Source organism: Glaciecola sp. HA4-3, assembly GCF_055693685.1.
In genome coordinates, this window is sequence record NZ_CM146340.1 from 1,153,431 (window position 1) to 1,211,101 (window position 57,671).

Below are 57,671 nucleotides of genomic sequence, written 5' to 3' on the forward strand. Positions count from 1 at the left end.
GGTCAATTGGCCTTCCTTTACCGTCAACAGATGTAAAACTAATAGATGATGCTGGTCAACCCGTTGAATTAGGTGAAGCTGGTGAGCTATTTGTTAAAGGGCCGCAAGTCATGGTCGGATACTTAGGTCGACCCGAGGCGACAGCAGAAATTTTGCAAGATGGGTGGTTGGCAACAGGTGACATTGCCACGATGGATGAGCAAGGCTTTTTATATATTGTTGATCGTAAAAAAGACATGATCTTAGTATCTGGTTTCAATGTTTTCCCCAATGAAATAGAAGAAGTCGCAGCGATGCATGAAGGCATTTTGGAAGCTGCTGCGATTGGCGTTCCTCATCAAGTCTCAGGTGAGGTGGTTAAGCTCTTTGTAGTGAAATCTGACGAGAGCCTTAGTAAAGAAGCGGTGATTGCTCACTGTAAGTCACTTTTGACTGGCTATAAAGTGCCCAAACAAATAGAATTTAGAGATGAATTGCCTAAGTCTAACGTCGGTAAAATTTTGCGTAAAGACTTACGTGATTAATTCAATTAGCGTATCATCAAGCCTTTGTAGTGTTATTTGCACATTAGCAAAACTCTAAAAGGCTTACTTTGCACCCTTACAACAAACCCTACCCGTTTTTGTATGTTGATACTTTTCAAGCGCTAGAGGACTTGTGTCTACATTGGACAAATATGAAGGTCCTTTCGATTGATACTGAATTTGTGCGCACACAGACACTTAAACCTATTCTAGGCCTTATACAAGTTTTCGATGGGGAAAATGTGGCATTAATTGATCCCATCGCTATCAATGATTTACGTCCGTTAGCTAATTTGTTTGCCGATTCAAGCATAGTCAAAGTTGCTCATTCTTGTTCTGAAGATATTGAGGCAATTTGGCATCATATGCACGTAAAACCGACTCCCATTTTTGATACTCAATTTGCTGCAAGTATCACGGGCTTGGGCGTCTCTGTAGGATATGCAAATTTAGTCGAAGAGCTATTTAAGATTCATCTCGATAAAGGGGAGTCTCGCACAGATTGGACGCAAAGGCCCCTAAGCGAGGCACAGTGTAGATATGCAAGTGAAGATGTTACTCATTTAATGGCCTTATATGAACACATTAGAGGGCTTGCTGAGAAACAAGAAAAACATGATTGGGTTTATCAAGAAATGGCTTTGTTGACTGAAAAGAAAACAAGAGTATTTGAAGCCGATTATGCCTACCTAAACTTAAAAAACGTATGGAAGCTTTCGGGATCGCATTTGGCGGCGTTTAAATTGTTGAGTGCTTGGCGTTTAGAAGAAGCAAGAAAGCTTGATAAGTCACTAAATTTTGTCATAAAAGAAGCCGCATTATTTGAATTAGCACTTAAGTTGCCCACCAATAGGCAAGCATTGTTTGAATGCAAACAACTGTTCTCAAAACAAGCTAAGTTATATTCAGATATAATTTTGACTATTGTCTCTCAATCGAAACAATTAGAGCCAAACGAATGTCCAAGGCGCGTGCAACGTTTGTTAGACTTTTCAGCTTATAAACAAGTGCTTGAATTTTGTAAGACGACCGTAGAAAAGATTGCCGATGATAATCAGATCCCTGTTACGGTCTTGGGTTCTAAAAAGCAGATAAATCAATTGCTTAAATGGGCTTGGTTCGACTTTGACGAATTGGAATTGTACGATGCGAAACCTGACCTGTTGACTGGGTGGCGGTACAGCTTAATGCAAGGTCATGTTAAGCAACTTCAAGAAGTGATAGGAAAACACCATGAAATTAAGCGCAGTATATAAATCTTCAAAAAAACAAGATACATACTTGTATGTTCCAACTAAAGAAGATTTTACTAGTGTACCTAAGGCACTATTGGATACCTTTGGTCGGCCACTGTTTGTTAGCATAATCGCTCTAGGTAAACATGATACAATCGCCGGCATAAAAACAGATCGTTTCGTGGACAAACTCAAACAAGATGGTTTTTATTTGCAACTACCTCCTAAAACAGAAAGTTTATTAGAGCAACATCGCAAAGCGTTAGGATTATCCGCGTCTGCGAATCAAGATAAAGTATGAAAAAATCTCCTTATACAAAAGCACTCATTGATAGCAAGTTTTGGCACTTTACGCCTTTAGAAAAAATGACAAGGCTTCAGTGGGAAGCAATATGTGATGGGTGCGCACGCTGTTGTCTGCATAAGTTTATAGAAGATGATGATGTCGAACATGACTTAAGTCCAAGCGATCATATCAATGAAAATGAAACCCTAGTCTACACCAATATTGCATGTTATTTATTGAACGATAAAACTTGCGGATGTACTGCGTACCAAAAACGAAGTGAGCTTGTTCCGGACTGTGTTACGCTGACAAAAGAAAACCTTTCGGATGTCTTTTTTATGCCTCCTTCATGCAGTTATAGGCGCTTACAAGAAGGAAAAGGACTAGCGCATTGGCATCCCTTGCTGAACAAGGGAAAAAAACCAAAATGCACGAATTAGGTATTTCGGTCAGAAATCGTGTGATTAGTGAAGAGCGCGTAAATCTTGCTGATTTTGAAGATTATATTGTTGTTTGGCCTTTAGACGCTAGCGACTAAGCTACCAAGGTGCTTTGTCTGTCTTTATAAATTGTACGGCTGCAAACACGACAAATGAACCGAGATACAAAGTGAAAATGATATTCATCCACTGAGCCATTCCCATATCTAAAAATTGCCAACTATTGTCAGTACAACTCCCTGTTGCGTCAAACATGAACGGTATCCAATCGTGAAGGGGTAAGAATGAAGGGAAATTTGGTATTATTTCACACGCGAAAAAGGGGTTGTTTGCATTGATAATTTCAAGATGGTCCCGAGCAACCATCAAACCTGCAAAACTTGAATATGCCCAACCGCAAAAAGCAATAACGCGTGTTATATAATGCATATAAACGAGCGGTAGTATTGCAAATAAAAATATTCCCAACGTCGCCGTCCTTTGATAAATGCAGTTAATACAAGGTGCATGACCAAGGAAATGTTGAAAGTACAAAGCGGCTAACACGAGCGATCCACTAGAAAATGCCAATATAGCCCAAGAATACTTTGAATGGCTAAAGCGCTTAAGGGATTGCAAAAAAGTGACAAGCATAGAGAATAATCCGTGTTAACAAAACATTTTCATTTGAGCGTACAATTGTACCTAAAATATTCACCTAAAGCATAGTAATAATGCGTATAAATAAAGCTTTTCAACTTTTCTGCATCTGGTACAATCAGTTAATATTTTTGTAACAATTAAGTAGTAAGCATGATTTATAAGTCACAAAGTCCAGCGGGATTCGCTGAGGAATATATTGTCGAATCTATCTGGAGTGGACGTTTCCCGTCAGAGCACGATTTTGCCCGCAGAGCGAGAGCTTTCTGAACTTATTGGTGTGACTCGAACTACCTTACGTGAGGTTTTACAGCGTCTTGCTAGAGATGGTTGGCTCACGATACAACACGGTAAACCTACCAAAGTAAATAATTATTGGGAAACCTGTGGACTGAATATTCTAGAAACACTTGCCAGAGCTTGATCAGGAGGGTCAACCTCAATTATTGGATAATCTTTTATCTGCCCGAACAAATTTAAGTGCAGTATTTATACGAGCAGCGTTTAGACAAAATCCTGAGCAATGTGCAGATATAATAAATCGTCATCATACTGTAGAGCAAGATGGCAAAGCGTTTTCTGACCATGACTATCAAATGCACCATGATTTAGCTTTGGCTTCAAACAATCCAGTCTATGTCCTAATGATGAATGGTTTTAAAGGAATTTATGCAAGAATTGGTGGATTTTTCTTTAGTCAGCAAAATGCACGAGATTGCGCGACAAAATATTATACTAAGTTACTAGAAGTATTAGAGAGTAATGAGCCTGATCGTGTGGTAACGGTAGTAAGAAATTACGGAATAGAAAGCGGTAAAATTTGGATCCAGATGCGACAAGATTTGAATAAAAATATTGTCGATTAGTGTGATCAAATTTTAAGCAAACTAGCGTATACACATCACTTTAGAAAAACCAGATAATCCATTTTTTCAATAGGACTATGACTATGACTGCGAGTGCCGTTCAGCTTCATCCTTTTCCTCATCTTTTTCGTCCGCTTGATTTAGGTTTTACAAGCCTCAAAAATAGAGTATTGATGGGATCAATGCATACAGGTCTAGAAGAGGCGCCAAATGGTCACAAACGCATGGCTGCATTTTTTGCTGAAAGAGCACGTGGTGGTGTTGGGCTTATTGTAACCGGTGGCATTGGTCCAAATGATGAAGGTGCGACTCATGCAATTACCAAACGATTAGATAGTGATGAAGCGGTTGAACACCACAAAGAAGTAACCGACGCTGTTCATGACGCTGGCGGTAAAATATGTATGCAAATTTTGCATACAGGTCGATATGCCTATAACAAAGAATTAGTGGCACCGTCTGCGATACAAGCACCAATTAATCCTTTTCGCCCAAAAGCGTTAGATGAAGCGGGTATTCAAAAGCAAATCGATGATTTTGTCTTTACAGCCTTGCAAGCCCAAAGAGCAGGCTATGACGGTGTTGAGATTATGGGCTCAGAAGGCTATTTTCTGAATCAGTTTATTGCGACTCGAACCAACCAACGAAAGGACGAGTGGGGCGGTGAATATAAAAACCGAATCAAGCTACCTATTGAAGTGGTGCGAAGAGTAAGAGAAGCGGTGGGTGAGCAATTCATTATTATTTACCGACTGAGCATGTTGGATTTAGTTGAAGGCGGGTCTACTTATGATGAAGTAGTAGAATTAGGTTTAGCAGTTGAAAAAGCTGGCGCAACTATCATCAATACTGGTATTGGTTGGCACGAAGCAAGAATTCCGACCATTGCAACAAAAGTACCACGAGCAGCATTTACATGGGTAACGGCAAAATTTAGAAAAGCCCTAAATATTCCAGTAATAACGTCAAATCGCATTAATACGCCTGAAGTGGCCGAAGAAGTCCTTGCCAGAGGGGACGCTGATATGGTCTCTATGGCCCGGCCTTTCTTAGCAGATCCAGAGTTTGTTAATAAAGCCGAGCAAAATATACCTGAACAAATTAACACTTGTATAGGATGCAACCAAGCATGCTTGGATCACGCTTTTGAAAATAAGATGACAAGTTGTCTGGTTAATCCTAGAGCGTGTCATGAAACCGAATTTTCGATTGTTGAAGCTGAACTTAAAAAGCATATAGCGGTAGTTGGAGCAGGACCAGCTGGGCTTGCAGCAGCAATGACAGCGGCTCAAAGAGGTCACAAAGTCACCTTATATGATAAAGCGGATGAGATTGGCGGACAGTTTAATATTGCAAAACAAGTCCCTGGTAAAGAAGAGTTTTATGAAACAATAAGATATTTTGATGTACAGCTTGCCTTGTTAGGGGTTGATATTCAGCTTAACACGCCGGTTGATACCAATATGCTAAACCAAGGTGGCTTTGATGAAGTCATTTTAGCAACAGGCATCGTACCAAGAGTCCCCGATATTGAAGGAATCAATCACCCTAAAGTGATGTCATATATTGATGTACTGAAACATAAAAAACCTGTTGGTAGTAAAGTCGCAGTAGTGGGTGCAGGTGGCATTGGCTTTGATACAAGTGAATTTCTTTCTCACGGTAAACAATCTCCATCTACAGATATACCCACCTTTATGCGCGAGTGGGGTATTGATATGAATCTTTCTGTTCGTGGCGGCGTAGAGGGCATGCAGGCGCAACCTGAAGCATCACCACGTACCATCTATTTGCTTCAGCGTAAAACAACGAAAGTTGGAGCAGGTTTAGGTAAAACTACAGGGTGGGCTCACCGCGCTGGCCTGATGATGAAAGGGGTAAATTTAATTGCAGGTGTAAACTACCAAAAGATCGATGATGATGGTTTACATATCGAAGTCAATGGCGAGAGCCAAGTGCTTGATGTTGATAATGTAATCATTTGTGCAGGGCAATTGCCGCTCAAAGAGCTTTCTGAAGGACTCACAGTGCCTTTTCATCTGATTGGGGGCGCCGATGTGGCGGCTGAATTAGACGCTAAGCGCGCAATCGATCAAGGAACAAGGTTATTGGCGACCCTTTAGAGAATATTGCTGATGATGCTGATATCAACATTTAATAAGCGTTCATTACATGAGCGTTTCACGATTGCAATATCATTATGTATCAGCATACCCATTATTCCTGTCACCTTTATAAGACTCGCTCAAGAAGATTATGCACTTGCAAGCATTGACGCTTTAATTGCTGGGGTATGTTTGATAATTGCACTTTGTGCATTTAAGCAAGTACAAGCTGCATTGATGCCTGCTATACTAAGTTTAGTGATTGCTTTAGGGACTATAGCAGTAGGTATTGCGGGGGAATCAGAACACATGTTTTACATGTTTCCTGCTTTGTTTGCTTGGGCTTTACTATACAAACCAATCATTTCGTTGACGATTATCCTTGCCGTTAACCTAGTACTGTTCCCTTTTTTCATACAATATGACACCTCGGTTGTGATCTCTTTTTATACTGCATATCTACCCACGATTATTTTTGTATTCGTGTGTGCCAAAGCGTTTCGTAAACATCATGAGAAATTAAATAATATGGCTAGAGTGGATTTTTTAACACAAGCCAGAAACAGAAGAGCATTTGATCATGATGTGGAGATTAGCGCGAATAATTTACGCAGACATCAAACGCCATGTTCTTTGGTCTTGCTTGATATGGATTATTTTAAAAGACTAAATGATGAGCATGGCCATGTGATTGGAGATGAAGTGCTTAAATATACCGCTAACATTATTACGCAACGCCTTAGACGAAGCGATAAGCTTTATAGGCTTGGCGGTGAAGAATTTGCGATATTATTGAATTACGGTGATATAAAACAGGCCGTCACTATCACCCAAGACCTAAAACTATTCATCAAACAGAATAAGCCAAAGCATTTACCCGATTTCACACTTTCTTTCGGCATAGCTCAATTGAAAATAACCGAGGATATACGTAGTTGGTATCTTCGAACTGATAACGCGCTCTACACATCTAAAGATCAAGGAAGAGACAGGTATACCGTATCGCACTAGTGCAGACGTTGTCTACTTTTTATACAGGGCCATAGTGCGACGCGTCGCGTCAAAAGACATATCGAATTGACTAAGCACATTCATACCTAGCAGGCCATCAAAATTACCCAAATTTTCTTTAGGTAATACAAGCACACTGGTATCTTCAATTATTACATCTCCCATAGCCAATTGTTGTATTCGATAGATGGGTGCTTCTATCATTCCACCAGCAGTACTGATATTAAATTTACCTAAAAAGATCGTGTCGCTTTGAGCAACACGTGCAAACTTTTGATCACTAATAGCAGTTGTAGATGCCCCTGTATCCAACAATAGCTTGACTGGAATAGACTGCACGATTGCACGTGCTACAAATTGACCGCGTTGCTGCCTGATCATTAAATCAGCGGTTCTTTGACTTGGTGAACTTACTTCTTCTATGACCGAATTGTTATTGCTCTCAATGTTATTTGATTCGTCACTAATCGCAGTGATGATAGCATCACGAAGTCTGCTTGCACTTTTGTCATTAAAAGGAAAAGCAGCTAAGGTATCTTCCATTAATACTAATTGAGATTGCATCCCATAAGCGGTCGCTAATGCCATCAGGTATTGACGATTGAGCGGATCAACTTGCACTAAAGGCTCTAAAAAACTGGCTAACAAGTCCCACGCTTTATCGTCACTAAATTGTTTTATAACCCGAGCGGTATTAATCTTAATGAGTTCTTCGATATCTTTTCGCTGCTTTTGAGACAATGGCAAAGAAAGAAGCTGTTTGTAGTGTAGTAGAGCGATATTTAGAGGCTGTGTGTGATAATACACTTCCGCTTCTATTAGTTGTGCATTGATATCATTGGGGTATTTGCGAAGGTATTCGCTTATTTCTAACGAAAGAATGTCGTACTGCGCTTTTTGAGCAAGCGTTTCAATATATTGATAATACCCTTTTTGTATAGCTTTTATCGGCTCACTTTGATTCGTTTTAGGTAGTTTTTGTGGTTCAATTTGGGCGACTTCAAATGGACTTCCCAAAATATTTTTAGATACTACATCGCTGTTATCTATTGGTGCTTCAGTCCCTTTTACTGCGTTGCTAACTTGTTGTTGATGTGGTTCATTTTTCGCATTATGCAACCAAAGCAAATAAAGGTTAGCTCCCAAAGACAGAGATAATAAAATACTGAGTAATTTGATAATACTATTCATATTATTGGCTGTTTTAAGTCGGTACAGACGTATCTGTAATATGCGTAAACTTATTAGCTAATGTGCCATATACCTCACAAAATGTCTTAGGCATTTTTTTTGGCTGGCCTTTGCTTAGTGATACACACACAAATTGGGTGTTGGCAGTAAAGACTGTTTTGTTTGTACGAACATTGATAAATTGAAAGTAACGACTAAGTCTGAATTTACTGTCACATTCACTTATCCACGTTGCACAAGCTAATACATCAGATAAATGACTAGGTAAAATATAATTAAGAGTGTGTTGCGTGATTACCATAGCACGGTCCAACTGTTCGTAGTCAGAGAAAGTCAAACCAATACTATTTGAGTGTTCCCAAGCAAGTTTTTCTAATCTAGATAAATAAGCAACATTATTTGTATGCTGATAATGGTCAATATCAGTTTCACTAATTATCCATTCACTCACAAACGGAAACATTGCATGCCATGGTAAAGCAGAATAAAGAGGCTGTGTGTTGTTGGGCTGATTAGTCATCACTAGCAATACTCTTGTTATTTTTCAAATTTGCATGAGCTATCTATCTCTATTTGTTATCATACCGCAAAATATGAATATGTCTCATAAAGACCAGTACTTTATGTATAACTAGAAGAAACAATTGTGAATTGTGTTGTAAAAAAATCACCGGTGGACGTTAACGCCAATATCAATCGCAATAAAGCGGTTAAGGATTTAGAACATATATTTAATGAGTCCTTGGGTTTAGCACATAACACTCGCTTACAGGGAGGTGCTAACGAACCTTTGTTTTTGCCTAGTGATGACCAACAAGCAGATATCATATTTTATCGATATGATTACTTCTCAAGTGCCTTACATGAAGTTGCTCATTGGTGTATTGCCGGCCCTAGTCGAAGAAAACTCGAAGACTATGGTTATTGGTATGCCCCAGATGGCCGAAGTGAAGAGCAACAAAGCATGTTTGAAAAAGTAGAAGTGAAACCACAGGCACTGGAATGCGCCTTTTCACAAGCATGTGGAATTAAGTTTTCGGTAAGCATAGATAACTTAGCAGGTAAAGCTAGTAATAAGCTTGCATTTGCAAATGCCGTAGAAAAGCAACTTATTCAATACAAAAAAACAGGCTTTCCAAATCGCGCCAAACAGTTTATTGACGCCTTGGAAGCTTATTATGGTAACGCTACATTTGACGATAAAGAGAACAAGTAACATGGGCCTACATTTAGGACGAAAATTCAAACTTGGCCTGTTGATCAATCCATTTGCCGGCATAGGTGGTGCGCTTGCCCTAAAAGGCAGCGATGGTGATGAAATTCGTCAGGCAGCAATGAAGCAAGGTGCTAAACAACAAGCCATGGACAAAGCAAGGATTGCGTTAAAACAGTGTGTGGATGTTAGTGACACTTTTTGTGTCTATACCGGTAGTGGTGACTTGGGTTTTAATATAGCGTCGCAGTTGGGACTTGAAACGACAATAGTGTATCAGGCCGATAGTGACCAAACACAGATGAGCGATAGCATCGCACTAGTAGATGCCTTACTTAAAAAAAATGTAGATCTAATCCTATTTGCTGGTGGAGATGGTACAGCAAGAAATATCTGTAGTGTCTTAGGTAAATCGATACCGGTGATAGGGGTCCCTGCGGGTGTAAAAATTCATAGTGGCGTTTATGCAATTACTCCACGCGCTGCAGGTGTTGTTCTGTCACAAGTGATCAAAGGAGAACTTGTTTCCTTACTAGAAGCTGAAGTTAGAGATATTGACGAACAAAAGTTCAGACTAGGCAAGGTTGTCGCTAAGCACTTTGGTGAAATGTTAGTACCCGACGAACTTCGGTATATTCAAGCGGTAAAACAAGGCGGTAAAGAATCTGATGAGCTTTTGTTAGATGATTTATCCCAACATATTTTAGACATAATGGATGAGTATCCTGACCACTACTTTATTATGGGATCTGGCTCTACCATAAACGCGATCATGGATTTCGCGAGTCTTACTAATACTCTTTTAGGCGTTGATCTTGTATATAACAAGCGAGTTATCGCTAATGATCTTAATGCAAAAGAGTTACTTTCAATGACGACAAACAAACCTTGTAAACTAGTTGTCACTGCGATTGGAGGACAAGGACATTTATTTGGCAGAGGAAACCAGCAGTTATCACCAAGCTTTATCAAATCGCTGGGCAAAGAAAACATCATAGTGGTTGCGACAAAAAACAAACTAAATGCACTTGGTGATAAAGGCTTAATTAGCGATACATCAGACCACGAACTAGATCAGTCATTAGCTGGGCCAATTCAAGTAGTTACTGGTTACCGTGACAGTGTTCTTTATTTTATACAAGGCGATTTACATTGATAGTTTCTACCGCATCCAATGACGAGCCGATGTTCGAAGCCTTTATATCACAAAAAGAAAGCGAGCTTGATGCATATATAGATGAAGGGACTGAACAGCAATTATTTGTAAGTAGTTATATTCATGGTCATTTTTCAGTTATCGCTGCAAATACAATACACTGGCTAAGTGTGCAAAGTAATAATGATTTGTCTGATTTGGAACTTAGACGTCTTCAAAACGAAGCTAAAACTCGCTTTATCCAAGCGTTGAGGGTAAGTGTTGGTGATGCGATTAAAAACAAAGAGTTAAGTGAGCAAGATACGGCTGATGTAATGGATATGTTAAATTCGCTATTAAGTGAATAAATTGTATTAATGTGAAAACTGGAATCGTTTTTGCTTATGCCTGAGATATATACGATATTTTGGGTATCACAAAATGAAATATTTGGAAAATAAGCCAGTATTAATTCATCAACGTTTGCTAAGAGCAAGTATCATTGCGTCCATCATTATAAGCAGTGGTGCATGTTCATCCCTGTTGCCTCCTTTATTGACGTCGGGCAAGCCTTCCACTTCGGTAAATACCAATTCACAGGAGTCGCTAGGGCAGGTACACGCCTACACGCAGACCCTAGCGACACAGTTATTTGCTGACCTCCAAGCAGATAGGCAGTTTCGTTATGCTGTTACAGGCTTTGTGCCAGTCACAACCATGTCTACTGATTTGGCACAACAGGGCCCGCTAATGCTGCTTGGGCATCAATTAGAGCAAGGGTTAATAAGCGAAGCGGCTCAAAGAGGCTTTGTTGCACAAGATTTCAAAACAAGTAATGCCATCATCATGTCTAACGATAGCGATAGAGCCTTATCAAGAGAGTTGACGCACCTATCAGCACTCCAAAACATAGATTTCTTTATTACCGGTGCGATTACCGAACAACAAGGTGGTGCAATGGTAAATGCTCGTATTATTAATGTCAGAAGCAAAGATGTGGTTGCGGCGGCTAGCTTGTTTTTCCCAGCAACTTTGATGTGGGAAACCGAGCAAGTGACGATGCGCAATGGGCATTTATATAGAACCGATAAAACCAGCCAAGTGGCATTGCCACAGGAGTAAGTTATGAGACTATTATTCATTATTGCGGCAATAACTGTCAGCAGTGCATGCAGCATGTTGCCGTCTGATGACATGTTTTCGTCGCAAAATGCAAATGACGGCCAAGAGCCATCTGAAGGATCTGAAGATAATTTTGCCGTCACCGGAAACTTAGCAAGCAAACATCCTCTGGATGCTCAAAAAGGCGCTCAAGGCTTAGATGCCTTTGGTTCGATGTTAAGGCCTAATATCATGTCAAACTCTAGTGGCGCGTACAAAGGGATGCCATTGACAAAACATATTGGTGACTACGTTCGTAATATGGCCCAAGACATGGTAGGCAATATGGAATATGTTACCGAACGCACGCCAGTAGCAGTCACGCACTTTAGCCTTATTGATAGTGATTTGAAAGAAACCAATTTGCTTGGCAAGCAAATGGCTGAGTCGTTTGTACACGAATTTCACAAATTTAGAATGCCTGTAGTCGAGTATAAGAGCACACAGGTAATTAATGTGACTCAAAGTGGTGACTTTGTACTGTCGCGTGATTTTCTAGATTTACGTAATTCTACACCTATTAGTTATGTACTGACGGGCACTTTAACAAAGCATCAAGGAGGCTACTTGGTAAATGCTAGGATGCTGGGAATGAACTCAAATGTGATTGTGGCGTCGGCCCAATCATTTATCCCATTTTATATAGTTGACGCATTACTACCTAGTGGCTCATCACGCAACAATGAAATTGTTGACGGTGTCAGTATCATCCAAGGAGAATAAGATGCGAATTTACTTAAAAAATATAAGCTTTTCCGCTCTAGTGCTTGTTTTAACTGGGTGTGCTGCAGGTAAGATGTTTATGGCGGGTTACCAGCCACCACAAACTATTGCTGATTTGCTCAACGAGCAATATGGTTTAGCGGGGATACCCCCTGAGATAGAAGACAGAGGTGATAAACCTATCAGTTTAGATGGGCAGTATGCAGATGATACTGCCGCTAACCAGAATGATACAATACAATCTAATGAATATAGTTTTGTTGGTCATCATAATACGGTTCAGCGTTTTAACCCAAGGTTCACGTATAAAAGTGTTCAAGATTATGCTGCTCAACTCGCTATGGGTTTAATCAAAAATGCGACTCAAATAGACCGCAACACAAATATTGCGGTAACGTCTTTTGTTAAGCTTGATACTAGTTTGCAAAATACGACTATTTTGGGCAATCAGTTGGCTGAGTATTCCATATCTGAAATCCAGCAGTATGGCTTAAGCGTGATTGACTATAAGTTGATGCCTGCACTACAAGTGCGTGCCAATGGTGATCTAGCGTTTTCTCGAAATATTATAGAGTTATCGCAGTCGAGCAGTATGGACCATATTATGTCTGGCACTATGATAGAAAGGCAAGATGGGACCTTTGTAAATGCTAGAATTATTAATTTACAAAGTAACAAGGTAGTATCTAGCGCCAGTGTATTAATACCTCATTTTGTCAGTCAACAAATTGCTCTTAATGCCCCCGCTCTTTAGCTCGAAGTTTTATCACTAAAACTCTCACGTCGTATCAGCTTACGCACTAAGAATCGATTGGGGCTTAGTGTGTTACACATCTTTAATCCCATTGGCTGAGGTAACCCTAAAATTTGACAGATTAAGGATTCTGCTAACAAAGGGGCGGTTGTGAGACCTCTTGAGCCAAGACCAGTTAGCATAAATACATTTTGCTGAACACTAGGTATCGGGTAAGTATGACTTGGCTTGGCCTTGTATAAATCGTCTAACTCAGATATTTGTTTTACATCAGGCACGCATCCTACCGCTGGCAGGTGGTCTGGCGTCGAGCATCGAATCCCAGCTCGGGCATACGTTTGTTTATGTTCTTTTTGAGTGGATAAAGCCTCAATCCAAGCATGCTTTTTTAATATCTCGCGATGTAAGTCAAAGTTTTGAGTACTTTCACTATCACGAACACCTGTGTTTTCATCCTCTTTAACATAAGTAGAACCAAGTGCATGAAAGCCATTTGATGTAGGGGTAAAGTATCCTTTGTGGCACAGTAAAGTAGATAATTGACTTAAGGTATCATTAGTTTTTACCAGCTCCACTTGGCCCCTAGTGTTTCTCAAAGGCACTATTTGGTCAACTAAATGCTTACTTCCAGAACCTGTTGCCAAGACTAAAATATCGCTAGTTGCGGTGTCGCCATTATCTAATTCAAGCTCGATTAACCCTTTGTTTTTTTTATACGCTAATAAATGAGTATTTTTTGAAAGACGAACATTATCGAATGTTTCAAAATGCGTAATACAGGCCTCTACTAAACTACTAGGAGAAATCCAACCAGCATCTGGTATGAACAAGGCGTTCATGTGAATAGGAATACCTGCAATGTCTGAGGCTTCTTTATCATCGACTATTTTTGCGACACTAACTGGCCATATTTGTTTTTCGTGCAGTTTTTCTAAACGGGTTTGGGTATTGTCGTTAAAGGCAAGTTGCAGCGCACCGCACCAGTCATGTTCAAATGAGAATTCAGACAGTAAAGTTTGATAGAAGTGTTTCGCATATGAAAAACTAAGTAGTTGAAATCTACTTGCATCGTTATGTTGCGCATTTAATTGAGGGTAGAAGCCCCCAATTGGGCTGCCTGACGCCCCATCAGCAGGTTTATTTGCTGTCCATATAAGGTGAATCTTGTAGCCTTTTTGGGCAAGCTTTAATGCGCTTATCGCACCTGCAAGTCCGCAGCCTACAATGGTGATAAGCGCCTCTTTATCAAATTTGCTTGTACTATGATGGCGATAAAAATACGGGCTTGCAACTCTAGTGCTTAGTTGCTCGTTTGTTAGCGGTAACCTTATACCATAGAGGCTATCACGCTTTTTTCCAAAGCCTTTGCGCTTGTCAACCTTAAACCCTGCCTCTTGCAGACCTCTTTTAACAAAGCCAGCAGCGGTAAAAGTTGAAAATGTTGCATTATCTTTTCCTAAACGAGCCATGTTTGCAAACACTTCGTTTGTCCACATGCTTTGATTTTTGCTAGGAGCAAAGCCGTCTAAAAACCAAGCATCAACAAGTCCTGAACTACCTACATAGAGATCGTTTAATGCTATGTTAACGTCATCAAAATACACATCTAGGGTAATTTGTTCATGAATATGACGTCGGTGCAATCCTGTGAACATAGCTGGATAATCACTTAACCACGCTTGCCATAAATACTGATACTCAGGCCACTGTTGATATATTTGCGCTAAATCATGTTGAGCAATAGGGTGTTTTTCAACTGAAATAAAATGTAAATGTTCTAATACGTGGGTAGGGTTATCGCGCTTGAACTTAACAAAGGCATCTGCCAACACCCAAAAATTCAAGCCTGTTCCAAAACCGGTTTCAGCTACACAAAAACTTGGCTCAGTACAGTTTTGCCAGCGTTTTTCTATATCGTTACCTTGCAAGAACACATAATTAGTTTCATCTATACCGTGGCCTTCTGAAAAATAAACATCGGAATATTCGTCAGAAAAAGGAGTTCCGAGTTCACTTTTACGAATTTTGGCAGAGGATATTTTTGTCATTTTTTGAGCGATACGCCTATAAGCAGAATACTTTAATCAATTAGATTCGAGCTCTTTATACAAATAACTGTTAAAAAAGTGCAGTTTATGCCACATTATAGCGTGTAAATTATGGAGTAAATACCGCTATATGCGTTTTGTTCAAAGTATAGTTTAACTTGACGCTCCTGTTCACCAATAATAACCAGTATTAGCTAATAAAAGGTCTATGATGAAACGTGCAGTTATCACCGGAATGGGAATAATTTCGAGTATTGGAAATAATGTAAAAGATGTATCGGCATCACTAAAAGCAGGTAAGTCAGGGATTACATTTTCTGAGCAGTTCAAAGAAGCAGGCTTGCGCAGTCATGTTTGGGGAGACCCCAAAATTGATTTAAAAGAACACATTGACCGTAAAGCTTTGCGCTTCATGGGGGACGCCGCATCGTATGCATATCTTGCTATGCAACAAGCAATTGAGGATGCAGGCCTCACAGAAGATCAATATTCCAACGAAGAGGTGGGAATTATTGCTGGTTCAGGTGGCGCAAGCTCTGAGAACCAAGGTACTTAGTGCTGATATTATGCGTCAAAAAAGTGTTAAACGTGTTGGGCCTTACATGGTAACAAAATGCATGGGTAGCACAGTCTCGGCATGTCTTGCAACACCGTTTAAAATCAAAGGTGTCAACTACTCTATTTCGTCAGCATGTGCAACAAGTGCTCACTGCATTGGTAATGCACTTGAAATGATACAATTGGGCAAGCAAAAAATGATTTTTGCCGGTGGTGGAGAGGAGTTACATTGGGCCTTGTCAGGTCAATTTGATGCGATGGGAGCATTATCAACTAAGTACAATGACAATCCAAGTGTAGCCTCAAGGACATATGATGCTAATAGAGACGGTTTTGTTAGTGCTGGTGGTGGTGGTATGGTCGTAGTTGAAGAACTAGAGCATGCATTGGCTCGTGGTGCTAAAATCTATGCTGAAATTGTTGGCTATGGCGCAACCTCTGATGGTTATGACATGGTAGCTCCTAGTGGTGAAGGAGCGGTTAGATGCATGCGTCAAGCTCTAAAAACAGTAGATACAAAACTAGATTATTTGAATACTCATGGCACCTCTACACCAGTTGGTGACGTACAAGAACTCAAAGCAATTCAGACTTTGTTTGGCGATGACTGCCCCGCAATCAGCGCAACCAAGTCACTCTCAGGGCATTCATTAGGTGCTGCTGGCGTTCATGAAGCTATTTTTAGTCTGTTGATGCTTGAAGGTGGTTTTATTTGTCCCTCAATCAATATTGACGAATTGGATCCAGCGGCTGAAGGTCTTGATATTGTTACCAAACCCAAAAATGCTGAATTAAATACAGTTATGTCAAATAGCTTTGGTTTTGGCGGTACCAACGCAAGTTTAGTCTTCAGTCGATATAACGGTTAATTAAAAGGAAGTGTTATGGATGTAAAGTCTATGGTAAGTGAGCAAGAGTGGGAAGCGCGCGTTAATTTAGCTGCATGTTATCGAATGATTGCTCATTATGGGTGGGACGACCTTGTCTTTACCCATATTTCCGCTAGAGTCCCGGGGCCAGAACACCATTTTTTGATCAATCCATATGGAATGTTGTTTGAAGAGGTAACAGCATCAAGTCTTGTTAAAGTTGACTTAACAGGGAACAAAGTCATGGAAAGTGAATTTGATATAAACCCTGCAGGATTTGTGATCCACAGTGCAGTTCACGAAGCAAGAGATGATGCTCAATGTGTGATGCATTTGCATACCACAGAAGGCGTGGCATTATCTGTTCTTGAAAAAGGCTTGCAAGCTTATTCCCAGCAGTCTTTGTTCGTACTAAGTTCATTGAGCTATCATGACTATGAAGGGGTTGCTTTAAACCCTGAGGAAAAAGTAAGGTTAGTAAATGACCTTGGAGAGACGAATTTCATGATATTGCGTAATCATGGCTTGCTAACGTGTGCATCGACCATTGCAGACACGTTTTTAGCGATGTTTATTATGCAAAGAGCGTGTGAGATTCAGTTATATGCTCAGTCTACAGGACAAGACCTGATTCAGATTGATGACCAAATTTTAGCGGGGATTCAAGCGCAAGCTTCACAAGTAACTAAATCGGTAGGTGGTGCGCTAGCATGGCCGGGTATTTTGCGTAAATTGGATCGTATGTGTCCAGACTACAAAGACTGACATAGCTGATTAGCTGGAATAGGGATATGCAAAACAATAGTTTTGAGGCATACAAAGCGTATGCGAAGTACATTGAAGTTGATGGAAACAATATTGCTTATTGGCGTCATAAGCACCACCGATTAAAAAGTGAAGAAGCACAAAAACCATGGATTGTGTTTATACATGGTTTTCCAAGTGCTTCATTTGATTGGCAATATCAATGGAAGAAATTAAGCGAAGACTATAACCTTCTGTCCTGCGATCTTTTGGGGTTTGGTTTATCCGATAAACCCCAAAAGCATGTCTATAGTATTGCTCAGCAAGCACATGTTGTAAGTGCATGTATGGAGAAAGTGGGGGTGTCCAAGGCACACTTCGTGGCTCACGATTATGGGGTATCTGTCGCACAGGAGTTGTTAACACAATCACAAATAATATCTTCAGACCTTTTCTTGTCGGTATGCTTCTTAAATGGTGGCTTGTTTGCTGAAAGCCATCGCCCTTTGTTTACTCAAAAACTGTTGAAATCTCCTTTAGGTGGTTTAGCGGCATCTTTTATGAGCAAGAAGACGCTTCACAAAAGCTTCAAGAAGATTTTCGGTCCTGATTCACAGCCAGACACCAATACTATTAATACGCTGTGGTCGATGCTTAAGCATAATGAGGGCACCAAAGTTTTACCTCGTTTGTTGCGTTATATAGATGAAAGACGTGTGTATAGAGACCAATGGGTTCAAGCTATGCAACAATGCAATGTGCCAATGGGGTTTATCAATGGTGTTCAAGACCCAATTTCTGGCCAACATATGCTTGATCAGTTTAATACGATTTTTGATGCAAAGACTTATCCAAATACTGATTCAGTTGGTATTGAAGTGGGGCATTATCCTCAATTAGAAGCGCCTGAAGAAGTAAGTTATCTAATAAAGCAATTCTTAATCCATGGTAAATTTGTTTGAATATACTTGTCGATAATGCAATGCCGTATTGGGAGGACTATTTTTCATCATTTGGTGATGTAAAAACATTTACCGCAGGCGAGTTGATAAGTCGAGATGATTTGGATTTGACTGACATATTGCTTGTTCGCTCTACTACGAAAGTCAATGCGCCTTTGCTAGATAAAATGCCTAAATTACGCTTTGTAGGAACAGCTACTGCTGGGTATGACCATTTAGATATCGACTTACTACACAACAAAAATATAAAGTGGTCTGCTGCTGGCGGATGTAACTCTTCAGCGGTAACACAATATGCACTATGCGCTTTATTTGCATTAGCCGAACAGGATAAATTTCTGTTGAAAAACAAGAAAGTGGCTATCGTAGGACATGGAAATGTCGGTAGCAAAGTAGCTCAAGCTTTAATGGATGTGTCGTGTCAGGTTGTCATTTATGATCCACCTCAAGCTGCACAGCTTACTAAATCCAATAAAAATATCGAATATTGTGATGATTTTAGTGAAGTGCTAAGGGCTGACATTATATGTATCCATGCCCCTTTCAATAGCCATCAAGATTACCCTAGCAAGCATATGTTTAACGCACAGACACTCGCTTCATTAGACTCATCTCAATACTTGCTAAATGCGGGTAGAGGCGAGTTGATTGATAATAAGGCCTTACTTGAAATATGCCAGCAACGCAGAATACAAAACAAACCCCTTTAAATATCGTGTTAGATGTATGGGAAAATGAGCCATTTATCAATAAGGCTCTGATTGAACATTGCCGAATTGCCACTCAACATATCGCCGGCCATACTGTGGAAGGGAAGTCCAGAGGGACAGAAATGCTAGCCATTGCACTACATGATTTGTTCTATCACGGCCAAGCATTGAATATTCCCGCTTTAAACCAACTGCTACCTCAAGATAATAGACAAGTTGATTCAAGATTACGTGATCGTTTGCTAAAAAACACGGACTTTGACGAAGCAGAGACTCAGACTTGCCTTGCTGAAGCATTTCATTTTGCATATGACATACTAAATGATGATAGAGTTTTTCGGCAACACATGTCACAATTTAGCGATTTTATCAAAATTAGGCGTGCATACCCGATTCGTCGAGAATTCAATGCCTTAAAGATTGATGTGGCGAATAACAATATGAAAAATTTACTTGTAAAATTGGGTTTTACGATTGCTAAGAATTAAGCTTTTTGCACCACTAAACTCTTTACACTAATAACACAGGAAGATAATTACAATGTCGCAAGCATTTAACGTTGCTGTTTTAGGAGCAACTGGTTTAGTCGGGCAGACCATGATGGATATTCTTGACCAAAGAAATTTCCCTATAAATACCTTATTTCCTTTAGCCAGTGAGCGTTCGGCTGGCGCTGATGTCGATTTTAAGGGAAAGACATTGACTGTTCTAAATGCTGACGAGTTTGATTGGACGCAAGTACAAATTGCTTTTTTCTCAGCTGGTGGCTCTATCTCTGAAAAGTTTGCACCCATTGCGGCAGAAGCAGGTTGTGTCGTCATAGACAATACATCGCACTATCGCTACGAACCTGATATCCCATTGGTGGTGCCAGAAGTTAATCCTCATGCGATAGCTGAGTTCCGAAATCGCAATATCATTGCCAATCCAAATTGCTCAACTATTCAGATGTTAGTGGCTTTAAAGCCGATTCATGAAGCACTAGGTATAGAACGAATTAACGTATGTACATACCAATCAGTATCAGGAGCTGGTAAGTCAGCCATGGAGGCACTTGCACGCCAAACAGCAGAACTTCTCAATGCCAAAGAGGTCACAGGAGAAGAGTTTTCGAGACAAATAGCGTTCAATGCAATTCCTCAAATTGATGCGTTTATGGATAATGATTACACCAAAGAAGAAATGAAGATGGTTTGGGAGACGCGCAAAATTCTTGGCGATGAATCGATTTTAGTGAATCCCACTGCAGTCAGAGTCCCTGTGTTTTATGGGCATGGTGAAGCGATCCACATTGAAACACGACAAGCCAGTGATGCACAATATGTAAAAGACTTGTTGGCTGACGCACCGGGTATAAAATTATATGATGATCGTGAGTCGTTCCCTACTCAAGTAGGCAGTGCCAGCGGTAATGACCATGTCCATGTTGGTAGAGTTCGCAACGACATCTCTCACCCCAATGGTATTAATATGTGGGTGGTTTCTGACAATATCCGAAAGGGTGCCGCTACCAATAGTGTGCAAATTGCAGAGGTTCTCATACGCGATTATTTATAAGTGAAAATGGCACAATATAGGTTATGCTCTAGAAATCGTCTATATGTGCCGATACCCCTTAATAATCAGAGCAATTTTTAATATGAAAGGTAAGCATCAAACTTGTTTATAAATCATAAAATCATATTGATTGTGGTGACCTTGTTCAGTTTTTTGATGTCATCAACAGTCTTTTCACAACAAATTCAAGGTCCTCGAGATAACCCACAGGTTTTTTCGGGCGTTGTGTATGGGCCCATTGATCAAAATGATACATTATGGCGAATTGCCAGTCGCTATAAACAAGACTCATCATTTAGCGTATATCAAGTGATGTTGGCAATTTATGAGCTTAACCCTCAAGCATTTGAAAATGGTAATTTTAATACGATGGTTAATGGCGCCACTCTTAGACTACCGAGTGACCGCTATATCGCCAGAATTGATCCAATACGAGCACGTGAAAAGGCTGATAGAGATGAACGTGCACTTGGAAGAACGCCTGCAGGACAAACTACTTTAGATGCAGCGCAACAAGAGAATATGAAACCAGATGTGCCACTGGTGAACCAAAATGACCTGTCAAATACTCAAGCTCAGCTTCAGTCTCAATTAGACGCCTTGCGTCGACAACAACAACAACAGTTTGACGCGTTAAAAAACCAAGTAAAAGCATCAATAGAATCCGTCGAAGTACTTTTGTCAGAAAATCAAAAGCTTAACGAGAACTTACTTCGAATAGACCAAAACAATCGCGACTTGACCCAAAAAGTCGAAACAGAACTACAAGCACAACTTAATCAGCAAGTCTCTCAGTTAGATGAACTCATCTCCTTAGTTCGTCAAAGTGAACAAAGTCGTCAAGCTGAAGAAGAGTCAAGTCTAAGTCAATGGTTATTATCAAACACGGGTATTGCAGTCATAAGCGTCAGTTTAGTTTTGCTTATTTTAATCGTATTGGCCATTATCATTTTGCGAAAAACACCTGTTAATGAAAGTAAACAAGAACAGGTAAATGTAAATGAAGATATTATTGACGATGGATTAATCATTGGCGAATCAGATGAAGATAACTCCGACTCTGATGATCTTATCGCGGCACTACAAGAGGATAGCGAGCAGGAAAAAGATGATATTTTATCCGATGAATTAGCGGAAGATGACATCATTACGTCATTGGGCGAAGATGACTTAGAACAAGCTTTAGAGGGTGATTCTTCTTCAAGTTTAGATTTAGAAGAGATGGAAGATGATATGCTGGTGCCTGATGGTGACCATGCAAGCGAAAAAACGCTCGAGGAGCTCGTTGCTGAGGATTATGGAGAGCAAGATAATAGTCAAGTTAGCGGCGATGATTCATTTGACATTGATGATGAAAATATTTTGGACCTTGAAGCTGACATTGATATCGATGAAGAACAATCTAGTAGTGATGATTTGCAAGAGACTACCGATATCGATAGTTTTGACATGGATGATACAAATGATGAAGATTCCCCAAATGGTATCAGTCTAGATGAGCATGGCGAAGTGTCACAGGACACGCTTGTTCAAATTGAACAGCAGATAGAAGAAAAAGATACGACGATTTCATCGATGGCAGATGATTTACTCAGTGAGTTAGAGGCTGTCCCTGAAGATGATAGTGAAATAGACTCATTGGTTGATGAGGATATTGAGCAGCAACAAGACGATGATTTGTCAGAGCAAATATTGTCAGAGTTGGAGCAAGAAGCACAAACCTCAGATGAACTTGATACCCTTTTGGACGAAGCAGACGTTCCCGATTTAGAATTATCAGGTATTGAAGACACGCAAGATGCTGTGCCAGATACAGATTCACAAGATGCTATTGATCTTGATGACCTTGAAGCTTTGGCACCAGCCGACCAAGTGACCGAATTAGCTGATGAGTTGCTAAATGACTTAGAAAATGAACTAAATGATACGGACGAGCTAGATGATTTGTTGGCCCAATTAGACGAGCAAACTTCAGACGGTTCAAATGATCCTGCGTTAAGCACAGAGTCACTTATTAATGATATTCCTAGCTTTACTTCGCAAGACTTAGACAAAGGCACCCCCAGCACAGACAAGCCCATCAGTGAAGTGAGTAGTCAAGCAAGTTCTGATGCAGATGATGTTGAACCAAAGTTAGTGGCTGATGATGTATTGGCTGATTTGCCAGACCTAGATGGTTGGTTAGACGAAGAAGCTCCTTCACAGTCAAACGAAGATAGTTTGACAAATGATAGCGTACCTGCAGATACACCGGCTCAAACGAACAATCAAAATGCTGAAACAAATTTGATTCAGCAAGAGACCGAACAAGCATTGATTGATGAGCTAGATGATGCTGATTTCGATGACATGTTAAGTGAGTTATCCAGCGATGTCGGAGATTTTGACTCTGATATTCCTAACCTTGATGAGCTTCAAGCAACACAAGCGAATGAACAAGATGTTTTTACTGAAGCTGGTTTAGATTTAGATGCATTGATGACTGACGAAAAAGATGCTGATGAATTTATCGAAGTTGATGAGTTACTTGAACAAAGTAATGCGCTAGAGGAAGCTTTGGATGATGACTTAGCGCTTAATCTTGATTCGTCTTTAGACAAATTAATGCAAGGTGATGTATTGCATGCCAACGCTGATGATAGCACAGAGCAAACTAACAATTTGGACCTAGCTCAAGTCTATATAGATATGGGCGATAATGACGCTGCCCGAGAGCTTTTGAATGACGTTATGAGCAATGGTAACGATGTTGATAAAGCAGAAGCTAGACAGCTCTTAGACAAGCTGTAGCGCATTACAATTTAATTCATAACGTGCGCTGCTCCATCACAGGTCTCTATTGCTATTGTGTCGCTGTATCGAATGTTTGAGCTTCTAGCGGGATATTAAAATCTACCGGTTTGTCAAAATCACCACTCATTTCATTTAGTTTACCTTGCTCAAAGCTTAAGATTAATTCACGCCTAACGTCTTCTCCACGTTTTCTCATCCCGCGCTTCATGTCATAAACATAGTACCAAGTATTATCATCAAAACTATCGGCGACAACAGGATTTCCCAAAACAAATTGAACCTGTTCTTTTGTCATATCTATACGAAGCTTATCAACATCCTTTTGTTCTAAAAAGTTGCCTTGAGGGACATCTATGCGATATATCCAGTCTGTACATGCTGAAGTGAATGCTATTGCAACAAATAATATCGCCAATTGAACTAGTTTCATGTCTTGCCTTTTAATATTTTCTTGATTGATTCATAGAGTTTCTGGAATGATGACTCCACCTTGCTCACGAACTCAAAGTTTAGCAAGGCATAGTAACCACCAAAGATAGACCATTCAAGTAATAATTAGTTCTTTGAGTATTATAGTTTCAATAAGTCTTTTGCGTTTGCAATAGCTGTTTGGGTGAGTGCATCTCCTGCAAGAAGGCGTGCAATCTCATTAACTCTCTCTTCTTTGGTAAGTTTAAGTAAATTTGTCTCAGTTGTTTGTCCATCAGTGACTTTACTAACAAACAATTGATGATGTGCTTGTGCCGCCACTTGAGGTAAGTGAGTGACGCACATCACTTGTGCTTTTTCACCAAGTTTACGTAACAACTTACCCACTAATGATGCTGTAGGGCCGCTAATACCTGTATCTACCTCATCAAACACCATTGTCGGCACCTTGACATCCTTTGCACTAATAACCTGCAAGGCGAGTCCAATACGCGACAACTCGCCACCTGAGACCACTTTTTCAAGCACATCTAGGGCTTGTCCAGGATTCACTGATAAATAGATTTGAACGTCATCATTTCCATTTGCAGAAAACTGACTGTGCTCGTTGAAGCTCACTCTGGTCTCAAGGACGGCATGAGGCAAGTTCATTTCTCGAATTGAATTTTGAATCTCTTCACTTAATTTAATAGCAGATTGCTGTCTGGATTCAGATAGGGCTTGTGCATGTTCAATGTATTCTTTTTTCAATGTACTTAGTTTTTCATCTAGTATCTCAACATTGTGCTCATCATTTTTTAGCGATTCATATTCATTTGAAAGTGCAACAAATGCATCAAATAGAGTTTCAGGTTGCACTTGATGTTTACGGGCTAAATCTAGGTAGTTGCTATACCGGGCCTCAAGTAAAGCCACTTGCGCAGGTTCAACGTCAATGGATGATTGATAGCTTTCAAGTTCATGACAGGCATCTTCAGCTTGAATACTGGCGTTTTGTAAACTTTCAATTATCGAGTTTAAACTGCTATCCACTTCTGCAAGTTGATTTAATGTTCGGATACTGTTGTTTAAACTAGCCATCACACTTTGTTCTTCATGATATTTCAATTGGTGCAACACTTGTTCACTAGCATTCATCAAGTCTTGTGTATTGGCTTGTTTTTTAAAATCGGCTTCTATTTGAGGGAATTCATTTTCAACAGGGGCAAACTCTTCTAGCTCTTGCACTTGGTAAGCCAAGAGCTGACATCTATCTTCTCGTTGTTGTTGCTGAGTTTGAAGAATGTGTAACTCTTTTTGACATGCTTTATGTTGTTCGTAGGCTGTTTTTACCTTTATTAAAAGCGCATCATGCTGAGCATAACGGTCTAGAATAGTTCGTTGTGTATCAGCTTTTAAAAATTGATAATGAGCGTGTTGTGAGTGAATAACGGCTAGGCATTGCCCTAAGGATTTTAGTTGACTTAGATTGACAGGTATACCATTGATAAAAGCCTTAGAGCGACCCTCTGGACTGATAACTCTGCGAATAAAACACTCATCTGGATTGTCTTCTTGGCTCAAATCTTGTTCTGATAGAAATGCTTGGGCGCTAGGGATTTTGATAATATCAAAATGCGCGATAACTTCTGCTTTTTCACTGCCTTCTCTTACCATGTTTGATTCGGCGCGTGCGCCTAAGCAAAGCCCTAATGCATCTAGTGCAATTGATTTACCAGCGCCAGTTTCGCCTGTAATCGCGGTAAGACCGTTTCCTAATGAAAGGTCAACCCGTTTAACAATGGCTAAATTCTTTATAGCGATATGAACAAGCATGTTTTATACCTCACAAATAATACACTGATAATATATACAGTGTTTTATCGGGTGTAAAGATGCTTATATTAAAAAAGTTTGCTGCCCCAGTTAAGTTTAGTCCTCAACACATTAAAGTATGAGTATTCAGGCGGATGAACAAGACTGAGCTTATGTTTTGCTTTTTTCAAGCGGACCTCATCGCCTGCTGACAAGCTTATTACGGCATGGCTATCACACGAAATTTGTACGCTATCTGCATTTTTGCTCGAAATTTTAAGGCTAAGTTCATCATTTGCATCTACCACAATGGGTCGACTAGTCAGTGTATGAGGAAACATTGGAACAAGGGTTAACACATCTAAGTGAGGCACAACGATTGGCCCGCCGCCAGATAATGAATAGGCAGTAGAGCCTGTTGGGGTTGCTACAATTAAACCGTCTGAACGTTGACTGAAAACAAAGTCTTGGTTAACGTGAAGTTCAAACTCCATCATATGTGCAACTTTGCTATGATGAAGCACCACTTCATTCACCGCGACATGAGTACTGACCAATTGGTCCTTGGAATATATCTGTGCTTCTAGAAGAAATCGCTCTTCTCGGTACAGTTTTTCATTAAAAATAAATGCCAGTTGACGAGAAATATCTTCGGGGTTTATATCGGTTAAAAAACCTAAGTTGCCTCTGTTTACTCCAATTACATCGATGTTGTAGCCTGCCAGTACTCTGGCAGCACCTAGCATATATCCATCGCCACCCACTACAATAGCTAAACTAGCCTGTTCACCAATCTCCTGCATTGAGCACACGCTAAGGTCTTTATCATTAATTGAATCTTTAATGCGCTGCTCAACTAATATGCGACATCCTAACAGCCGTAACTCGTCTACAAGCGCATTAAGACTGGTGAAAGTTGCAGAATGTCCTGGCTTTCCAATTAAGCCAACGGTGTGGTAGCGCATAAAATAGAGAATCGTATTTGTTATTATGACTAAAGGTATACGTTATAACGCGTCACTTGCAAGCACAATTTTTTAAATTTAGTTAAATAAATAAGGAATTTGTGTTTAACGCGCTACCCATCCACCATCAAGCACAAGATTCTGCGCTGTCATGTTTTTTGCCGCTGGGCTCATTAAAAATTCAGCCGTTGCAGCTAGCTCATCTATATCAATAAATGATTTTTTAGGCATAGGCTCTAAGAATATTTTTTCAACAACCTCTTGCTCTGTCATATTATTAGCTTTTGCTTGAGATGCTATTTGTGCTTCTACTAATGGCGTCTTCACGTAAGCAGGGCATAGGTTATTAATTGTAATATTGGCATCGCCAGTTTCAAGTGCCACGGTCTTTGCAAAGCCAACAAGGCCATGTTTTGCCGCCACATAGGCCGATTTATATGGTGAAGCCACTAAAGAATGAATAGAGCCTACATTAATGATACGGCCATAATTCTGCTCACGCATTTGAGGTAAAAATGTTTGTGTTAATAAGGCTGGGCCAACAAGCATTACATCTATCAGCAGTTGCCATTTATCAGCTGGAAAATCTTCTAACGGGCTTACATGTTGAATACCTGCATTGTTAATTAGCACATCGACACGCAAGTTCCCTAATCGTTTAGGTAGCTCTTTAATTGCAGTTGCATCAGTTACATTGATATCAAGCGCGAGTGTTTTGGTACCATATTGCTCTAAAGCACTTGCTGCTTTTTGAGCGGCTTGTTTATTCATATCGGCAACGATAATGTTGTGCCCCGCTTTAGCAAGATATTCTGAAATACCAAACCCAATACCACTGGCGCCACCAGTGATGAGGACTGTTTTTGTGTCTGTGTTTTGCATGTTTATTGATACCATAATTTTGATGAATTAATGTTAAAAAACGATGTTGTCTAGCTTGTTCATTAATTGACGAACCGCGCTAATTTGTGGCCCTTCTTTGTTAGCATAATCAGCACCGGAATATCCCCACCAATCCCAACATGCTTGAGGGTTTAATGGAAACATACTGGATTTTTCTGTTTGAGGATATAGCACGATCATCTTATTGTTTGCTGCCCATTGATTAAAGCCAGATTTTTTTGCGTAGGTATCGTTTATATTGTCAATGGATTGGTTACAGCCGTGAAAACTAATATGCAAAGTACATTCTTCGCCTTGTTTGCATGCATCAGGCACATAAATAAAGCCGTCAGGCGCAAGATAAGCGTTATCGCTTTGTAGGACATCATGTTGATTAAATTTAATTAGCTTACCAACTGATTCACTTTTTTCGCTCGATACTTTGGGCTGCAAATCACCATAAATATGTGTCAAAATAGCACCCGCAGTATCAAAACCGCATTGACCAATAAATGGCGAAACAGAGACCGAACAATCACTTCCATTATTTTCTGTTGGCATCAAATGAGCAAATTCTTGCGTAAGTTCAACGCGAATATTTTCCTCTTTGAGTAATTGCTTATACTGTGCCACCAAGGCTTGAGTTGCTTTTGCTGAAATTGTTTGGTCAAGTGTCCCGCGCAAGATAAATACTTTATCGTCTTTGATGTTAGTCGTTGATGCTAGTTTACTGACGTTGCTTGCGCCTTCGTATTGCGAGTTAAACGCTTGCATAACGTTTTGACTGTAGTTTTCAGGTGCCTCAGATAGACATTCACCAATAGCCTTGCTAAGCGAGTTCTGAGCACAATAATAAGGGCCACTTGCAATCAAACCTGCACCTACTAAGGTGTCAGCATGAGAAAAATGAAACTGAGTGGCCATGTATGCACCAGAAGAAAGTCCTGAGACACTTGTTTTGCTCAAATCCATATTCAGTTTTATGTCGCTTGATTTGTTGGTATTGGCCATTGCTGAAAAACTAGGTAACGCTAGTAGCAAATAGGCAGCACTTACTCGCACAATATTTTTGTTAGGTAAACTCATTACTATCGCCTATTTATTTTTCTAAAAACTCACGAATTAATGCTTCATGTTTTGCAATGCCCGAAACACCTTCAAGATGCCCCAGTGGTCCATCAATTGTCTCTAGGATAACGGGTTTGTTTTGTCTATCTAGTTCGTCAGCAATTTTTTGAGCATGATAGGGCATCAACAATAGATCATTTCGTGCGGGTAACAATAAAACCTTTGCTTCTAAATTTTGCAGGCCTTTGTCTAATGAGCCTTCCATTCCTGCAACAAACAATTGATTTGCTCTTACTAGATATAAAAGATGGTTAGCATCCATCAACGACGCTCTTGCACTTGCTCTTTCCATCAACCACTCAACAATACTTGGTTTGGATGCTATATCGGTTAAAGGTCCATCTTCTAATACTTGATAGCCTATTTGCTCGCCAATTTGGTTAAAAAATTGTGGATGCAATGCTGACTGTGTTATCAGCGCAAGTGCATAGCTTAAACCTTGCATAGGCCATTGTGACTTTGGTTTGTGGTAATAATTACCTTGATTAAAGTTTGAATCCATTAGGATTGGCATCGTCCATTGCTCAAGCGCTGCTGAAGTCCATGCATCAGCGCTTCCACTTCCTATTACAGAAATAAGGCGCTCTACCCAGTCAGGGTAGGCTGTTGCCCATTCAATCGCTTGCATTGAGCCCATCGAAGGGCCAGCTACAGCATGAAGTTTTTCAATACCAAGGCTTTCAAGTACTGACTTTTGCACATTAACGAAGTCTCTCATTGTCACAACCGGAAAGCGCAAACCATAGGGTTCACCCGTTGCCGGATCAATACTTGCCGGTCCAGTGGTAATAACGTTCGGGTCATAAGCACTAATATTGACAAGTGAATCAACACTAATGACAAAAAATTTGTTTGTGTCTATTGCTTTGTCAGGTCCAATAATACTGTCCCAGTAACCAGGCTCATCGTCATCTACACTATATTTGCCTGCAGCATGAGAGCTACCAGTAAAATAATGCGTAATTAGTATGGCATTTGATTTTTCCTCATTTAACTCACCATAACTTTCCCAACCGACTCTCACATCACTAATTGTTTGGCCATTAAAGGTCTTAAACGTCTCAATTGAGTGTATGTTTTTTTCGACCAACATATACTGGGTTCCTTGTTCGGCAATGACTTGTTCAGCTGATGATGCAAATGCTGCAGTATTGAGTGTTAAAAGCGCAAAAATAGCGCTCAATAATAGACAAGGTCTTAAACGATTACCATTGAAACGCACAATATTTCCCCTAATTACAGTACTCATAAAAACAGCCTTTTAAAAAATGATAAACAGAGCAATCGCTAAGATAAGACCAATTAAAGGAACAACAACCGTAAGTGCCGCCATAGGTAAATATGCTGCGCTGTGTGTTTCATGACAGATAGCCCTAATTGTCGTGACGACATAACCATTGTGAGGGAGCGAGTCTAAGGCTCCAGAAGATATGGAGACGATACGGTGTAATTCATTAGGGTCGACACCTTGCTCTAGGTAATATGGTGCTACTTCGGGTAAAGCGATTGCCTTACCGCCTGAAGCACTACCTGTTAATCCAGCAATGACACTAACTGCAATGGCCGCACCTATTAGCTCATTACCTGTAATTTGAGTCATTAACTCTACGGTGTCTTGAAATGCCGTAGTAGTTTTGGCAATGGCACCAAACCCAACGACTGCTGCAGTATTACCAATTGCAACCAAAGCACCTGTCGTTCCCATGTTAACGGCTTCTCCCATATCTTGGAAGTACTTGAAATTAACAACAATAATAGCGATTACGCCTCCACCAAGTGCAGCAATAAGCGCCATCTTTCCATATTGTTCATGTAAAAAGAATGAAATAAGTAAAACCACAACTAAAGGCACAAAACCAGTTAGTGGGTGAGGGTATTCTCGAGTCTTTATTTCTGGGTCGATACTTTTTGCTTGAAAACATTCGCCATTATTCACTGCATTTGCCACCATTTTTTTAAGCCACCAATACCCAAATATGGCCATAAACGTGGCAACTACCAGAGCTAACTTCCCAAGCAGCAAAAGGTGAAGTCCCTAAATATTGAATAGGTATCCAATTTTGAATTTCTGGTGACCCTGCAGAGGTCATTGTGAAGGTGACTGAGCCAAACGCTAGGGTTGCTGGAATAAAGCGTCTGGGTAGATTGGCATCTTTAAACAGACTTAGTGCCATTGGATACACCGAAAAGGCGACCACAAACACTGAAACACCGCCGTAAGTTAGCACAGCGCACGCAGCTACAACTGCAAATACCGCTCGTTTGTATCCTAGTTTATCGATTATAGCCTTCGCAAGTGAATCAGCGGCACCCGTATCTTCCATAAACTTGCCGAAGATCGCACCAAGCAAAAACATGAAAAACCATGAAGCCACAAAACCTGAAAAACCATTCATATAGGTAACAACAAAATTTGCATCACCTTCAAAAACGGCCATTCCATTTGTACTAGCAACGATAAGTGCACAAAAAGGCGCAGCTATAAAAAGATTCATACCGCGTATAGTAAGAATGATTAGCAAGATGAGACCGCCAACCAGTCCGATTAAACTCAACATATTATTATCCTAGCGTGGTTCGTTTTATTATTATGTAAACACATCTGTGACCGCAGATTGCTTGGATGCACTAAGTGTGTGCGCAAAGCGTCTAAATTCCCATAGTACGATCGTACTAGTTATTTTTTTACATAATTAACTTAAATTTAACAAAGACCGCAGTGCTTAGCGAATGTAAAACAAAATCAAAATATAATAAGTATTAAGGGAAATTCCATGACGAAACACAATGCTTCATTCCAAACGCCACCAGTATTTGGCAAACGTAAATTAGCAAAAACCATTGCATTACTATTAGCAACAAGTGGTTTTGGCGCTATGTCAAGCAACGCTTTTGCTGTTCAACAGACAAATGAAACTGAAGCTGGAAAGCTAGAGACAATTGAAGTAACCGCTAGAGCGCACTGCCGAATCGCTGCAAGAAGTGCCTGTTGCGGTAACGTCTGTAGGCGCAGAGGAATTACTCGCTAATGGTATTGCTGTGTTAACCGAATTACAACAATTCTCACCTAATACGACTTTACAGACAAGTCGAGGCACTAATAGCACTCTTACTGCGTTTGTTCGTGGCATTGGACAACAAGATCCGCTATGGGGCTATGAACCTTGGCGTTGGTATATATGTAGATGATGTCTACATTGCGCGTCCTCAAGGTGCAGTTTTAGACCTACTTGATGTCCAAAGAATAGAAGTTTTAAGAGGTCCTCAAGGTACTCTTTATGGTAAAAATACAATTGGGGGCGCGGTAAAGTATGTGACGCGTGAAATGACAGGAGACACCAGTTTTACTGCGCAAGCCACAGTGGGAAGTTTTTCACAACGTGACGTAAAACTAACCGGTCAGATACCACTTATTGATGATTCCTTATATTTAGGCGTTGGTTATGCTGATTTGAGCCGAGATGGCTTTGGAGAATATTTGCTATCGGCACTGCCTAATCAAGACCGTGAGAATTACAATAAAGATTTATGGGCTGCAAGAATAAATCTTGAATATCGCCCAAGCGATGATTTATTCATTAGATTGGGTTGGGATAAAACGCAAGATGACTCCAATGCAAAAGGTGGGTATCGATTGTTGCCAAGCTTGCTAACCAATGCTCCGGTTCCTGATAGTGTTTACGACTCTTATACGAGTTTGCCAACTACAAACGAAGTGCAATTAGAAGGCTACAACTTAACGGTACAATATGACATTTCTGATGATCTAGAGATCAAATATATTGCATCTGATAGGGAAAGTTATTCGCCGACTAATATCGATTTTGATAATACACCTCTAGATATATTTGATGTTCCGGCTGAGTACCGAGACAACAATCAAACTCACGAGTTACAAGCTAACTATTTTGGTGACAATCTAAAACTAGTCAGTGGCTTGTATTATTATGATGGTGAGTCATGTGGAAACTTCAATGCGATTCTTGGTGTCTTAGGCAGAGCATTAGGTGCTAGCGGTTTAACTCGAGAAGTCGCTGGGTGTAATAATTCGGAAAGTTATGCAATCTACACTCAAGGGTCTTATGATTTTACAGAAAAGCTATCTGTAACAGTTGGTGCTAGATACACAGATGAAAAGAAAACAGCCCAAGTAGATAATGGATTAATTTTCGCCAATATATATCCGTTTACGGATTGGATTCCCGGTTTTGTAAGACCTGAGGGCCAGTTAGTGCCGACTGTTTTGGGTGAAGATACCAACAATGATGGTGTGCTCGATGCGCCGACATCTCAAAGCTGGTCACGATTTACACCACGCTTGGGCGTAGAGTATCAAATGAACGACGACACGATGTTTTATGCATCATACAGCCAAGGATTTAAATCAGGCACATTTAATCCTAGAGCGGAAGGGAATGAACCAGGTGTTGATCCAGAAATTGTTGATTCTTTTGAAATCGGTGTAAAGAAAGACTGGAATGACCAACTGCGTTCAAATTTAACGTTATTTAGTTATGACCATAAAGATCGCCAATATATCGCTGTGGGGTTAACTGACGACAACACAACGCTAAACCAAACGCTTCAAAACGCAGCCGAGACTGCAGGTAGTGGATTAGAGGCTGAAATCACTTATGTCGCAACAGATAACTTACAATTTGATGTGGCATTGGGATACTTAGATTTCGATATAAAACGAAATGATGCTATTCCGCTGCTTATTGGTCTGTCAAATTCACCAGAGTATACTGCTAATTTTGCGGCAAATTACTTCTTAGAAACCGACTTTGGTAGCTTTATTTTTAACGCGAATTACTATTATCGTGATGATTATTTGATATTTGAAACAGCAGAAGACCTAAGCCAAGATGGCTACGGTATCGTTAATCTAAGCGTTATGTGGGAAAGTAACAGCGGTGAATGGTATGCAAGCCTGCACGGCAAAAACTTAACTGAGGAGGAGTATTTGGTAGGTGGGTATAATTTCACTGGTCCTGCTGATGCTGCGGGTAATCCTACACCAGGTTTAGGCGGTGATGTCACACTAATTGGTTACTATGGTGATCCTCGAACCGTCCATTTAACGGTAGGTTATCGTTTCTAAGCCCCTAGTTATCATTCAATGTAAGATTGTTTGATACTCCCTTAGGGTAACAAGAAGCACAGGTTACTACATAAAAGGTAGCGCCTGTGCTTTTTTACTTTTGTATTTACTTGAGGTAGCATTTTTGACGACAGCTTTTCCTACAGATTTAGTTCAGGTATCTAGTAATCGAACAATGTACAAAGTATTAATAGCAGATGACCATCCTTTGTTTAGAAATGCACTTAAACAAGTGCTTGAAGAACATATGACGGTTGACGTGAAGCAGGCTAAGTCATTTGTTGATACACTCGAACAATTAGAGTGTGATCAAGATATTGATTTATTGTTTTTAGATTTAAATATGCCTGAAAACCAAGGTCTATCTGGTATTTCTAGTATACGAGCTCAATACCCAAATACTCTAATTATTGTTGTTTCAGCCCAAGAGGAAGAGCAGACAATCATTAAGTGCATTAAACTGGGGGCCAGTGCCTTTATCCCAAAATCAGTAGATTTCACCAAAATATCAGAGGCGGTTGATGATGTACTTGATGGCAAGCAATGGATGCCGGAGGCTTATGAGTTAAATAATGAAAACGTCAAAGATAATGACGTATTTAGTCAAATTGAGCAATTGACCCCACATCAACTTAAAGTGCTAAGACTTATTGCAGATGGCTTATTAAATAAGCAAATAGCATATGAGTTGCAGATATCAGAGTCTACGGTGAAGCAGCATGCCTCAGCGGTACTTAAAAAGTTAGGCGTATATAATCGGACACAAGCGGGTATCATCTATAAACAGATAATGAGTATTGAGTAAGCCTTATGTAGCGCTTAAGCTATCGATTTATAAGGCGCTAAAAAACTTGCTGTTCATGTTTATAAGAGTTTTTGAATAAGGCGTTTTAAAGCCGCTAGTTTTACAGGTTTTGGTAAGTATTTCATGCCATTTGAATACGCTAATTCTTGAATTTCTTCGCTGCGATCTGCACTGCTTAAGATGGCATGAAAGCTAGAGCAATGCTTACTTTTTATGGCTTGATATACCTGGATACCGGTATCTGAGTTATCCAAATGATAGTCTGCTAGTAGCAATGAAATATGCTCGTTAATCTTCATGGCTGAATCAAAATCGCGAGCAGTGTAGACGATTGCGCCCCAATCTTCAAAGGCTGATTTGAGTGCGCTTTTAACTGCATCATCATTTTCGAGGATCAATACTGATTTGTTCGCTAATAGAGCTTCTAAGGCAGTACTTGAGGGGCTAGAGAGCTTGTCTAGCTTAGATGGCTTCTGTGCAACTTTAGGCGTTGAAACTTCAAATATGGTGCCTTTGCCTTCATAAGAACGCAGGCTAATTGGGGTGTCAAGTAAACGACTGATTCTTTCTACTATTGTCAGTCCAAGTCCTAAGCCTTGATGGCTATCAGAGGGATCTAGTCGCTTAAACTCTTTGAAGACCTGCTCTTGCATTGCACTTGGGATGCCTTTGCCTGAATCGGCGACAGTAATGTTTACTTTTCCCTTAACGCGTCTGACACCTAAAACCACTCGACCATTCTGGCTATAGCGGATTGCGTTTGATAATAAATTTTGAATTATACGAGTTAACAAGCGTCTATCAGACATGATCCATACACTAGTGGGTACATAAATCAAATCAACGTTATGTTTATTAGCAATGATAGTAAAGTCAGTATGAAGTTGTTTAAGTAATTCGTTTAAATTAATCGAACTTAACACAGGTTTTATTTGGTTATTTTCTAGTTTGGTTATCTCTATAAGCATACCCAATAAAGATTCAGCATTCTCCAAAGCACTCACTACATTGCTTGCTAATTCAAACTCTTTCTTTGTTTTTAGTTTTTCACTTAGCATTGATGCAAAAAGACTTGCTGCATTGAGAGGTTGAACTAAATCATGACTGGTGGCTGCTAAAAATTTGGTTTTACTGATATTTGCTTGTTCAGCTTCATTTTTTGCGGATTCTAATTGCGCCGTTCGCTCAATGACACGTTGCTCAAGGTCACGCTTGGATTTTTCTAATTGATGCTGGATATTGATGTATTCGCTAATATCCGAATAGCAGGTAGTAAACCCACCACTAAGGTATAGGATGGCCTGATATTTCATACACACTGCCATCTTTTTGAGGGCGGATTACTTTATATGATTTTCCTTCATATATTGCCCGCATCCGTTTTTGAATTTCTTGGTCTTTGTTATCCCCTAAAATTAGCCCTCGCTGAGCGTTAAATTGAAGAATATCTGCTAAGTGCTTACCCACTTGAAGGTACTCAGGCGGGTAGTGAAACATGTCAGCGTAGATTTTGTTCCATGCAACAAGACGTAAATCTGCGTCAACAACACTTACTCCCATGGGAAGGTGTGTAATAGAGGCTTGTAAAATTTCTTTATTGAATTGAAAGTCTTTACCGGCTTGTTCTGCTAGAGCTTGCATTTTTCCTTCATGATGAGGTGAAAACTGTGATATCGCATTTAATAATATCTGGGCACTAGCGCTTCCCACATGTGATGAAAGAAGCTTTTCAGCTCTATATACAAAGCTATCACTTGCGCGCTGTTCGGGGTTGTTTGCAATCAAAGCGACATTTTGATTGAACTTTTGAGCAATATTTTTGGGTAATAGACCCTCTAATAATCGGCTAAGATCTTGATAATTGATATTGAAGCGAGTTTGTATAGATTGACTGCTTTTAAATGGATTTAGATAGGCATTATGCGGTTTTACAAAACGAGAAATCGTATAGATAATGAGTGAGTTAATAATCAACGATGCAAACAGAACCATTGCGATTTGTTCACCTCGTTGCGTGTAGTCCCCGTTTGATAACTCAAGTGTCTGCGGCACGACTGCAGGCATTAGCATCCCGAAAATAATAATAAAAGCGCCAACACTTAAGCCCCACATTACCGCAATTTTGTGAACATGCTTTGCGTAAAGGCTAAACATAATAGCTGGCAATGTTTGTGATAACAGTGCAATGGCGATAGTACCCGTCTCTACTAAGGTAGCTGACTGCCCAATATTGACATGATACCAATAGGCGATTACGAGCATAATAAGTATAGTGTATTGACGTATACGAAGGATTTGATTCGCTGAAAGTTTTCCGGTTAATGCAGCTTTTCCTTTTCGTTTTAACCATAAAGGCGTAACAAGACTATTAGCCACCATATTTCCTAGCGAAAGACTAGCGACAATTACCATGCTGGTGGCTGCGGCTAAGCCCCCAATAAACGCTATGATAGCCAATGCGCTATTGTTTAGTTCAATAGGAATGGCTAAAACAAAACTATCGGTACGAATATCAGGATTTTCGCTAAACATAACCGTACCGGCTAAGGCTATTGGTAGGATAAATAATGACATTCCTATTAAATAGAGAGGAAACAACCATCTAGCTTGGTCTAATTCATCTTGGTTTTTGTTTTCAACAAAAGTGACATGAAATTGTCGAGGGAGGCAAAACATTGAACAAAAACCCAGTAGTACGTGGCTAAGATATATCCATATTGCAAAAGGTTTGTCGATAATCTCTCTTGACGCTTGATGATTAAGGCTTTTTTCAAATAAATCTACTACACCGTCATGCATGATATAAACAACAAATAGCCCGATACAACATAGTGCAACAAATTTAATCACCGATTGAACAGCAATTGTCAATAAAAGACCTTGGTTTCGTTCTAGTAAATTCATTTTACGAGCGCCAAACCATATTGCAAAAAACGCCATGCCGCCCGCAACGTATAAGCTAATTGATTGAGACCACTTTTGACTATCTTCAACTAGCATCCCTAGTGCCAGACTTAATGCGTCTAGTTGCAAGGCAATGTAGGGAATAATGCCCACAAAACACAACAGTGTTACACCAACTGCAAGGGCCGAAGAGTGATCAAATCTTACTGAAACAAACTCAGCAATAGACGTAATGTTATGTTGTTTGCACAATGCGTTGATACTACTTAATGCTTTAAAGCCAAATAACATCGCGATGATTACGCCTAGATAGGTTGGTACAAGAGGCCAACCAAATTGCGTGGCTTGAGTGCTTGTGCCAAATATCGCCCACGAAGTACAGTGGATACCTAAAGCCAATGAATAAACAGATTTCGGTAAGTCCTTTATTTTATTACCTAATGTTGCGGTAATAAAAATAAAAAACATGTAAATCAGTGTGATAGCAATTAACGACCATATTGAAATCATGAAAATAGGTATCCAAACGTCAGACTTTTTAACTAAAAAGATATTGAAGCTACAAAAATATCATAAAAACTCAAAGTTATAACTTGAAGTGCATAAATAAGTCCCCATTATCACGACCATACGATAAGTTCCTTTTAATAAATCAGCGATGCGAGACAGCAAATGAGCCAAGATAAAGCCTCTAACCAAGATATACAAAATCACAACGATGAAACACAAACGCCACAAGAGCAAATAGTAGAGCCTATAGAGTCTGATATCACTGATGATTCAATGACAGATGAAGAGCTAGAGCAGGCAGGTTTTGACTGGAAGGTTTATGCTGATGAACTTGAAGGAAAACTTGCGGAGGCTGAAGCAAAGATAGATGGCCAAAAAGATGCAGTACTTAGAGCGAAAGCAGATGGCGAGAATGCTCGTAGACGAGCAGAAGCTGAAATTGATAAAGCGCGCAAATATGCACTCGAGAAATTTGCAGGTGAGCTTTTAGCAGTTGTTGATAACCTTGAGCGCGCAACCATGGCTGCTGATGCTGAGAATGAAACGTTGAAACCTTTATTAGAAGGGGTAGAGCTAACACAGAAATCATTCATTGCGACATTAGAAAAATTTGGAATGGAAGTGCTTGACCCGCAGGGCGACAGTTTCAATCCGGAACATCATCAAGCAATGTCTATGCAAGAAAGTGATGAAGTCGCGCCAAATACTGTATTGGCGGTTATGCAAAAAGGCTACCTGCTAAATGGGCGTTTACTTCGTCCAGCAATGGTCATGGTGTCTAGAGGCACAAGTAATGGCGTAGATACACAAGCGTAAATAAACATAAATAATTAATTCACCTATTGAAAATAAGGGTATCAACCCCACTTAGTAGGTAAAGCAACATTTTAGAATTTTTGGAGACATCAAATGGGTAAAATAATAGGTATTGATTTAGGAACCACTAACTCATGTTTGGCGGTTTTAGACGGAAAAGATGCAAAAGTAATTGAAAACGCAGAAGGTGATAGAACCACGCCTTCGATTATTGCTTACACGCAAGACGGCGAGACTCTTGTTGGTCAACCAGCAAAACGCCAAGCGGTTACCAACCCTCAAAATACTTTGTTCGCGATCAAGCGTTTAATTGGCCGTAGATTTGAAGACAAAGAAGTGCAACGTGATATCGACATCATGCCTTTTTCTATTGTTAAAGCTGACAATGGTGACGCTTGGGTAGAAGCTAACGGTGAAAAGATGGCGCCGCCTCAAATTTCAGCCGAAGTGCTTAAAAAGATGAAGAAAACAGCTGAAGAATACCTTGGCGAAGAAGTGACAGGTGCGGTAATTACTGTTCCTGCATATTTTAATGATTCACAACGTCAAGCTACCAAAGATGCAGGCCGTATCGCTGGGTTAGATGTAAAGCGTATTATAAACGAGCCAACTGCAGCTGCATTAGCCTACGGTATGGATAAAAACAAAGGTAATAACACCATCGCAGTGTATGACCTTGGTGGTGGTACGTTTGATATTTCAATTATTGAAATTGACGAAGTTGATGGCGAGCATACCTTTGAAGTGTTGGCTACAAATGGTGACACGCACTTAGGTGGTGAAGATTTTGATAATCGCATGATCAACTACCTTGTAAGTGAATTTGAAAAAGAGCAAGGGTTTGATTTACGAAAAGATCCACTAGCGATGCAACGTCTAAAAGAAGCGGGTGAAAAAGCAAAGATAGAGCTGTCTTCTGCGCAACAAACTGAAGTTAACCTGCCTTATATTACGGCTGATGCAAGCGGTCCTAAGCACTTAGCAATAAAGGTTACCCGCGCTAAGTTAGAATCCTTAGTTGAAGATTTAGTTAAACAGTCTTTAGAGCCTTTAAAGCAAGCTTTAGCAGATGCTGATTTATCGGTAGGTGAAATTAATGACATCATCTTGGTGGGCGGTCAAACGCGTATGCCACTTGTACAGAAATATGTAACTGAATTTTTTGGTAAAGAGCCTCGTAAGGACGTTAACCCTGACGAAGCTGTTGCAGTAGGTGCGGCGATTCAAGGGGGCGTGTTAGCGGGTGATGTGAAAGACGTGCTATTACTTGACGTTACACCATTATCGCTTGGTATCGAAACTATGGGCGGCGTTATGACTGCCTTAATTGAGAAAAACACCACTGTCCCTACGAAGAAATCTCAAACGTTTTCAACAGCTGAAGACAATCAATCAGCTGTAACCGTCCACGTATTGCAAGGTGAGCGCAAGCAGGCCAATGGTAACAAGTCACTTGGTCAGTTTAATCTTGAAGGAATACGCCCAGCGTCAAGAGGAACTCCTCAAATCGAGGTAACATTTGACATTGATGCTGATGGTATCTTGCACGTTTCTGCAAAGGACAAGGACACTGGTAAAGAACAAAAGATTACTATCAAAGCGTCATCAGGATTGAGTGAAGACGAAATTGAGCAAATGGTACAAGATGCAGAAGCGAATAAAGATGCTGATGCTAAGTTCGAAGAGCTAGTACAAGCACGCAATCAAGCCGATGGTATGATTCATGCGACTAAAACTCAGTTAGAAGAAGCTGGCGATGCGCTAAGTGCGGAAGATAAAACGAAAATCGAAACAGCGCTAGATGAATTAGAAACAGCGCGTAAAGGCGAAGATAAAGCGGAAATTGAAGCAAAAAGCCAAGCTGTAATCGAGGCATCAGCGCCATTAATGGAGCTTGCGCAAGCTAAAGCACAGGCGCAAGGTGCCGGTGGTGAAGCTCCTCAAGATGCAGATGCTGCTGCATCAAATGCGGGAGACGATGTTGTAGATGCTGAGTTTGAAGAAGTTAAAGACGAAGATAAGAAATAGCATTAGCGGTCGTTTTTAAGTACCAAATAGGTATGGGCGCAAGGTCTTAAAAGGGCTTGCGCCTTCTTTGTGTTACTACTTGGTAGTAACAATTGTTGGCAAAATGGGTAAAGCATGTCAAAACGAGATTATTATGAAGTTTTAGGCGTTGGTAGAGATGCTGACGAAAAAACCATTAAACGAGCGTATAAAAAGCTCGCGATGAAATACCACCCAGATAGAACTCAGGGCGATAAATCTTTAGAAGAAAAATTTAAAGAAATTCAAGAGGCCTATGAAATACTTACTGATGGTCAAAAGCGCGCAGCGTATGACCAATATGGTCATGCTGGTGTCGATCCTAATCGTGGCGGCGGCGGATTTGGCGGCGGTGGTGATTTTGGCGATATTTTTGGTGATGTGTTTGGTGATATATTTGGCGGTGGGCGCGGCGGAGGCGGTCGCTCTAGGGCGCGTCAAGGGTCTGATCTTCGCTACAACCTAGAAATGAGTCTTGAAGAAGCCGTTAAAGGAAAAGAAGTCGAAATAAGAGTGCCCACGCTAGTTGAATGTGATAGTTGTCACGGTTCAGGTGCTAAAAAAGGCTCTTCTCCCACAACATGTCCTACGTGTAAAGGTAATGGCCAAGTACAAATGAGGCAGGGCTTTTTCGCTGTGCAGCAAACCTGCCCAACTTGTTCAGGTAAAGGGAAAATAATATCTGATCCATGTTCTCCTTGTCGTGGACAAGGCCGTATTGAAAAAACGAAAACACTTTCAGTCAAAGTGCCTGCAGGTGTTGATACTGGAGACCGTATTAGATTAACAGGTGAAGGTGAAGCCGGTGAAAATGGCGCACCAGCAGGGGATCTCTATGTGCAAGTCAATGTCAAAGAGCATGAGATTTTCACCCGTGACAATAACAACTTGTATTGTGAAGTGCCTGTTGGTTTTGCCACTGCTGCATTAGGTGGAGACATTGAAGTTCCAACACTAGATGGCAAAGTAAAATTAAAAATCACCCCTGAAACGCAAACCGGTAAAATGTTTAGGCTTCGTTCCAAAGGCGTTAAATCTGTGCGCAGTGGTAGTGTTGGGGATTTGATTTGTAAAGTGGTGGTCGAGACACCTGTCAATTTGTCCTCCAAACAAAAAGCGCTGCTTGAAGAGTTTGAAGCGTCAATTAGCGGTCATGCACAAAAGCATCGACCAAAGGAAAAAGGCTTCTTTGATGGAGTAAAACGTTTCTTTGATGATTTATCATCGAACTAGTGTTTTTTAATAATATGAAAAAGCTCAGATTACATTTGTAACTGAGCTTTTTTGTTTATATTAGGCAAGTAAAAAATATCTTTAGCAAGCGTGAGAATTTTTCCTATACTTATCAGTAATGAGTAATTTATATTAACTTTCATCTCACGAGCTGTACGAAACAAACACAAAGGATAAAAAATGAAAAAACCAATAATACTGATTACGCTTGCAACTTTATTTTCAGCTTCAGCCCTCGCATTTGTCGATAACCACAGTGATAAAAGTCATGCGCAAGTCAAGCCTGCCTCGAGCGAAAAACAAGCACAAGCTACCATTACTTTCAGAAAATCAGTATATCAACTTGTTCGCAGTAATATGGGACCACTAGGGGCAATGGCGCGTGGCAATATTCCTATGGATGCTGATGTAATAGCAAAAAATGCAAGCAGAATTGAGTTTCTAAGCCCTATGCTCCATGACTACTTTGCTATCGACACCAGTAGTTTTGATATAAAGACAGATGCAAAAAATGATATTTGGCAGAATCATGACGATTTTACGAGCAAAATAAATGATATGACAGCAGCTGCAGCGGAGTTACAAGCCAATGTAGCTGCAGGCGATAAAGATAAGTTTAGAGCGGGTATAGGCTCTCTTGGTGCAACATGTAAAGCATGTCATGATGAATACAAAGCAGACTAAAATAGTCATTTAAAAAGTGAAGCAAAGGAGTCATTATGCAAGCATATGCAGCTGTTTCAGCGGGTGAGCCACTTCAGAAAATCAGTGTTGATTTACCTGATTTGGCACATGACGAAGTAAAAATAAAAGTGAAATACTGTGGAATTTGCCACTCAGATATGTCGATGTTAAACAATGAGTGGGGCTTGTCAGCATATCCTCTTGTCGCAGGACACGAGGTGGTTGGTCAAATCGAAGCACTTGGCTCATCTGTTGTCAAACATCGTGTAGGAGATATCGTCGGTTTAGGATGGCATGCTGCTTATTGCGAACAATGTCACTCTTGTGATACTGGTGATCATAATTTGTGTGGCCAAGCATCTCCTACCATTGTGCGTCGCCACGGGGGGTTTGCCGAGTACGTTCATGCTTCACAAACCAGCGTTGTATCTTTGCCTGTAGGTATGGACGAAAAATCTGCAGGGCCGTTGTTTTGCGGTGGTATTACTGTTTTCAATCCTTTGGTCCAATACGATATAAAACCTACTGATAAAGTGGCGGTGGTCGGTATCGGGGGCTTAGGGCATTTAGCGCTTCAATTCTTAAACGCTTGGGGGTGCGAGGTGACCGCTTTTACGTCTAGTGAGAGTAAGGCCGATGAAGCAAAGAAAATGGGTGCTCATCATATCCTTAATTCGCGAGATGCACAGCAAATAGAGCAGTCAGCTTCACGTTTTGATTTAATCATTACTACAGTAAATGTGACTTTAGACTGGAATTTGTATTTATCCACTTTAAAACCAAAAGGCAGGTTGCATTTTGTGGGGGCAACACTTGAGCCCCTAAATGTAGGAGTTTTTTCGCTTATTAGTGGTCAAAAGAGTATATCTGGTTCACCTGTAGGTAGCCCAGAAACGATAGATAAAATGCTTAGTTTTGCCAAACAACACAACATTCAGCCTCTCGTTGAGATGTTTCCAATGAGCCAAGTTAATGATGCATTAGAGCATTTGCATGAAGGTAAAGCCCGCTATAGAATTGTTTTACAAGCTGATTTCTAAATATATCAATAGTAAAAATCGTCACTTGGCGCAGGTGCATACACGTTTAAAATCAAGTAAAGCACAAGCGCTACAGTTGATGCGACTACTATAAATCTGATCCATGTTGACAAACCTGTTCGCGCGGTTTGTTTTTTTATCGCGTCTGTTTTTACATCGTTAAGTGTTTTATAGCCACTAATCATTGCAAGGGTTAAGGCTTGTTTTTTAACGATTTTATAAAACACAATAGCGAGTATATGCAATACAACAAAAGCAATAATTAAATTAAATGTGTTTGCATGTAAAAAGTCCATATAGTCTTGGTAGACTGTGGGGAGCACGCCGTAAAAAGGTCCATCACTAAAAATATCATCAGTAATAAACAATCCACTAATAGCTTGTACGGTGATGACGCTTAGCAAAGCAATTATTGAATATGCACCAGCCGGGTTATGTCCAATATGGGTATTTGGAGTTTGTTGAGTGAAATATTGAAAAAGGCCCTTGGGGCTGACAATAAAATGACGAAATTGAGAATGATAACTCCCTACCAACCCCCAAATTATCCTAAATAGAATTAACGCAATAACAGCGTAGCCACCATAAAAATGCCATTGTATTGCATTGTCTAAAATCTCTGCTGTCACATATTGGTTCGCCAGTAAAATAACCAATAGCCAATGAAATAGTCTTGTTGGCCAATCCCAAACGTATAGTTGTGAAGACATTATTTACCTTAAGTAAGTTGGTCACGCTTAAACCGATGACCTTAAGTACACATTTACTTCATTTATTATAAGTAGGTTTTTAGGACTTGCCTAATTTGTTTTTGCCTGTGTTTGTCTTTTCATGCACAATAATCGCATTCATTATTTGTGGGAAGTTGATGTGACTAAAGTCGGTGTATTTGGTTCAAATGGACGTATGGGAAGGGTATTGATAGATGCAGCATATCGTCATGCTAATGTTGCCTTAGGGTTTGCTAGTGTCAGAGCTGGGTCAAATTTCGTTGGCATGGACGCAGGTGAATTGGCTGGCATCAATAAACAATATATCAAAGTTAATGCAATACACGACGGCCTTGCCGACTTAAGCGATGTACTTATAGATTTTACTTTGCCAGAAGCATTATCGGCAAACCTTGCCTATGCTCAGAAGCACAATAAACCCTTAGTAATTGGAACAACAGGCTTAAATAAAGAGCAACTGCAATCCATTGATGAAGCCGCTAAGACAATTCCAATAGTGTTTGCGGCAAACTATAGTGTTGGTGTTAATCTTATGCTCAATTTAGTTAAAACTGCAGCTAGCGTCATGGCTAGCGATGCTGACATTGAAATTATTGAAGCGCATCATCGATATAAAGTAGATGCTCCTTCAGGCACAGCGATGGCAATTGGACAGAGCATCGCTGATAAGTTAGGGAGAAATCTTGAGGATGTTGCGGTATATGGACGACAGGGGATTGAACAAGAAAGAGATCGCAATACTATCGGCTTTTCTACGATTCGTGCAGGGGATATCGTGGGTGAGCATACGGCCTTATTTGCAAGCTTGGGAGAGAGCATAGAAATTACGCATAAAGCTTCGTCAAGACTGACTTTTGCAAATGGTGCATTAACGGCAAGTCAATGGATTAAGAGTAAAAAGCAGGGTTTATATTCAATGCAGGACGTACTTGGGCTAAAAATGTAAGCGTTATTTTTATATGAAACCTTGTAAATTAAGGCTTTAGTCTAATTAAATCGCTCAAAGCCTTATTTAGATAGCTTAAATATAAGTTTTTTAAAAATCCATAGACCTTAATTAGTAACTGCTATATACTAATCAGAATTTGCCAAGCGCAAGCAAAACAGTCGCGATTTACATGCGGCTACCTTGGTTAATCCCTTGTTTTAATTGGGGTTTGAAGATTTTTCAGAAAATCAGGTAAGGTGTGTTTTGGCAGAGACTTTGAGTGTTTTTTGATTTAAATAACGCTTAACTATGGGTTTATCGTGTTTTGCTTAAAAGTGATGAGTAAGCATGTTGTAACTCTAGCTATATCTACTTTTTAGGAGGTTGACTTGGCTGTTTCTGCCCTGTTAGTACTTGCCGACGGTTCAATATTTAAGGGAACATCTATTGGCGCGAAAGGTAGCAGCGTTGGTGAAGTTGTTTTTAATACTTCAATGACGGGTTATCAAGAAATTCTCACCGATCCATCATACGCTGAACAAATCATTACGCTGACTTATCCACATATTGGTAATACTGGTACAAATGCCGAAGATGTCGAGTCTGACAACTTATGGGCAAAGGGTCTTGTCATTAGAGACCTTCCATTAACGACCAGCAATTTTAGAAATCAACTTTCATTAAATGACTATTTAGCCCTAAATAATGTTGTGGGCATTGCTGATGTCGATACACGCCGCCTCACTCGGGTGTTGCGAGACAAAGGCGCGCAAAATGGATGTGTCTGCTCTATCGATAGCAGTGATAATATTAATGAAAAGATCAATGACGCATTAGCAAAAGCAAAAGGCTTCGGCGGATTAAAAGGGCTTGATTTAGCAAAAGTTGTAAGTACTAAACAGCAATACAATTTTACTGACGGTATATGGGCTCTAGGCGAAGGCTACAATGTTGATGTTGCATCATTGCCGTATCACGTTGTTGCATACGATTTTGGCGCAAAGAAAAATATTTTACGAATGCTCGTCGATATAGGGTGCAGGTTGACTGTTGTACCTGCACAAACTCCAGCACAAGATGTATTAGACTTAAATCCTGATGGGATATTTTTATCAAATGGTCCAGGCGATCCACAACCATGTGATTATGCAATCACAGCAATAAAAACGTTTATCGAAAAACAAATTCCAATCTTCGGTATTTGTTTAGGACATCAGTTGTTGGCTTTAGCTAGCGGAGCAACAACAACAAAAATGAAATTTGGTCATCATGGCGCTAACCACCCCGTAAAAGCATTAGTTCAAGATACTGTTATGATAACTAGCCAGAATCACGGCTTTGCGGTTGAAGAAACCAATCTGCCAGACAATATATCAATTACACACGTATCATTGTTCGACAAATCTCTACAAGGTATCGAATTACAAAATGCCCCCGCGTTTGGTTTTCAAGGTCACCCAGAAGCTAGTCCTGGTCCGCATGATGCAGCACCACTATTTAATCATTTTATCGATTTAATCAAACAGTCAAAACAATAGGAAGAAATACCATGCCAAAGCGTACTGACATCAGCAGTGTTATGATTCTTGGTGCAGGTCCAATTGTTATAGGACAAGCATGTGAGTTTGATTATTCAGGCGCACAGGCCTGTAAAGCACTTAGAGAAGAGGGCTATCGAGTTATTTTGGTTAACTCAAACCCTGCGACTATAATGACAGACCCTGAGATGGCGGATGCCACTTACATCGAACCAATTCATTGGGAAGTGGTTCGTAATATTATTGAAAAAGAAAGACCAGACGTTATTTTACCCACAATGGGTGGTCAAACTGCACTCAACTGCGCGCTAGATTTGAACAAACATGGTGTCTTGGCTGAGTTTGGTGTAGAGCTTATAGGCGCGACTGCCGATGCGATAGACAAAGCTGAAGACCGCGAACGTTTTGATAAGGCAATGAAATCAATTGGGCTTGAATGCCCTAGGGCCGAAATAGCTCACTCGCTTGAGCAAGCGCATGATGTCTTAAGTCGAATTGGTTTTCCGTGCATCATTCGTCCTTCATTTACAATGGGCGGCAGTGGCGGCGGAATTGCATACAACAAAGATGAATTTAACGAAATATGCACGCGTGGTTTAGACTTATCCCCAACGTCAGAATTACTCATCGATGAATCTTTAATAGGATGGAAAGAGTACGAAATGGAGGTCGTTCGCGATAAAGCAGATAATTGCATCATCGTATGTACGATTGAAAACATTGATCCCATGGGTGTCCACACGGGTGATTCTATTACCGTTGCACCGGCGCAAACACTCACTGATAAAGAATTTCAAATCATGCGTAATGCCGCCATGGCAGTACTTCGTGAAATTGGCGTAGAAACGGGTGGGTCGAACGTCCAGTTTGGTGTTGATCCTAAAACGGGGCGTTTAGTTATTATCGAAATGAACCCTCGAGTTTCTCGTTCTTCTGCACTTGCGTCAAAGGCAACTGGTTTCCCAATTGCTAAAATCGCCGCTAAACTCGCGATAGGCTTTACGCTAGACGAATTGGCAAATGATATAACAGGTGGTAAAACGCCTGCTTCTTTTGAGCCTTCAATAGACTATGTCGTGACAAAGATTCCGCGCTTTAATTTTGAAAAGTTTGCTGGTGCAAATGACAGACTAACGACACAAATGAAGTCTGTTGGTGAAGTAATGGCAATAGGCAGAAACCAACAAGAGTCCCTGCAAAAAGCCCTAAGAGGACTAGAAGTTGGCGCAACTGGCTTTGATCCGATTGTAGACCTAAATGATCCAGAAGCTAAAACGAAAATAGTATACGAATTGCGTGAGCTATAGGTGCACAGCGTATTTGGTATATCGGAGATGCGTTCAGACTAGGGATGAGTGTCGATGAAATTTTTGCACTTACTAATATTGATCCTTGGTACTTGGTGCAAATAGAGGAAATTATACAACTTGAATCCCTAGTGAGTAGTTTGGGCTTGGCCTCAATAGACGAAGAGCTCATGTATAAATTAAAACGTAAAGGCTTTTCTGATGAGCGCTTGGCTACATTAACGCAAGTTGCGCAAAGCGATGTGCGTGAGAAGCGACACAGTGCAGATATTAAACCTGTATACAAACGCGTTGATACGTGCGCTGCTGAGTTTTCGACATCAACTGCTTATATGTATTCTACCTATGATGAAGAGTGTGAATCACAACCTAGTGACAAAGCAAAAATCATGGTTATTGGTGGAGGCCCAAATCGGATTGGCCAAGGCATTGAGTTTGATTATTGTTGTGTTCATGCTGCATTAGCCATGAGAGATGATGGCTATGAAACGATCATGGTAAATTGCAACCCAGAGACGGTTTCAACCGATTACGATACTTCTGATAGATTATATTTTGAGCCTGTCACCTTAGAAGATGTTTTGGAAATCGTGCGAATTGAGCAACCAGAAGGAGTCATCGTTCAATATGGTGGCCAAACGCCATTGAAACTCGCCCGAGCACTTAAAGAAAATGGTGTTAACATTATCGGCACCTCTCCTGATGCTATTGATAGAGCAGAGGACCGAGAGCGCTTTCAACAGATGATTAATAAGCTTGGTTTAAAGCAACCTGCTAACGCAACTGTTAGTAATATGCAGGAGGCTTTGGATAACGCCCAAGAGATTGGGTTTCCATTAGTAGTAAGACCTTCTTATGTATTAGGTGGAAGGGCGATGGAAATTGTTTATGACATGAACGATTTAAAACGCTACTTAAACGAAGCGGTCAAAGTATCAAACGATTCGCCAGTGTTACTAGATAGATTCTTAGATGATGCGATAGAGGTTGATATAGACGCAATATGTGACGGGGATGATGTTGTGATCGGCGGCATTATGGAACATATTGAACAAGCTGGGGTACATTCAGGCGATTCTGCTTGTAGTTTGCCTCCTTACTCTTTAAGTCAAGATATTCAAAATACTATGCGTGAGCAAGTAACTCAGATGGCATTAGAGTTAGGCGTAATAGGCTTGATGAATACTCAGTTTGCTATAAAAGATAATGAAGTATATTTGATTGAGGTTAACCCTAGGGCCGCTAGAACCGTTCCTTTTGTGTCAAAAGCAACAGGCGTGCCTCTAGCAAAAATTGCCGCTAGAGTGATGGCGGGTAAAACCCTTAAGTCTCAAGGTATCACTAGTGAGACGATACCGCCTTTTTACTCAGTAAAGGAAGTGGTGTTACCCTTCGCAAAATTCCAAGGTGTAGACCCTCTACTTGGCCCAGAAATGCGCTCTACCGGAGAAGTGATGGGAATAGGGACTAACTTTGAGGAAGCTTATGCCAAAGCTAATTTAGGTGCTAGTGCGCCTTTACCAGAAAAAGGAAAAGTTCTATTGTCGGTTAGAAATAACGATAAAAAGCGTTTGGTTGAGCTTGCGCAACAAATGATTAATAAAGGTTATCAATTAGAGGCAACAAGTGGAACGGCAAATCTACTTAGTGAAAAAGGCTTTAGTTGCTCAATTGTAAATAAGTTAGCGGAAGGTCGTCCAAACATAGTAGATGCTATTAAAAACGGTGCATACACCTATATTGTCAATACAACTGAAGGCAGACAAGCGATTAATGATTCAGTGTATATTAGGCGTGAGGCATTATTAAATAAAGTGAGCTATACCACGACGCTAAATGCAGCATTTGCCGCTATGCAATCTAGTGCAGCCGATGCTCAAAAAAATGTGAATTCTATACAAAGTTTGCATAAACAAATCGAGTCGTAAAGCCTACCTAAATTAGTGTCTTTGCACTATAATGCTAGCAAAAGTTAATTAAACGAATGCCCATGCGGCATTCGTTTTAGTTTGTATACTTGCAATCACAATAATTCAAATTTCAAAAAGAGAACAAGATGGCAACAACATACCCAATGACTGCAGTGGGCGCTGAAAAACTGCGCGAAGAATTAAACGAATTAAAATCAAAAGTGCGACCAAAAATAATTCAGTCGATAGCAGAAGCCAGAGAGCATGGCGATTTAAAAGAAAATGCTGAATATCACGCTGCTAGAGAACAGCAAAGCTTTTGTGAAGGCAGAATACAAGACATAGAAGGTAAGTTATCTGGCGCACAAATCATAGATGTTACCAAAATGCCCAACACAGGTAAGGTGATTTTTGGAACAACCGTGACAATTTTAAATGCTGACACTGATGAAGAAATTACATATAAAATAGTAGGGGACGATGAAGCAGACCTAAAAAGTGGTTTGATTTCTGTTAATTCGCCTATTGCAAGGGGCCTCATCGGAAAAGAATTGGATGATGTAGCAACAATAAAAACACCTTCAGGCGTTGTTGAATTTGAAGTGATAGAAGTAAAGTACATTTAAGATACTACGTAAATTGATAGACGTTAATTACCAAAGGATCCATTGTGAATAAAAAAATATTGCATTATTAGCATGCTGCTTGCTCAGCTTTAGTATGCTTGCAAAAGCAACCGTGGTCGAAGTGCGCACTGTTGCTGGGAATTTTCAAGTTAACTTGTTCGATGAAACAACGCCTCAAACCGTTGACAACTTTCTTCAATATGTTAATTCGGGAGCATATGCCAATAATACGGTCCATAGAAGCGCTACTAATTTTGTTATTCAAATGGGAGGATTCCAATATACTGGTCAATTTCCACCTGAAGCAATCGCTACTGGGGCACCTGTCAATAATGAACCTGTCTTGTCTAACGTACGCGGTACAATAGCAATGGCAAAAGTGGGTGGAAACCCAAACAGCGCAACCTCTCAGTTTTTTGTCAATTTAGGTAATAATTCTGCTAATTTAGATACACAAAACGGCGGTTTTACTGTATTTGGTCAAGTCATTGGAGATGGTATGGAGGTTGTTGATGACATTGCAGCCTTAACGCGCTTTAACTTTGGCGGTGCGTTTACAGAAATCCCTTTACGCAACTATACTGCAACAGATGCTAATAATAGCGTTGTGCCTACAGATGATAATTTAGTTATTGTTACCGACATTGTTGTTATTGACTCCGCAACAGTCACCAATCCTGATATTGTACCTGTTGAGAATACATTGCTGGGTGACACTCCATCTGCACCAGGTGCAGACAGCAGTGGCGGAGGAAGCATGGGCATCGTGTATGTCTTTGCCTTGTTTTTCGTTTCTGTTTTTAGAAAGTTGACACAATAACTAGAGTGAAATTGGGGTTTTATGCTAAAAACCCCGATGCTTTCAGTTTGAATCGTGCTAGTTCCAATGCTTTTGTCCGATCATTAACAAAGTCTGCATCACTAAGCATTGACTCGAATCCCATTCGCATAAGCGATTCTTTAGTTTTGTGGTTTTTAACCAGCATCACAATTTGTTTATCGACACTCTTGGCATCTTTGACTAAATTTTCTATGGTGAGTGCTATAGTATCATCTAAATAAGAAACATCACTTAAGTCGACAATTAATGCATGATGCTCCCCTAGACTTCCTATCTCCCTTGATAGTGCCTTAGATACCCCAAATATCATTGTGCCACTTAGATAAAAGTACAGGATTTGACCTTGTGATTCATTTAATAGCTTTTGTTGAGTACCATTAAGCGGTAAGCGTCCATCTACATCGCTTATTGCCCGAATATTTTTTTCTTGAGAACTACTAAGCTTTTCTATTGTAATAATATTGGCAATAAATACACCAATACCAACAGCGACCACAAGGTCAACAAATACGGTGATCAACAGCACCGTATACATGATAAGACTCGTTTGCTTAGACACTTTATGCGCACGTTTTATAAAACTCCAATCGAGAATATCAATCCCGACTTTTATTGCAATGCCGGCTAACACTGCTATTGGAATAATAGAAATAAGCGTCGAGGCGCCAAAAATAGCGACAATTAAAATCAGCACTCTAAAGAGACCTGACACGGCTGTCCTTGCGCCAGTCTGGATGTTTACTACAGTACCCATTGTCGCCCCTGCGCCAAGTAAGCCACCAAATAGTCCAGACACTAGATTACCCATACCTTGCCCTATAAGCTCTTTGTCTGATTTGTGCTCACTGCGCGTTAAATTATCAGCGATGACTGATGTAAGCATTGAATCGATACAGCCCAACATGCCTAGTACGATGCCGTCTAAAATCATGGTTTGTAGCATGTCAGCACTAAAACTAGGAGTGACTAATTTTGGCAAGCTAATATCAATTTCTCCGATACGAGCTAGATCATCATATTGAAAAAAATAAATAGAAATGATGGAAATTAATACTAAGGCGATTAGCTGCGGTGGGACCCATTGCTTGATTGCTCGAGGAGTGAAAAATATCAACATTAGTGTCGATAGCGCCATTACCGCTTCAACTATACTGATGTTTTCAATAATTTGAGGTATTGAAAATAATGCTCCTGTCACCCCACCAGCAGGTGCTTGTACACCTAATGCAGGAGCTAGTTGCATGATAATTAAAATACATCCAATACCAGACATAAACCCACTGACAACACTATAAGGCATTAAAGTGATGTATTTTCCTAGTTTTAGTAGGCCAAATATAATTTGTGTTACACCAGCAATCATGACCACTGTAAAAGCCATGGCTAGCCCATTATCGGGGTATTTTGCTAACATCGTAGTGACTACAGCCGCCATGATCACAGTCATTGGGCCCGTTGGTTCTGATATTAAAGTAGGCGTTCCACCGAAGGTAGCAGCAAAAAAACCAATGATAATCGCGCCATACAAGCCCGCTTCTGGACCAGCACCACTGGCAACTCCAAAGGTTAGTGCAAGAGGTAAAGATACTATTGCAGCGGTTAAACCGCCTAATAAGTCACCTTTAAGGTTAGATAATGAAAAGGCATTAAAAAGATTCAAGTGATTGTGTTCCCAAATGTCATTTCATCGTCTCAAAGTATATGAAAATAAAAGCAAAAAGAAAGGCGCCATTATCGGCGCCTTTTTATTATAAACACTAATCACAATTTGTTAAGTAGCTTCGGCTTCTTTACCGCCGTGTTTTCTAGCTGAACGTGATATTACAATTCCGCCTAGAATAGCTGATAATATTGAACCTGCAAGTACGCCCACTTTTACACTATTGATGTAGTATGCATCCATGTTCTCAAATGCCAAACTACCGATAAACAGACTCATTGTGAATCCGATACCGCATAGTATCGACGCACCATAGAGTTGTAAAAAGGTAACGCCTGCAGGGAGCTTTGCCAGCCCCACTTTAACAGCAAGATAACATGCACCAAATATTCCGACTTGTTTACCAACAAATAAACCAGCCATAACACCAATTACGATTGGATTAAATAATTGATCAGCGGTTGTACCGACTAATTGGACGCCAGCGTTGGCAAAGGCAAATATTGGCAAAATCGCAAATGCTACCCACGGGTGCAGTTTATGTTCCAAATGCGGCAACATTGCCTGTCCAGAACGATTCTTACCTTTGAGAGGAATAAATAAGGCCATGGCAAAACCAGCCAAGGTCGCATGTACACCTGATTTTAATACTGCCGCCCAGATAATGACACCAATGAGTATATACATACCAGTGCTTGTAACTTTGCAACGGTTGAGCACAAATAGCAATGCCAAACCGATAGCACCAATCACAAGCGATAAGGTCGATAATTCTGCTGAATAGAACAAAGCGATAATAATAATGGCGCCAATATCGTCAAATATTGCAACTGATAATAAAAATAATTTCAGCGTGACGGGTAATATGCGCCCAAATAAGCTATATACGCCCAGTGCAAATGCGATATCAGTCGCTGCTGGAATAGCCCAACCATTAATACCAATTTCTTGGTCGTAGTTAAAAAAGACATAAATAAGTGCAGGGATCGCAATGCCGGCAACGGCACCAATCGCTGGAAGCATTATTTGGTCTCTGGTTTTCAAATGGCCATCAAGTACTTCACGTTTGACTTCTAGACCAATTAAAAAGAAAAAGATAGCCATTAAGCCATCATTTATCCATAAGACAAGCGGCTTGTTTATTTCAAAATCGGCGAGTTTTACGACAACAGGTGCGGATAAAAAGTCATTATAAAACGCGTTTAAGGGGGTATTAGCCATTACCATTGCTAGTAAGGCGGCAAAAACTAATAACACGCCGCCTGCAGCTTCGTGTTTTAGCAATTGCTTAATAGTATCAAACATATTATCTCCTAGTGTTCTGTTTCTACACAGCTAATCGTTGAGTAAAAACAAAGATTTCCGATTTATGAACCATATTAATCAGTTATATACGAAGAAGAGAAAGCGAAAGATTACAAAAAATTCACATTTGGCTAATAAAAATAAGATATCTACTCTTTGATTTTTATCGCAATATTCGCTAAAAATAACAAACAAGCTGCCAGCCACATGAATATTGCGCCGTAGTCTTTATATGGTGTGGTGCCAGTCACTAACGCAAACTCCCCGGTAAGTACATCGGCTGAGAATTGCGTTAAGCTTAGCGTTTTATTTCCTTTATGGTCGAACGACGCAGTCAATCCGTTATTTGTTGCCCTTAGCAGTGGTAGACCAAACTCCATTGCTCTGACTTGGGCAATTTGCAAATGTTGATGAGGGCCATGTGAATTGCCAAACCAAGCATCGTTGCTGACCGTTAAAATAACATGAGAACCAATATTGATATTGGCTGAAACTTGCTCAGGAAAAGCAATTTCAAAACAAATCGCTGGAACAAAATGAATACTATTGGCAATTAAATTGTCTTGTATAAAATCACCTCGTGAAAATGATGACATTGGTAAGTCAAATATTGGCGCTAAAGGGCGCAGTAAGTCTTCAAATGGGACAAACTCACCAATAGGCAATAGTTGATGTTTGGAAAATCGTTTTTTGTGTTGATACTGATAGGGGAAATTATTGCTAGCCTCATCAATCCCTAAGGCAATTAAATTATTATAAGCAGTTTGATTGTCTTGTCGATTGTAGTCGACTAAACCTGATATAAAGCCTGTGTTTGTTTGGGTGGCTTTGTCATCTAAATAGGCTAAAAGCTCTTGCGACATTAACTCCAGACTTGGTATGGCCGCTTCAGGCCAAATGATGATATCGTTGTCCCAATATGGCTCGGTTAAATCGAGGTATTTATCAATGGTGATTTTGTCTTGTTCAGGATCCCATCGAAGAGATTGTGGTATATTTCCTTGCACCATTGCAAAGGACTTTTTGACACCTGTTGGACTTGTCCAAGTTTGCTGAGACAAAAACCATGCTCCACTAAATAGGATACATATAGGCAAAACACTTATTACGGGATTTCTTCGGCTTATACCGATGGCGAGACTCATACATGACATCACCAATAGTGCACTAAGACCAATTTCACCAATTAATGGATACCATGCCCTCAATATCGATTCTGTTTGCGAATAGCCGATTGATAACCATGGAAAGCCTGTTAAAAAGTTTGCTCTCATCCATTCTGTTAATAACCAAATGATGGGAATGCTTAATGGCCAAAGTTTAGGTTCGCTGTATCGCCTTAAGACATAAAATGCGAGCGCCGGATATAATGCTAGATAGCCACATAACAACAGCATCAAACCAAGAGATGCCCAAATTGGTAGCCCACCGAAATCTGCAATACTGACATGTACCCAAGATATACCCGCGCCAAAATAGCCTAAACCAAAGCACCATGCAGAGCGAAAGATAGTCTTTGTATGAAAAGCCAGTAGATAAAAAGCTATAGGAAGGCAAATAAACACAATATACCAATGATTGAATGGGGCAAACGCAAAGGTCATGCTTGCCCCAAGCAATATTAGTAAAATGTTGCTTAGTTTATGATTCAGATTTGCTCTCCAAATCAGGTAAGAATACTTTTAGTTGCACTAGGCGGCGTTTGTCTGAGTTGGTTACTTCAAACTGAATGTTATCAACACTCACTTTTTCACCCGTTTCGGGCATATGCCCGAAAGCTCTTAGCACGACACCGCCAATGGTATCTGATTCTTCTTCGTTAAATTGGCACTCGAAAAAGGCATTAAAATCTTCCACTGGGGTTAAGGCTTTCACTGAATAAGTCGATGTGTTGAGCGGTCGAATATTATCGTTTTCATCTACTTCTTCGTCAAACTCGTCTTCTATCTCACCAACGATTAATTCAAGGATATCCTCAATAGTGACAAGACCCGATACGCCGCCGTATTCATCAACCACTATTGCCATGTGGTAACGCTGTTGTCTAAACTCTTTTAACAGAACATCGACTCGTTTGCTCTCAGGAACAATGATGGCTTCACGAATTACATTTTTTAATACAAACGTTTTTTCATCTGTAAAGGCATAAGTAAGAAGGTCCTTTGCTAGTAAGATACCTTCTATATGATCTTTATCTTCACTAATTACCGGGAACCGACTGTGGGCAGAATCAAGTACTAAAGGCAAAAACTGGTCAACACTTTGCTCAATATCGATCGTAATCATTTGGGCTCGGGGGATCATTATATCGCGCACTTTCATTTCGCTTACGCCCATAACACCTTCAATCATTTCTTTGGTTTGAGGGTCAATCAAGGATCTTTCTTGCGCATCTGAAATAAGATCAGAGAGTTCTTCTTTGTTTTGCGGCTCGCCTTTAAAACTGGTGACTAATTTTGCTAGCCAGCCTTTGGTAGGAGAGCCGTTGGCAGAGTGGGGGTGATCATCGCTCATGTTATTTTAATCGCATCTTTTATTGTACATTTTTAATTCAGTCCCTAACGTTAAATAACTTGATAGGGGTCGTCAATACCTAATTGTCCTAATATCGTGACTTCCAGACTTTCCATCACCTCAGCGTCTTTTTCTATTACATGATCATAGCCGAGTAAATGCAAAAAACCATGAACGCTCAAGTGTGCCCAGTGGTCCATTGTTTTCTTGCCCTGTTGACTAGCTTCAGCAAACATCACTGGCGCACATATAACCAAGTCTCCGATAAAACTTGATCCCACAAACTCTGGCACTTCACTTGGAAACGATAAGACATTTGTGGGTGAATTTTTTTGTCGATAATCGTTGTTGAGCATTTGAGATTCATTTTTGTCAACCACACGGATAAACACTTCAAGATCTTTTTGATAGTTAATGCAGGCCAGTACTGTGTGTAACCAACATAGG

General features: G+C 40.2%; 45 protein-coding genes and 6 pseudogenes (2 of these 51 cut by a window edge). 32 read left to right on the forward strand and 19 right to left on the reverse strand.

The window, feature by feature from the left end; translation table 11 throughout:
• The 4 genes and pseudogenes from ACZ1G6_RS05545 to ACZ1G6_RS05560 all read left to right on the forward strand — a co-directional run.
• Positions 1-524, forward strand: partial view of an AMP-binding protein gene (locus ACZ1G6_RS05545; protein WP_472618408.1) — the end only. Its footprint begins 1,126 nt before the window's first position; the window shows 524 of its 1,650 coding nt (coding positions 1,127-1,650); the start codon falls outside the window, past its left edge; the stop codon is at positions 522-524.
• 98 nt (positions 525-622) lie between these two features.
• Positions 623-1,780, forward strand: coding sequence for a ribonuclease D (gene rnd, locus ACZ1G6_RS05550; RefSeq protein WP_472618930.1), 1,158 nt, complete (start codon positions 623-625; stop codon positions 1,778-1,780).
• Positions 1,758-2,060 carry a YcgL domain-containing protein gene (locus tag ACZ1G6_RS05555; RefSeq protein ID WP_472618409.1) on the forward strand — a complete coding sequence of 101 codons (303 nt, stop codon included), beginning with the start codon at positions 1,758-1,760 and terminating at the stop codon, positions 2,058-2,060. Before rnd ends, ACZ1G6_RS05555 begins: the two co-directional genes overlap by 23 nt.
• Positions 2,057-2,583: pseudogene (locus tag ACZ1G6_RS05560) on the forward strand (YcgN family cysteine cluster protein). The gene ACZ1G6_RS05555 and the pseudogene ACZ1G6_RS05560 overlap by 4 nt, the downstream one beginning before the upstream one ends.
• A 1-nt stretch (position 2,584) precedes the next feature.
• Here ACZ1G6_RS05560 and dsbB read toward each other — a convergent pair.
• Complete coding sequence (gene dsbB, locus ACZ1G6_RS05565) at positions 2,585-3,118, reverse strand: disulfide bond formation protein DsbB (RefSeq protein WP_472618410.1); 534 nt, start codon at positions 3,116-3,118, stop codon at positions 2,585-2,587.
• A gap of 159 nt (positions 3,119-3,277) precedes the next feature.
• On the opposite strand from dsbB, the pseudogene fadR reads away from it, so the two are divergent.
• The 3 genes and pseudogenes from fadR (at position 3,278) to ACZ1G6_RS05580 (ending at position 7,106) form a co-directional block, all read left to right on the forward strand.
• Positions 3,278-3,990: pseudogene (fadR, locus tag ACZ1G6_RS05570) on the forward strand (fatty acid metabolism transcriptional regulator FadR).
• Between the two features lie 83 nt (positions 3,991-4,073).
• On the forward strand, positions 4,074-6,113 hold the full coding sequence (locus tag ACZ1G6_RS05575) for an FAD-dependent oxidoreductase (RefSeq protein WP_472618411.1): 2,040 nt from the start codon (positions 4,074-4,076) through the stop codon (positions 6,111-6,113).
• A gap of 12 nt (positions 6,114-6,125) precedes the next feature.
• The gene (locus tag ACZ1G6_RS05580) at positions 6,126-7,106 is read left to right on the forward strand and encodes a GGDEF domain-containing protein (protein ID WP_472618412.1); all 981 of its coding nucleotides are present in this window, start codon (positions 6,126-6,128) and stop codon (positions 7,104-7,106) included.
• Positions 7,107-7,118: 12 nt separating this feature from the next.
• Here the strand turns inward: ACZ1G6_RS05580 and ACZ1G6_RS05585 are convergent, their stop codons facing one another.
• Together ACZ1G6_RS05585 and ACZ1G6_RS05590 are read right to left on the reverse strand one after the other, a co-directional pair.
• Entirely contained in the window at positions 7,119-8,297 is a 1,179-nt protein-coding gene (locus ACZ1G6_RS05585; protein WP_472618413.1) for a retropepsin-like aspartic protease family protein, read from the reverse strand.
• A gap of 13 nt (positions 8,298-8,310) precedes the next feature.
• Complete coding sequence (locus ACZ1G6_RS05590; protein ID WP_472618931.1) at positions 8,311-8,760, reverse strand: acyl-CoA thioesterase; 450 nt, start codon at positions 8,758-8,760, stop codon at positions 8,311-8,313.
• Between the two features lie 183 nt (positions 8,761-8,943).
• Here ACZ1G6_RS05590 and ACZ1G6_RS05595 point away from each other — a divergent pair, with 183 nt between their 5' ends.
• The 6 genes from ACZ1G6_RS05595 (at position 8,944) to ACZ1G6_RS05620 (ending at position 13,283) form a co-directional block, all read left to right on the forward strand.
• Positions 8,944-9,513, forward strand: coding sequence for an elongation factor P hydroxylase (locus ACZ1G6_RS05595; RefSeq protein ID WP_472618414.1), 570 nt, complete (start codon positions 8,944-8,946; stop codon positions 9,511-9,513).
• 1 nt (position 9,514) lies between these two features.
• On the forward strand, positions 9,515-10,666 hold the full coding sequence (locus tag ACZ1G6_RS05600; protein WP_472618415.1) for an ATP-NAD kinase family protein: 1,152 nt from the start codon (positions 9,515-9,517) through the stop codon (positions 10,664-10,666).
• Positions 10,663-11,013 carry a YfcL family protein gene (locus tag ACZ1G6_RS05605; RefSeq protein ID WP_472618416.1) on the forward strand — a complete coding sequence of 117 codons (351 nt, stop codon included), beginning with the start codon at positions 10,663-10,665 and terminating at the stop codon, positions 11,011-11,013. Before ACZ1G6_RS05600 ends, ACZ1G6_RS05605 begins: the two co-directional genes overlap by 4 nt.
• Before the next feature lie 73 nt (positions 11,014-11,086).
• Positions 11,087-11,767, forward strand: a complete 681-nt coding sequence (locus tag ACZ1G6_RS05610; RefSeq protein ID WP_472618417.1) for a FlgO family outer membrane protein — start codon at positions 11,087-11,089, stop codon at positions 11,765-11,767.
• Positions 11,768-11,770: 3 nt separating this feature from the next.
• The gene (locus ACZ1G6_RS05615; protein ID WP_472618418.1) at positions 11,771-12,529 is read left to right on the forward strand and encodes a FlgO family outer membrane protein; all 759 of its coding nucleotides are present in this window, start codon (positions 11,771-11,773) and stop codon (positions 12,527-12,529) included.
• 1 nt (position 12,530) lies between these two features.
• The gene (locus tag ACZ1G6_RS05620) at positions 12,531-13,283 is read left to right on the forward strand and encodes a FlgO family outer membrane protein (RefSeq protein ID WP_472618419.1); all 753 of its coding nucleotides are present in this window, start codon (positions 12,531-12,533) and stop codon (positions 13,281-13,283) included.
• Here the strand turns inward: ACZ1G6_RS05620 and mnmC are convergent.
• A complete protein-coding gene (gene mnmC, locus ACZ1G6_RS05625) occupies positions 13,280-15,331 on the reverse strand; it encodes a bifunctional tRNA (5-methylaminomethyl-2-thiouridine)(34)-methyltransferase MnmC2/FAD-dependent 5-carboxymethylaminomethyl-2-thiouridine(34) oxidoreductase MnmC1 (RefSeq protein ID WP_472618420.1) in 2,052 nt (683 codons plus the stop codon). The genes ACZ1G6_RS05620 and mnmC overlap by 4 nt on opposite strands.
• A gap of 211 nt (positions 15,332-15,542) precedes the next feature.
• Here mnmC and fabB point away from each other — a divergent pair.
• The 7 genes and pseudogenes from fabB (at position 15,543) to ACZ1G6_RS05660 (ending at position 23,521) form a co-directional block, all read left to right on the forward strand.
• A pseudogene (gene fabB, locus ACZ1G6_RS05630) lies at positions 15,543-16,758 on the forward strand (beta-ketoacyl-ACP synthase I).
• Positions 16,759-16,773: 15 nt separating this feature from the next.
• Positions 16,774-17,523, forward strand: coding sequence for a class II aldolase/adducin family protein (locus ACZ1G6_RS05635; RefSeq protein WP_472618421.1), 750 nt, complete (start codon positions 16,774-16,776; stop codon positions 17,521-17,523).
• Positions 17,524-17,549: 26 nt separating this feature from the next.
• Positions 17,550-18,464: an alpha/beta fold hydrolase gene (locus ACZ1G6_RS05640; RefSeq protein WP_472618422.1), complete on the forward strand. Its 915-nt coding sequence runs from the start codon at positions 17,550-17,552 to the stop codon at positions 18,462-18,464.
• The gene (locus ACZ1G6_RS05645; protein WP_472618423.1) at positions 18,461-19,174 is read left to right on the forward strand and encodes an NAD(P)-dependent oxidoreductase; all 714 of its coding nucleotides are present in this window, start codon (positions 18,461-18,463) and stop codon (positions 19,172-19,174) included. Before ACZ1G6_RS05640 ends, ACZ1G6_RS05645 begins: the two co-directional genes overlap by 4 nt.
• The gene (locus tag ACZ1G6_RS05650; RefSeq protein ID WP_472618424.1) at positions 19,138-19,662 is read left to right on the forward strand and encodes a DUF3410 domain-containing protein; all 525 of its coding nucleotides are present in this window, start codon (positions 19,138-19,140) and stop codon (positions 19,660-19,662) included. Before ACZ1G6_RS05645 ends, ACZ1G6_RS05650 begins: the two co-directional genes overlap by 37 nt.
• 52 nt (positions 19,663-19,714) lie before the next feature.
• Complete coding sequence (locus ACZ1G6_RS05655; protein ID WP_472618425.1) at positions 19,715-20,731, forward strand: aspartate-semialdehyde dehydrogenase; 1,017 nt, start codon at positions 19,715-19,717, stop codon at positions 20,729-20,731.
• Positions 20,732-20,833: 102 nt separating this feature from the next.
• The gene (locus tag ACZ1G6_RS05660) at positions 20,834-23,521 is read left to right on the forward strand and encodes a FimV/HubP family polar landmark protein (protein WP_472618426.1); all 2,688 of its coding nucleotides are present in this window, start codon (positions 20,834-20,836) and stop codon (positions 23,519-23,521) included.
• Positions 23,522-23,573: 52 nt separating this feature from the next.
• On the opposite strand, the gene ACZ1G6_RS05665 is transcribed toward ACZ1G6_RS05660, so the two are convergent.
• The 7 genes and pseudogenes from ACZ1G6_RS05665 to ACZ1G6_RS05695 form a co-directional block, all read right to left on the reverse strand.
• Complete coding sequence (locus ACZ1G6_RS05665) at positions 23,574-23,954, reverse strand: outer membrane protein assembly factor BamE (RefSeq protein ID WP_472618427.1); 381 nt, start codon at positions 23,952-23,954, stop codon at positions 23,574-23,576.
• A 140-nt stretch (positions 23,955-24,094) separates the two neighbouring features.
• Positions 24,095-25,768, reverse strand: coding sequence for a DNA repair protein RecN (gene recN, locus ACZ1G6_RS05670; RefSeq protein WP_472618428.1), 1,674 nt, complete (start codon positions 25,766-25,768; stop codon positions 24,095-24,097).
• 68 nt (positions 25,769-25,836) lie between these two features.
• The gene (gene nadK, locus ACZ1G6_RS05675) at positions 25,837-26,712 is read right to left on the reverse strand and encodes an NAD(+) kinase (RefSeq protein WP_472618429.1); all 876 of its coding nucleotides are present in this window, start codon (positions 26,710-26,712) and stop codon (positions 25,837-25,839) included.
• A gap of 105 nt (positions 26,713-26,817) precedes the next feature.
• Entirely contained in the window at positions 26,818-27,594 is a 777-nt protein-coding gene (locus ACZ1G6_RS05680) for a 3-hydroxybutyrate dehydrogenase (protein ID WP_472618430.1), read from the reverse strand.
• Between the two features lie 33 nt (positions 27,595-27,627).
• A complete protein-coding gene (locus ACZ1G6_RS05685; protein WP_472618431.1) occupies positions 27,628-28,680 on the reverse strand; it encodes an extracellular catalytic domain type 2 short-chain-length polyhydroxyalkanoate depolymerase in 1,053 nt (350 codons plus the stop codon).
• A gap of 13 nt (positions 28,681-28,693) precedes the next feature.
• On the reverse strand, positions 28,694-29,971 hold the full coding sequence (locus ACZ1G6_RS05690; RefSeq protein WP_472618432.1) for an E22 family MetX-like putative esterase: 1,278 nt from the start codon (positions 29,969-29,971) through the stop codon (positions 28,694-28,696).
• Positions 29,972-29,983: 12 nt separating this feature from the next.
• A pseudogene (locus ACZ1G6_RS05695) lies at positions 29,984-31,280 on the reverse strand (GntP family permease).
• A gap of 318 nt (positions 31,281-31,598) precedes the next feature.
• Here ACZ1G6_RS05695 and ACZ1G6_RS05700 point away from each other — a divergent pair.
• Both ACZ1G6_RS05700 and ACZ1G6_RS05705 read left to right on the forward strand, forming a co-directional pair.
• A pseudogene (locus ACZ1G6_RS05700) lies at positions 31,599-33,826 on the forward strand (TonB-dependent receptor).
• 124 nt (positions 33,827-33,950) lie between these two features.
• Positions 33,951-34,631 carry a response regulator gene (locus ACZ1G6_RS05705; RefSeq protein ID WP_472618433.1) on the forward strand — a complete coding sequence of 227 codons (681 nt, stop codon included), beginning with the start codon at positions 33,951-33,953 and terminating at the stop codon, positions 34,629-34,631.
• Positions 34,632-34,690: 59 nt separating this feature from the next.
• Here ACZ1G6_RS05705 and ACZ1G6_RS05710 read toward each other — a convergent pair whose 3' ends face one another.
• Positions 34,691-35,944: an ATP-binding response regulator gene (locus ACZ1G6_RS05710; protein ID WP_472618434.1), complete on the reverse strand. Its 1,254-nt coding sequence runs from the start codon at positions 35,942-35,944 to the stop codon at positions 34,691-34,693.
• Positions 35,916-38,045 (reverse strand): PAS-domain containing protein, encoded by a 2,130-nt coding sequence (locus ACZ1G6_RS05715; RefSeq protein ID WP_472618435.1) that lies wholly within the window; start codon positions 38,043-38,045, stop codon positions 35,916-35,918. Before ACZ1G6_RS05715 ends, ACZ1G6_RS05710 begins: the two co-directional genes overlap by 29 nt.
• 162 nt (positions 38,046-38,207) lie before the next feature.
• On the opposite strand from ACZ1G6_RS05715, the gene grpE reads away from it, so the two are divergent.
• The 5 genes from grpE to ahr all read left to right on the forward strand — a co-directional run bounded on the left by grpE (position 38,208) and on the right by ahr (position 43,864).
• Positions 38,208-38,861 carry a nucleotide exchange factor GrpE gene (gene grpE, locus ACZ1G6_RS05720; protein WP_472618436.1) on the forward strand — a complete coding sequence of 218 codons (654 nt, stop codon included), beginning with the start codon at positions 38,208-38,210 and terminating at the stop codon, positions 38,859-38,861.
• A 93-nt stretch (positions 38,862-38,954) separates the two neighbouring features.
• Positions 38,955-40,889, forward strand: a complete 1,935-nt coding sequence (gene dnaK / locus ACZ1G6_RS05725) for a molecular chaperone DnaK (RefSeq protein WP_472618437.1) — start codon at positions 38,955-38,957, stop codon at positions 40,887-40,889.
• 114 nt (positions 40,890-41,003) lie between these two features.
• Entirely contained in the window at positions 41,004-42,140 is a 1,137-nt protein-coding gene (gene dnaJ / locus ACZ1G6_RS05730; protein WP_472618438.1) for a molecular chaperone DnaJ, read from the forward strand.
• Positions 42,141-42,320: 180 nt separating this feature from the next.
• On the forward strand, positions 42,321-42,824 hold the full coding sequence (locus ACZ1G6_RS05735; protein ID WP_472618439.1) for a c-type cytochrome: 504 nt from the start codon (positions 42,321-42,323) through the stop codon (positions 42,822-42,824).
• A 32-nt stretch (positions 42,825-42,856) separates the two neighbouring features.
• Positions 42,857-43,864 (forward strand): NADPH-dependent aldehyde reductase Ahr, encoded by a 1,008-nt coding sequence (gene ahr, locus ACZ1G6_RS05740; RefSeq protein ID WP_472618932.1) that lies wholly within the window; start codon positions 42,857-42,859, stop codon positions 43,862-43,864.
• A 5-nt stretch (positions 43,865-43,869) separates the two neighbouring features.
• Here the strand turns inward: ahr and ACZ1G6_RS05745 are convergent, their stop codons facing one another.
• Positions 43,870-44,574 carry a cytochrome b/b6 domain-containing protein gene (locus ACZ1G6_RS05745; protein WP_472618440.1) on the reverse strand — a complete coding sequence of 235 codons (705 nt, stop codon included), beginning with the start codon at positions 44,572-44,574 and terminating at the stop codon, positions 43,870-43,872.
• A gap of 160 nt (positions 44,575-44,734) precedes the next feature.
• Here ACZ1G6_RS05745 and dapB point away from each other — a divergent pair, with 160 nt between their 5' ends.
• From dapB to ACZ1G6_RS05770, 5 genes and pseudogenes are all read left to right on the forward strand, one after another.
• Positions 44,735-45,541: a 4-hydroxy-tetrahydrodipicolinate reductase gene (gene dapB, locus ACZ1G6_RS05750; protein ID WP_472618441.1), complete on the forward strand. Its 807-nt coding sequence runs from the start codon at positions 44,735-44,737 to the stop codon at positions 45,539-45,541.
• Positions 45,542-45,912: 371 nt separating this feature from the next.
• Positions 45,913-47,061: a glutamine-hydrolyzing carbamoyl-phosphate synthase small subunit gene (gene carA / locus ACZ1G6_RS05755; protein ID WP_472618442.1), complete on the forward strand. Its 1,149-nt coding sequence runs from the start codon at positions 45,913-45,915 to the stop codon at positions 47,059-47,061.
• 11 nt (positions 47,062-47,072) lie between these two features.
• Positions 47,073-50,296 (forward strand): annotated as a pseudogene (gene carB, locus ACZ1G6_RS05760) (carbamoyl-phosphate synthase large subunit).
• A 128-nt stretch (positions 50,297-50,424) separates the two neighbouring features.
• A complete protein-coding gene (greA, locus tag ACZ1G6_RS05765) occupies positions 50,425-50,904 on the forward strand; it encodes a transcription elongation factor GreA (RefSeq protein WP_472618443.1) in 480 nt (159 codons plus the stop codon).
• Between the two features lie 94 nt (positions 50,905-50,998).
• Complete coding sequence (locus ACZ1G6_RS05770; RefSeq protein WP_472618933.1) at positions 50,999-51,724, forward strand: peptidylprolyl isomerase; 726 nt, start codon at positions 50,999-51,001, stop codon at positions 51,722-51,724.
• Positions 51,725-51,743: 19 nt separating this feature from the next.
• Here ACZ1G6_RS05770 and ACZ1G6_RS05775 read toward each other — a convergent pair whose 3' ends face one another.
• The 5 genes from ACZ1G6_RS05775 to ybeY form a co-directional block, all read right to left on the reverse strand.
• On the reverse strand, positions 51,744-53,405 hold the full coding sequence (locus tag ACZ1G6_RS05775) for a SulP family inorganic anion transporter (RefSeq protein WP_472618444.1): 1,662 nt from the start codon (positions 53,403-53,405) through the stop codon (positions 51,744-51,746).
• 111 nt (positions 53,406-53,516) lie between these two features.
• Positions 53,517-54,710, reverse strand: a complete 1,194-nt coding sequence (gene nhaA / locus ACZ1G6_RS05780; RefSeq protein ID WP_472618445.1) for a Na+/H+ antiporter NhaA — start codon at positions 54,708-54,710, stop codon at positions 53,517-53,519.
• Between the two features lie 149 nt (positions 54,711-54,859).
• Positions 54,860-56,314 carry an apolipoprotein N-acyltransferase gene (gene lnt / locus ACZ1G6_RS05785; protein ID WP_472618446.1) on the reverse strand — a complete coding sequence of 485 codons (1,455 nt, stop codon included), beginning with the start codon at positions 56,312-56,314 and terminating at the stop codon, positions 54,860-54,862.
• Positions 56,315-56,351: 37 nt separating this feature from the next.
• Positions 56,352-57,224, reverse strand: coding sequence for a CNNM family magnesium/cobalt transport protein CorC (gene corC / locus ACZ1G6_RS05790; protein WP_472618447.1), 873 nt, complete (start codon positions 57,222-57,224; stop codon positions 56,352-56,354).
• Positions 57,225-57,274: 50 nt separating this feature from the next.
• Positions 57,275-57,671 carry the 3' portion of an rRNA maturation RNase YbeY gene (gene ybeY / locus ACZ1G6_RS05795; RefSeq protein WP_472618448.1) on the reverse strand. It continues 125 nt past the right edge of the window, so only the last 397 of its 522 coding nucleotides appear in the window; its start codon lies beyond the right edge, outside the window; its stop codon occupies positions 57,275-57,277.

Coding starts and splice junctions, on each gene's coding strand:
- ACZ1G6_RS05555 (WP_472618409.1), top strand. CDS start 1,758: ATGAAATTAAGCGCAGTATATAAATCTTCAAAAAAACAAGATACATAC.
- dsbB (WP_472618410.1), bottom strand. CDS start 3,118: ATGCTTGTCACTTTTTTGCAATCCCTTAAGCGCTTTAGCCATTCAAAG.
- ACZ1G6_RS05575 (WP_472618411.1), top strand. CDS start 4,074: ATGACTGCGAGTGCCGTTCAGCTTCATCCTTTTCCTCATCTTTTTCGT.
- ACZ1G6_RS05580 (WP_472618412.1), top strand. CDS start 6,126: ATGATGCTGATATCAACATTTAATAAGCGTTCATTACATGAGCGTTTC.
- ACZ1G6_RS05585 (WP_472618413.1), bottom strand. CDS start 8,297: ATGAATAGTATTATCAAATTACTCAGTATTTTATTATCTCTGTCTTTG.
- ACZ1G6_RS05590 (WP_472618931.1), bottom strand. CDS start 8,760: ATGTTTCCGTTTGTGAGTGAATGGATAATTAGTGAAACTGATATTGAC.
- ACZ1G6_RS05600 (WP_472618415.1), top strand. CDS start 9,515: ATGGGCCTACATTTAGGACGAAAATTCAAACTTGGCCTGTTGATCAAT.
- ACZ1G6_RS05610 (WP_472618417.1), top strand. CDS start 11,087: ATGAAATATTTGGAAAATAAGCCAGTATTAATTCATCAACGTTTGCTA.
- ACZ1G6_RS05615 (WP_472618418.1), top strand. CDS start 11,771: ATGAGACTATTATTCATTATTGCGGCAATAACTGTCAGCAGTGCATGC.
- ACZ1G6_RS05620 (WP_472618419.1), top strand. CDS start 12,531: ATGCGAATTTACTTAAAAAATATAAGCTTTTCCGCTCTAGTGCTTGTT.
- mnmC (WP_472618420.1), bottom strand. CDS start 15,331: ATGACAAAAATATCCTCTGCCAAAATTCGTAAAAGTGAACTCGGAACT.
- ACZ1G6_RS05635 (WP_472618421.1), top strand. CDS start 16,774: ATGGATGTAAAGTCTATGGTAAGTGAGCAAGAGTGGGAAGCGCGCGTT.
- ACZ1G6_RS05640 (WP_472618422.1), top strand. CDS start 17,550: ATGCAAAACAATAGTTTTGAGGCATACAAAGCGTATGCGAAGTACATT.
- ACZ1G6_RS05650 (WP_472618424.1), top strand. CDS start 19,138: ATGCCAGCAACGCAGAATACAAAACAAACCCCTTTAAATATCGTGTTA.
- ACZ1G6_RS05655 (WP_472618425.1), top strand. CDS start 19,715: ATGTCGCAAGCATTTAACGTTGCTGTTTTAGGAGCAACTGGTTTAGTC.
- ACZ1G6_RS05665 (WP_472618427.1), bottom strand. CDS start 23,954: ATGAAACTAGTTCAATTGGCGATATTATTTGTTGCAATAGCATTCACT.
- recN (WP_472618428.1), bottom strand. CDS start 25,768: ATGCTTGTTCATATCGCTATAAAGAATTTAGCCATTGTTAAACGGGTT.
- nadK (WP_472618429.1), bottom strand. CDS start 26,712: ATGCGCTACCACACCGTTGGCTTAATTGGAAAGCCAGGACATTCTGCA.
- ACZ1G6_RS05680 (WP_472618430.1), bottom strand. CDS start 27,594: ATGCAAAACACAGACACAAAAACAGTCCTCATCACTGGTGGCGCCAGT.
- ACZ1G6_RS05685 (WP_472618431.1), bottom strand. CDS start 28,680: ATGAGTTTACCTAACAAAAATATTGTGCGAGTAAGTGCTGCCTATTTG.
- ACZ1G6_RS05690 (WP_472618432.1), bottom strand. CDS start 29,971: ATGAGTACTGTAATTAGGGGAAATATTGTGCGTTTCAATGGTAATCGT.
- ACZ1G6_RS05710 (WP_472618434.1), bottom strand. CDS start 35,944: ATGAAATATCAGGCCATCCTATACCTTAGTGGTGGGTTTACTACCTGC.
- ACZ1G6_RS05715 (WP_472618435.1), bottom strand. CDS start 38,045: ATGATTTCAATATGGTCGTTAATTGCTATCACACTGATTTACATGTTT.
- grpE (WP_472618436.1), top strand. CDS start 38,208: ATGAGCCAAGATAAAGCCTCTAACCAAGATATACAAAATCACAACGAT.
- dnaK (WP_472618437.1), top strand. CDS start 38,955: ATGGGTAAAATAATAGGTATTGATTTAGGAACCACTAACTCATGTTTG.
- dnaJ (WP_472618438.1), top strand. CDS start 41,004: ATGTCAAAACGAGATTATTATGAAGTTTTAGGCGTTGGTAGAGATGCT.
- ACZ1G6_RS05735 (WP_472618439.1), top strand. CDS start 42,321: ATGAAAAAACCAATAATACTGATTACGCTTGCAACTTTATTTTCAGCT.
- ACZ1G6_RS05745 (WP_472618440.1), bottom strand. CDS start 44,574: ATGTCTTCACAACTATACGTTTGGGATTGGCCAACAAGACTATTTCAT.
- greA (WP_472618443.1), top strand. CDS start 50,425: ATGGCAACAACATACCCAATGACTGCAGTGGGCGCTGAAAAACTGCGC.
- ACZ1G6_RS05770 (WP_472618933.1), top strand. CDS start 50,999: ATGCTTGCAAAAGCAACCGTGGTCGAAGTGCGCACTGTTGCTGGGAAT.
- nhaA (WP_472618445.1), bottom strand. CDS start 54,710: ATGTTTGATACTATTAAGCAATTGCTAAAACACGAAGCTGCAGGCGGC.
- lnt (WP_472618446.1), bottom strand. CDS start 56,314: ATGACCTTTGCGTTTGCCCCATTCAATCATTGGTATATTGTGTTTATT.
- corC (WP_472618447.1), bottom strand. CDS start 57,224: ATGAGCGATGATCACCCCCACTCTGCCAACGGCTCTCCTACCAAAGGC.